General features: G+C 41.1%; 37 protein-coding genes and 2 pseudogenes (1 of these 39 running past the window's edge). 15 read left to right on the forward strand and 24 right to left on the reverse strand.

Annotated features, from left to right (window positions below; translation table 11 throughout):
• The 5 genes and pseudogenes from FNW02_RS07490 to FNW02_RS07510 form a co-directional block, all read left to right on the forward strand.
• Positions 1–171, forward strand: a pseudogene (locus FNW02_RS07490) (IS630 family transposase); the annotation flags it as partial.
• A gap of 66 nt (positions 172–237) precedes the next feature.
• A pseudogene (locus tag FNW02_RS07495) lies at positions 238–1,221 on the forward strand (phosphotransferase family protein); the annotation flags it as partial.
• Between the two features lie 26 nt (positions 1,222–1,247).
• The gene (locus FNW02_RS07500; protein WP_191757093.1) at positions 1,248–2,372 is read left to right on the forward strand and encodes a T3SS effector HopA1 family protein; all 1,125 of its coding nucleotides are present in this window, start codon (positions 1,248–1,250) and stop codon (positions 2,370–2,372) included.
• A complete protein-coding gene (locus FNW02_RS07505) occupies positions 2,369–3,385 on the forward strand; it encodes an aldo/keto reductase (protein ID WP_191756931.1) in 1,017 nt (338 codons plus the stop codon). Before FNW02_RS07500 ends, FNW02_RS07505 begins: the two co-directional genes overlap by 4 nt.
• A gap of 5 nt (positions 3,386–3,390) precedes the next feature.
• A complete protein-coding gene (locus FNW02_RS07510; RefSeq protein WP_191756932.1) occupies positions 3,391–4,155 on the forward strand; it encodes a peptidylprolyl isomerase in 765 nt (254 codons plus the stop codon).
• 285 nt (positions 4,156–4,440) lie between these two features.
• Here FNW02_RS07510 and FNW02_RS07515 read toward each other — a convergent pair whose 3' ends face one another.
• From FNW02_RS07515 to FNW02_RS38475, 13 genes are all read right to left on the reverse strand, one after another.
• Positions 4,441–5,631 (reverse strand): sensor histidine kinase, encoded by a 1,191-nt coding sequence (locus FNW02_RS07515; RefSeq protein WP_191756933.1) that lies wholly within the window; start codon positions 5,629–5,631, stop codon positions 4,441–4,443.
• 40 nt (positions 5,632–5,671) lie between these two features.
• The gene (locus FNW02_RS07520) at positions 5,672–7,285 is read right to left on the reverse strand and encodes a cyclic peptide export ABC transporter (RefSeq protein ID WP_191756934.1); all 1,614 of its coding nucleotides are present in this window, start codon (positions 7,283–7,285) and stop codon (positions 5,672–5,674) included.
• Positions 7,286–7,473: 188 nt separating this feature from the next.
• A complete protein-coding gene (locus FNW02_RS07525; protein WP_191756935.1) occupies positions 7,474–8,178 on the reverse strand; it encodes a DevA family ABC transporter ATP-binding protein in 705 nt (234 codons plus the stop codon).
• Positions 8,179–8,408: 230 nt separating this feature from the next.
• Positions 8,409–9,701: a glycosyltransferase gene (locus tag FNW02_RS07530; RefSeq protein WP_191756936.1), complete on the reverse strand. Its 1,293-nt coding sequence runs from the start codon at positions 9,699–9,701 to the stop codon at positions 8,409–8,411.
• Positions 9,702–9,750: 49 nt separating this feature from the next.
• Positions 9,751–10,962 (reverse strand): ABC transporter permease DevC, encoded by a 1,212-nt coding sequence (gene devC / locus FNW02_RS07535; RefSeq protein ID WP_348535373.1) that lies wholly within the window; start codon positions 10,960–10,962, stop codon positions 9,751–9,753.
• 195 nt (positions 10,963–11,157) lie between these two features.
• Positions 11,158–12,033, reverse strand: a complete 876-nt coding sequence (locus tag FNW02_RS07540; RefSeq protein ID WP_191756937.1) for a sterol desaturase family protein — start codon at positions 12,031–12,033, stop codon at positions 11,158–11,160.
• 337 nt (positions 12,034–12,370) lie between these two features.
• Entirely contained in the window at positions 12,371–13,552 is a 1,182-nt protein-coding gene (locus FNW02_RS07545; protein WP_191756938.1) for an HlyD family efflux transporter periplasmic adaptor subunit, read from the reverse strand.
• A 283-nt stretch (positions 13,553–13,835) separates the two neighbouring features.
• Positions 13,836–14,333, reverse strand: a complete 498-nt coding sequence (locus tag FNW02_RS07550) for a DUF427 domain-containing protein (protein WP_191756939.1) — start codon at positions 14,331–14,333, stop codon at positions 13,836–13,838.
• A gap of 100 nt (positions 14,334–14,433) precedes the next feature.
• Positions 14,434–16,014: an HlyD family type I secretion periplasmic adaptor subunit gene (locus FNW02_RS07555; RefSeq protein WP_191756940.1), complete on the reverse strand. Its 1,581-nt coding sequence runs from the start codon at positions 16,012–16,014 to the stop codon at positions 14,434–14,436.
• Between the two features lie 153 nt (positions 16,015–16,167).
• The gene (locus tag FNW02_RS07560; protein ID WP_191756941.1) at positions 16,168–19,170 is read right to left on the reverse strand and encodes a peptidase domain-containing ABC transporter; all 3,003 of its coding nucleotides are present in this window, start codon (positions 19,168–19,170) and stop codon (positions 16,168–16,170) included.
• Between the two features lie 69 nt (positions 19,171–19,239).
• Positions 19,240–19,422 (reverse strand): hypothetical protein, encoded by a 183-nt coding sequence (locus FNW02_RS07565; RefSeq protein WP_191756942.1) that lies wholly within the window; start codon positions 19,420–19,422, stop codon positions 19,240–19,242.
• 952 nt (positions 19,423–20,374) lie between these two features.
• Positions 20,375–22,651 carry an FG-GAP-like repeat-containing protein gene (locus tag FNW02_RS38470; RefSeq protein WP_225225501.1) on the reverse strand — a complete coding sequence of 759 codons (2,277 nt, stop codon included), beginning with the start codon at positions 22,649–22,651 and terminating at the stop codon, positions 20,375–20,377.
• 274 nt (positions 22,652–22,925) lie between these two features.
• Complete coding sequence (locus FNW02_RS38475) at positions 22,926–25,106, reverse strand: DUF4114 domain-containing protein (protein ID WP_225225502.1); 2,181 nt, start codon at positions 25,104–25,106, stop codon at positions 22,926–22,928.
• 730 nt (positions 25,107–25,836) lie between these two features.
• Here FNW02_RS38475 and FNW02_RS07590 point away from each other — a divergent pair.
• Positions 25,837–26,292: a hypothetical protein gene (locus FNW02_RS07590; protein ID WP_191756944.1), complete on the forward strand. Its 456-nt coding sequence runs from the start codon at positions 25,837–25,839 to the stop codon at positions 26,290–26,292.
• A 57-nt stretch (positions 26,293–26,349) separates the two neighbouring features.
• A complete protein-coding gene (locus FNW02_RS38480; RefSeq protein ID WP_225225503.1) occupies positions 26,350–28,761 on the forward strand; it encodes a GUN4 domain-containing protein in 2,412 nt (803 codons plus the stop codon).
• 91 nt (positions 28,762–28,852) lie between these two features.
• Here FNW02_RS38480 and FNW02_RS07600 read toward each other — a convergent pair whose 3' ends face one another.
• Together FNW02_RS07600 and FNW02_RS07605 are read right to left on the reverse strand one after the other, a co-directional pair.
• Positions 28,853–37,360, reverse strand: coding sequence for a phytase (locus FNW02_RS07600; protein ID WP_191757098.1), 8,508 nt, complete (start codon positions 37,358–37,360; stop codon positions 28,853–28,855).
• A gap of 97 nt (positions 37,361–37,457) precedes the next feature.
• Positions 37,458–40,532 (reverse strand): ExeM/NucH family extracellular endonuclease, encoded by a 3,075-nt coding sequence (locus FNW02_RS07605; protein WP_348535374.1) that lies wholly within the window; start codon positions 40,530–40,532, stop codon positions 37,458–37,460.
• Positions 40,533–41,249: 717 nt separating this feature from the next.
• Between FNW02_RS07605 and FNW02_RS07610 the strand changes: the two genes are divergently transcribed.
• Entirely contained in the window at positions 41,250–42,278 is a 1,029-nt protein-coding gene (locus tag FNW02_RS07610) for an alpha/beta hydrolase (RefSeq protein WP_191756945.1), read from the forward strand.
• A 126-nt stretch (positions 42,279–42,404) separates the two neighbouring features.
• On the opposite strand, the gene FNW02_RS07615 is transcribed toward FNW02_RS07610, so the two are convergent.
• The 4 genes from FNW02_RS07615 to psb34 all read right to left on the reverse strand — a co-directional run bounded on the left by FNW02_RS07615 (position 42,405) and on the right by psb34 (position 46,333).
• Positions 42,405–43,211 (reverse strand): COP23 domain-containing protein, encoded by an 807-nt coding sequence (locus FNW02_RS07615; protein WP_191756946.1) that lies wholly within the window; start codon positions 43,209–43,211, stop codon positions 42,405–42,407.
• 71 nt (positions 43,212–43,282) lie between these two features.
• Positions 43,283–44,911 (reverse strand): M48 family metallopeptidase, encoded by a 1,629-nt coding sequence (locus FNW02_RS07620; RefSeq protein WP_191756947.1) that lies wholly within the window; start codon positions 44,909–44,911, stop codon positions 43,283–43,285.
• Positions 44,912–45,171: 260 nt separating this feature from the next.
• The gene (locus FNW02_RS07625; RefSeq protein ID WP_191756948.1) at positions 45,172–45,918 is read right to left on the reverse strand and encodes a Uma2 family endonuclease; all 747 of its coding nucleotides are present in this window, start codon (positions 45,916–45,918) and stop codon (positions 45,172–45,174) included.
• Positions 45,919–46,162: 244 nt separating this feature from the next.
• A complete protein-coding gene (gene psb34, locus FNW02_RS07630; RefSeq protein WP_191756949.1) occupies positions 46,163–46,333 on the reverse strand; it encodes a photosystem II assembly protein Psb34 in 171 nt (56 codons plus the stop codon).
• 95 nt (positions 46,334–46,428) lie between these two features.
• Here psb34 and FNW02_RS07635 point away from each other — a divergent pair, with 95 nt between their 5' ends.
• From FNW02_RS07635 to FNW02_RS07655, 5 genes are all read left to right on the forward strand, one after another.
• Entirely contained in the window at positions 46,429–46,620 is a 192-nt protein-coding gene (locus tag FNW02_RS07635; protein ID WP_348535379.1) for a pYEATS domain-containing protein, read from the forward strand.
• A 255-nt stretch (positions 46,621–46,875) separates the two neighbouring features.
• The gene (locus FNW02_RS07640; protein ID WP_191756951.1) at positions 46,876–47,223 is read left to right on the forward strand and encodes a hypothetical protein; all 348 of its coding nucleotides are present in this window, start codon (positions 46,876–46,878) and stop codon (positions 47,221–47,223) included.
• Positions 47,224–47,249: 26 nt separating this feature from the next.
• Positions 47,250–49,268, forward strand: a complete 2,019-nt coding sequence (locus tag FNW02_RS07645) for a coiled-coil domain-containing protein (protein ID WP_191756952.1) — start codon at positions 47,250–47,252, stop codon at positions 49,266–49,268.
• A 21-nt stretch (positions 49,269–49,289) separates the two neighbouring features.
• Positions 49,290–49,943, forward strand: a complete 654-nt coding sequence (locus FNW02_RS07650) for an OmpA family protein (RefSeq protein WP_191756953.1) — start codon at positions 49,290–49,292, stop codon at positions 49,941–49,943.
• Between the two features lie 13 nt (positions 49,944–49,956).
• Positions 49,957–51,342 (forward strand): EH signature domain-containing protein, encoded by a 1,386-nt coding sequence (locus FNW02_RS07655; RefSeq protein ID WP_191756954.1) that lies wholly within the window; start codon positions 49,957–49,959, stop codon positions 51,340–51,342.
• An 88-nt stretch (positions 51,343–51,430) separates the two neighbouring features.
• Here the strand turns inward: FNW02_RS07655 and FNW02_RS07660 are convergent, their stop codons facing one another.
• Together FNW02_RS07660 and FNW02_RS07665 are read right to left on the reverse strand one after the other, a co-directional pair.
• On the reverse strand, positions 51,431–52,477 hold the full coding sequence (locus FNW02_RS07660) for a DUF1611 domain-containing protein (protein WP_191757100.1): 1,047 nt from the start codon (positions 52,475–52,477) through the stop codon (positions 51,431–51,433).
• Positions 52,461–53,513, reverse strand: coding sequence for a dipeptide epimerase (locus FNW02_RS07665; RefSeq protein ID WP_191756955.1), 1,053 nt, complete (start codon positions 53,511–53,513; stop codon positions 52,461–52,463). The genes FNW02_RS07660 and FNW02_RS07665 overlap by 17 nt, the downstream gene beginning before the upstream one ends.
• Before the next feature lie 140 nt (positions 53,514–53,653).
• Here FNW02_RS07665 and FNW02_RS07670 point away from each other — a divergent pair, with 140 nt between their 5' ends.
• On the forward strand, positions 53,654–54,205 hold the full coding sequence (locus tag FNW02_RS07670) for an NUDIX hydrolase (protein WP_191756956.1): 552 nt from the start codon (positions 53,654–53,656) through the stop codon (positions 54,203–54,205).
• Positions 54,206–54,515: 310 nt separating this feature from the next.
• On the opposite strand, the gene FNW02_RS07675 is transcribed toward FNW02_RS07670, so the two are convergent.
• Together FNW02_RS07675 and FNW02_RS07680 are read right to left on the reverse strand one after the other, a co-directional pair.
• Positions 54,516–55,139 (reverse strand): hypothetical protein, encoded by a 624-nt coding sequence (locus FNW02_RS07675; protein WP_191756957.1) that lies wholly within the window; start codon positions 55,137–55,139, stop codon positions 54,516–54,518.
• A 4-nt stretch (positions 55,140–55,143) separates the two neighbouring features.
• On the reverse strand, positions 55,144–55,731 hold the full coding sequence (locus tag FNW02_RS07680) for an RNA polymerase sigma factor (protein WP_191756958.1): 588 nt from the start codon (positions 55,729–55,731) through the stop codon (positions 55,144–55,146).
• A 25-nt stretch (positions 55,732–55,756) separates the two neighbouring features.
• Here FNW02_RS07680 and FNW02_RS07685 point away from each other — a divergent pair, with 25 nt between their 5' ends.
• Positions 55,757–56,125 carry a hypothetical protein gene (locus FNW02_RS07685; RefSeq protein WP_225225505.1) on the forward strand — a complete coding sequence of 123 codons (369 nt, stop codon included), beginning with the start codon at positions 55,757–55,759 and terminating at the stop codon, positions 56,123–56,125.
• A gap of 339 nt (positions 56,126–56,464) precedes the next feature.
• Here FNW02_RS07685 and FNW02_RS07690 read toward each other — a convergent pair whose 3' ends face one another.
• Positions 56,465–57,671, reverse strand: partial view of an NFACT RNA binding domain-containing protein gene (locus FNW02_RS07690; RefSeq protein ID WP_191756959.1) — the 3' portion only. Its footprint extends 524 nt past the window's final position; only the last 1,207 of its 1,731 coding nucleotides appear in the window; its start codon lies beyond the right edge, outside the window — the gene reads right to left on this strand; its stop codon occupies positions 56,465–56,467.

A 57,671-nucleotide genomic window follows, 5' to 3' on the forward strand; every position in this document is an offset into this window, starting at 1 on the left:
CAAAATCCTGTTGAAGATATTTGGTTACACGCCAAACGATTCATCAGAGAGTTTTATTTTTTCTGTCATTCTTTTACTGTAGTCAAAGCGTTATTTGAAATCTCAATTCATTGTCAATTTTTTGACTACCCAAAGCTTCATGAGTATGGTGTTTTCTCAGAAATGACTTAGGATTGCTATAGTCGTAAACTCTTTGTTAAACAAGAACGTTACGATCGCCAAGGAAATGCAGCAGGTGAATTTCAGCATGAATGGCAGTTTTATGAGCTTTTGCAGCGCTTCCCAGAGTTAAAGCACATTCATCCCTGGGTTCCAGAAATACTCCACTTTGATGCCAATTACTCAGTCCTTGTTTGCAGTTACCTGGATAGCTATCGTGATTTGTCAGATTTCTATGCTAAGGAAAATGTCTTTCCAACTGAGCTTGCAGCTACTTTAGGAAGTGTGGTGGCTACAATTCATCGTGCAACGCTAGACCGTCAAGAATACAAAGATTTCCTAACTCAACATTCTCAAGATGAGTTTATCTATCGAGTTTCTGACTACACTCGAAGTTTAGATCGGGTTGAACCAGAAATTTTTGGTACAGTTCCGGTGGATGGCATCAAGTTTTTTGTTCTCTATCAACGCTATGAAAGCTTAAGGCAAGCAGTCGCAGAACTAGGTGCAAGTTCCGAACCATGTTGTTTGACGCATAATGATCTGAAGCTAAACAACATTCTTTTATATCGGGATTGGGAACAATCTCTCAGCCAGAATGCACCATCTAGTCCCAATCTTGTGCGTGTTTTAGATTGGGAGAGGTCTGCATGGGGAGACCCCGCTGCTGATTTAGGAGCAATTATTGCTAGCTACCTGCAACTTTGGTTAAACAGCTTAATTATCACTAAAAATTTGAGTATCGAAGAATCTGTGCAATTAGCAACGGTTCCGTTGGAAAAAGTGCAACCTTCTATTGCCGCTCTGACTCAAGCTTATTTGAATAACTTTCCAGAAATTTTAGAGCGTCGTCTTAATTTTTTGCAAAGAGCTATTCAGTTCGCTGGATTAACCTTAATTCAACAAGTTCAGGCGGGAATTCAGTATCAAAAAACCTTTGGAAACATGGGAATTGCTATGCTTCAAGTCGCTAAGTCTTTGTTATGTACTCCAAAACAATCAGCGCCAACGGTTTTTGGCAAAGCGATCGCTGAATTTCCCTCTGCTATTTTTCTGACCTAAGTTCTTTTCGTTTCAACCAGACCATGATCAAGCTGCTGGATTCTGCACATAGTCAAATACTGGATGATTTTACATCCCAACTGCAAAGTTCTCTGCAAGATATTGTCAACAAAGTTAAAATCGAATCCAACTTTTGTATTAGCCATCCAGATTACAAACCTTTAAAACTACCAGATCAAATGGTAGAGCGTCTGCATCAGTTACCTTCTGATATGCAACACAAGCATCTCACTCAACAACTGAGCAATTTTCTTTACGGCATTTATTACAACGCTTCTTTACGTTCTGTTCTTAGTTCAGATACCGATTCAACAAGTTATTTACTGCTTGACCAAGAGCCAGAAAATAAAACTTTTTTGGGAGTTGACCTAGAGTTTTACGAGCAATTGCACAATAACAATAGCGGTACTGGCTACTTTGATCCTGATTGGTTTGTGGTTAGGCAAGAAAGCGATGGACAACTTGCAGTACTCAAACAAGAGCTAACCCTACATATTGAACGCAGCAGACATCTGCAATTAGCTGAGCAATCTGCTGCTGTTGGTGAAAAAGTAGCTATTAAGATGCCTCAGAATTTTGTGCAAAACGGATTCTACATGGCAGTTGGGAATGCTGGGCCCGATGACCATCGAGATCCAGATGGACATTCTGGAACTGTACGCGTCTATTTTAATCTCACTACTGAAGGTGCAGTTGCAGTGATGGCTAATTTGACACGACGCATGAATGATTTGTTTATTCCCTTCACTTTCAAGGCATTGTATAACCCAGAAGACTACGGGAGATACGACTCAGCTGTTCTCTACTTTCAAAAAAGCAATTACTTAACTGTACTGCCAACTCTGGAAGCTATTTATATAGAGGAAAGAGCACATTTTAAAATAGAAGTTCCTCTATTCACCAAACAACTAGCACCAGGAATAGGACTGGCAGAGGAGCCAGACCAAAAATTCTCCACACAAGAAAGTTTTGGCACTAACCGCTGCCAAATTGTTGCTAATGGTTTATTGGACGCTTGGCTTTCTGGGGATGAATCCTCGGAAGGACGCATAAATAAAATCCTTCAACATTTTTCTCTCTTGGGGATAGACTGGCAGCGTGCTTACCTAAATGCCAGTTCTGAAGATATCTACACACCATTAGAAGTATGAAAATATTTGATCTTCCTGCGAAATCTTCGGTACTGTCGTCAGATGCATCAAATCATGTAGTTAACGAGTATTCAAACTCTGATTTACCGTTTTATCGCAAACTTGGACGAACCGATCTCACAGTCAGTTGTTTAGGTATTGGAGGTGGTGGTAGTATTTCCAGCGAGGATACTCTTCATGCCTTCGATCAAGGAATTAATTACTTTTTCTACTCCAGCGATTTACATCACTATATCTATAGTCCCATGTCTGATGCCCTACGACAGCTATGCGGTCGTAGTTCTTCAGTGCGAGAGAAAGTAGTTTTGGCAACTGTGACTTACCTTAAAGGTACAGAAGCAGCAACAGCAGCTTTGCTAGATCAGTTTACAGAACTGAAAATGGACTATATAGATGTGTTTTTCTGGGGTTGGATTGGCCATAATGATGGAGCAATTTTTGAAGATAGTATGCATACCTCTCGTGACTTGAGAGGTTCTAATAGCATTTATCATCGTCTGATTGAGAGAATGATTGGCACTTCAGAACGCATGAAGAAAATGGGTATCGTTCGCTACGTAGGTGCTTCTTTTCATGACCTGAATCTAGCTCAGCAGTGGGTAGATAGTCCTTTACTTGATGTGGTGATGGTCAGACACAATGTCGCTCACCGTCATGCTCAGGATTATGTCTTCAAGCATCTGGATGCTAACAACCCTCAACGACCAGGGGTTGTAACATTTAAGTCTGCTGGGATGTTGAATCCTCTTTGGGAAACTCCCGCAGGTTTACCAAAAGATTGTTGGCAACCTTCGGTTCCTGATTTATACCGCTACTCTTTGAGCCAAAACTGTGTGGATGTTGCCTTGATGGGCCCGGAAAAGCGAGAACACATAGATGCTGCGATCGCAGGTGTTAAGCAAGGCAAACTAAAGCCAAATGAAATTGATTATCTCAACTTATATGGTGATTTACATCGCGATCGCTTGTCAATCGAAGAAGTATCACCTCAACGACTCATTTACCAAGCATAATAAACATGAAAGACAATTCTGCAACAATCTCACTACCTAAAGTATCAACAGCAACAGATGAAAAAGTTATCCAGTATCTACGCTATTCATGCAAATTTGCAGAATTTGCTGATTTAGCTGAGCGAGATGCTCTAGTTTTAAGCGTTTGTGAACAGTTTGGTATTACTGTTTCTGAAGACGAGTTGCAAGCGGCAGGAGATATCTTTCGCCAAGAATACAAATTGCTAGATGCTGCTGAAACCTTTAATTGGTTTGACCAGCAGCAAATTGCTGTACAAGATTGGTCTCAAGGTATTCAAGTAGCACTGCTGACGAAAAAGCTCAAAGAGCATCTTTTTGCAGACGACGCCGATTTTTTCTATTTGCATAATCGCGATAGCTGTAAACGCGTTGCTCTTTCTCAAATTTTAGTACGTGATCTCACAACTGCTTTGAAGATAATCCAACAGATCAAAGAGGATAAAGCTTTTTTTTGTAGCTTAGCACTACAACATTCTCAAGGTAAGCAATCGAAAGAAAGTGGTGGCTTCGTTGGTGTTCGTTTTCTGGCAGAACTATTATCAGAGCTTGCACAAGCTATTGTTAATGGCAAAGAAGGTGAAGTAATTGGCCCAATTCAGACAAAACTAGGCTACCACATATTGAAGATTGAGAAGTGGTTTCCTAGTGAATTTAATGAAATTAAAGAGCAAATTTTGGAAATTATGTTTCAAGCATGGTTGAATGAGAAAAATGGCTCTAACTCTGAAACTCCGATAGAGAAAAACTGACTTGAAAATATACTCCGCGCTGCTGTATTCTACTAATTACTACAGTAGTAATTAGTAGAAAAAACACTAATTTAATACCTTGTTAGTGATTTTTTAATTCCTACGGAAAGAATTGATAATTGATATCTGTGTAATCATTTTTTTATTTAAAACTGTAGTGATAAATACTTAATTGTATTAACTTTTAATCAAATAAAGTATTAGTTTATTGAATAAGATTATCGATTTATTAACAGATTAAAAACATTATATTTTTCTCTGCTTAAAGTTATACAATATACAACGCTAAGCCTCGTGTAATGGAACCATTACTTGAATAGCAGTACCTTTATTGATCTGGGTATTAATTTTAAGCTCACCACCTAGTAGTTGCACCCGTTCTTGCATTCCCCGCAATCCAAACCCAGAACGAGGAAGCTCACTATCAAAGCCTCTACCATCATCAGTTAATTCTAGGATAATAGCCGAAACAGTAGAGTAACCCCGCAACGTTACACAACAAGCATGAGCGTGTTTTTGAATATTAGTAAGTCCTTCTTGCACAATGCAATAGAGTTGATGGCTAGTTTGAAGAGGTAATTTTGGCAGACTCACATCTACACGAATTGTAAAGCTTTGGTTTTGTTTCACTTGTTCTACTAAAGTACTCAAAGCTTCATTGAGATTAAAATCTTTTGAGCGCATTGTTTGTACTGCAATGCGTACATCTTGTAAGCATTGTTTTGCAAGAATTTTGGCAGTATCTAGAGCTTGTACTGCTTGTTCGGGTTTGCGCTGGCGTAATCTCTGTACTAATTCTAATTGCACATCGAGAGTAGTAAGCGTGTGTCCCAGAGTATCATGGACTTCTCGAGCAATGCGGGTACGCTCCAAAGTTGCTGCTAAGACTTCTACTTCTTGAGCAAGAGTAACTGCTTGCTGACGGCTTTTTTGTTCTGCAAGTACAACAAAGCTCATTAGAATTACAAACACACTAGCTGCTAAATAATAACCAACATCTTGAATTAGAGAGTCTATAATAATTTGCTTAGTGTCTTCCGCAGTTGGAGGATTAACAGAACTCAACCACTCGATTGCTCGCGGAAAAGTTGAAAACGATATGAGGCTCCAAGCTAATCCTGTAGCTATTACGGTGATAATTACATCTTTGCGTCCCAATAAAAAGCAACTTTTGGCAATAATGATATGAACTAATATTGTATCTAGATTAAAACCAATTAACCTGATGGATAGCAATAGTAAAATTTCTAAAAAAATATATGCCCTTCTCTGATTAATATTATGCTTAATTGGAAATATTAGGCTTAATAAAGCAAAAGCAAATATAAAGGGTAAAATTACTATTTTAGGTGTATTTGGTAAGTAGTAAATGGCGCTGCTTGTTAAACAAATAAAAGTGGTAACAAGCAAAAGTGTCCATTCAGCATATAGAATAGTACGGCGAATAGAAGGAAAAGTACTTTTGATTTCATTCATCGGTATTGAATTAGTAAATTTCTATTAGTATAATTAATTGCTACCTTGAAACTATCTTGCCATAATCTAACTTAATTAGTTTATCTGCTAAATAAAAATAGCGATCGTCATGAGTAATCGCCAGTATAGTTTTGCCTTGATGCTTGAGTTCTGGTAAAAGCTGTTTGTAAAATATCTCTCGAAAGTAAGGGTCTTGATCGGCAGCCCACTCATCAAATAAATAAATTGGGCGATCTTCTAAGTATGCTGTTAGAAGTGCCAGTCTCTTACGTTGCCCGTGAGAAAGATTTAGAGTTGATAGTGAACCTTCCTTAATCTCAACTTTATGTTCTAATTGAAGCTTTTGTAAATACTCAAAAGCTTCAGCGTTCAGATTATCGGAACTAATCCCAAAGAACCTTTCAAATAAATAAAAATCAGAAAATACAGTAGAAAATAGCTGGCGGTATTGCTCTCGGTTATTTTCTGTTATTGGTTTACCGTCTAGAAGAATTTCACCTGATTCTGGAACATATAAACCTGTAATTAACTTGGCAAGCGAGGATTTACCACTGCCATTGCCACCAATAATAAAAATCACATTTCCTGGACGGAATGTTAGATTAATCGGCCCTAATAAAAAATTTTTGGCTTCACCCTCTCGAAAATATGAATACTTTACGTCAACTAGTTCCAGACTGTGAAAAGCTGGTGGTAAATTAATGGATTCGTTTGAAATAACTTCAGAATTACTGGCTAGAGCTAATCCTAAATTTTGAATTTTATTGATTGCAACATTTCCCTGGATTATCTGTGGAAACATCTGTAAAATATTTGAAATTGGATCGTTTAAAAAGGTAATTACTAGAGCATATCCAGACAGTAATGTTGTGTTAATTCCTGCAAGTTTTGGAGCAACAAAAAGTAACATACCCAAGATACTAAAAAAGAACAGTTGGCCAAGATAAGAGGTAAATCCTAGAAGGGTAATACTAATGACGTTGTAACGCCGTCGAGATTCCGCTGTGACTTGAAATTCTTGTGTTACAAAGGCTTGACGACGATAGCTATTTAGTTTGAGTTCTTTAATACCATCTATGATTGTTTGAAAATGTCTGAACATGTAATCTTGCTGTTCGCGGGCAAGTTCCATCAATTTTTCAGACCTTGTTAGAAAAATCTGAATTACTACGACTGCTAGCAAAAGAAAGATAAATATACTAAGAAAGATTTGCCATGAAAGAATGCTTAGGTATGCTAAACAACCAATAATTAGCGCAAAATCAATAAATAGAAATGGTAGAACGATCGCAGAATCAGAAATTTTGTCCACATCATCTGTCAAGGTTGCTAGTAACCGATTAGCTCCCAGTTCTTCCAGGTAACGTAAGGGACAAGCTAAAATCCAATCTACTAAACGTTGTCTAAGCCTAACAATGGCTGATTGAGATAAACTCACCAGAAAATATTGAGAAAGTGTCCCTGTAATCATCATCACAATTAGCAATTGAATAAAATTCCAGAGAAGTCGATTATCAATTGGATGATTAGCATTAATAGTGTCGTTGATCAGGGCAATAAGTAAAACACTACAAGTACCACTAATAGTACCTAAAATAAGAGAAATTACTATTAGACGCCACGAAGTACGGACTAAAAACCAGATGAGATTCATATTGTTTACTTGATAAAATTAAGTGAACCATTTTATTTAAAAACTCTTTGTTGACTGTTGACTGTTGACTGTCAACGGTCTAACAAGGCGTCTTTCATCACCTACCGAGAAGGAATGGGTTTTCCCAACGCCTTTTTATAATGAGTTATAAATTCATTTTATTAATTTAGAGATAGTTATAAAATCAGTCAGATTTCCAATTGCTTAATGCGGCCATCTTCCATGTGAATAATCCGATCAGCAATATCTAAAATCCGATTATCGTGGGTTACAAGTAAAATAGCGCACTTTTGTTCCTTCGCTAGTTGCTGCATAATATCTGCCACATCTCGACCAGATTTACTATCAAGAGCAGCCGTTGGTTCATCAGCTAAAACTAACTTTGGCTGACTCACTAATGCACGAGCGATCGCAACTCTTTGCTTCTGTCCACCAGAAATGTTTTCTGGATAGTAATTCACACGCTCTCCTAAACCCACTGCTTCTAACATTGCCACAGAGTATTCTTTACGTTGACTTCCAGAAAGATTTTCGTGTAGCTTTAATGAAATAGAAACATTTTCCCAAACAGTTAGACACTTGAGCAAATTATGTGCCTGAAAAATAAAACCAATTTGACTCCGAACCTGTATAAGTTTCTTTTTACTAGCAGCCTTTAACTCCTGACCCAAAACTTGTAAACTACCTTCTTGCATTGAGCGTAATCCACCGATCAAAGTGAGTAAGGTTGTTTTACCACTACCAGAATGACCGGTCAAAATTACAATTTCTCCTGGATTAACATCAAAATTAATATCCATAAGTACAGGTTTCTGCAAGGCTCCATTGCCAAAACTATGATTGAGATTACGGCTAGAAATGACAGGATTAGATTTTAATAAAGTTGCATTCATTGTTTAAGAATCAGAAATTATTTAGCTTTTCAATTTTGGTGATGAATAAAGATTAAAAAACTAAAAACTACAATAGTTTAGTTAACTTTCAAGAAATACGTAGATATTGGATAGTTGCTTTTGATAAATCCCAGGTATGGGTTGAGGAATTCATCAGTTCCGTTAGCAATCAGGGAATGTTTTATCAAAAAGGTTTAAGGTCTATGACACTTATACAACAAGGATTTTAACTAACTTGTCATCTGCTCAACTGTTGAGCAATTTAGACTGAGGTGTTTTTCAATCGCATCACAGGCAGTTTGTACTCCTTTCTCCGACTGAATGCGGTTTTGCACTTCTAATGCCTTCACTTTGTATTGAGGTTGAGTCAGCAATTTGTTTAGCTCAGTTGTTACACGATCCGCATGGTACTGTTTTGGCTTGAGCATACGCCCCACACCCAAGCGAACAAGGCGTGCCGCAGTATCAGGTTGCTCATACTCGTATGGTACTAACAACATGGGAACTCCAGCCAATAATGCCTGTGCTGTCGTACCCATACCGCTTTGATGGACAATTAGCGCAGCACGAGGAAAAATTTCTGAATGTGGTGCATAATTGACCGTAATTACACCCTTTGGTAGTGTTAACGGCAAATTTTGCGTGTTATCACCAACCAGCAAAACAGCGCGATAGCCTAACTTTTGAGCAGCTATCACACTCTCAGTATAAAATTTTTCTGCATCCACAGCGTAAACTGCGGAAGAACCTAGCGTAAAAACAATGGGTGGAGAACCAGAATCTAGAAACTCTGTTAGTGTTTGAGAAAGCACTTGATTGGGGAGTTGGCGGTCAAAAGTGAAACCCGTGATTTGAGTATTAGCAGGATAATCGGAGCGCCGCTTTGCTATCACAGGCGAATACAATGCTAGTACTAGTTCTGGCGAAAATAGATCTGAGAAAAACGTATGTCGTTTGGTTCGTAGGAGTCCTAACTCTGCTCGTAACTGGGAAATATATTTGTGTACTAACAGCACAGACGCCACGAAAGATACCAAAAACGACACCAACTCAACAAAAGCATAATTCACCCAGGCGAATGGCGTTATTCCCAAGAAATCTTCGGCTACGTAAAATGGATCTACAACACAAGATATCCAGCGCATCCTGGTCTTTTGAGCAACGAGTGGTGCAACAACAACTGTGCAGTTGATAGATACCAACAAATCGGCTCCTTGGACTGCTTTAATTAAATCGTCATATGTTTGTCTTTGGCTTGAACAGAATAAGTCCATTAAGCCCTTATCATCAATAAAAGGATCTAAAAGTAGGCTTGTCCATTCTGCACCCATACTAGGCGGTATTTCAGGACGCAAAGCATGAAACTTAATGCCAATTTCTTCTATTTTAGAACGATAACCTTCGGTAGTTGCAATAACAACGCGATGTCCCCGGTTCTGTAGTTCAAGTGCAATCACCATTGCTGGATATAGATCACCAAGAGTGCCGAAAGCTGTTAACACAACACGTTTGTGACTTGTCATATTTTTGGATAGCTCTAAACTAGTAAAATAGAGTTATGAATAGGCGAATTCAAAAAACATCAGCTGGGTCAGCAGAACGAAGTTTTCCTGAAGCGATCGCCGCAGACATGACACACATAACAATGGTGAGAATGAAAACAGTTCCTACTATCTCAGTATTCATGATCAGTTCTAGTCGTGTCAGATTACCAAGAAAGTCGTACATCCAAAAAGAGACAGCAAATCCAGGAATAAATCCTAATAAGGCCAGAATAATTGCTTCAGAAAAAATTACTCCTAAAAGTGCGATATCAGAATAACCTATTGCTTTGAGCGTAGCGTACTCCGCTAAGTGATCGTTCACATCTGCGTAAAGAACTTGATAGACAATTACAACCCCTACAATAAACCCCATAATCGCACCAAAACTGAAAATTGGGCCAACAGCAGTAGTTTCTTGAAACTTTAATTCTTTTCTAATCAGTTCTTCATGGGTATATACTTTAATGCCAGGAATATTTGCCTCAATTGCTGCTTTAACTGCTTTTTTATCCGCGTTACTTTCTAAATTTACTACTCCAATACTGACTTGTTTGAGAGCGTTTTCTCCAAACAATTTGGTATATGTGGCTTCACTCATTATCAGATTACCTGAACCTAAGAAAAAAGAATTTCCCAAGTTAAATAGTCCCACAACCGAAATCCGATGATTATTGAGTACAGCAGTCACATTGCCTTTATTGGTAAAGAGTTGGGGAATAGGGCCAAAGTCAGGTTTAGCCATACGATCAAATAAAACACTATTAGGGATATTAAGGAGAGACTGTTGTCTAATAACATCTGGTATAGAAAATACCTGTTGCGAGGGGTTGAAGGCATAAACGCGGGCTTCAAAGGATTTTTTTTGCTGCGAATATCCCCAAGGTGTCGCCGTACTTGTATAAACCGGAGTAGTGTTAACAACGCCTTTGATTCCTGCTGCTTGATATAAACGAATGAGATCAAAACCATTAGAACCTATAAATTCTGTAGTTGAATTTAGTAAGAATAAATCTCCTTTCATACTTTTGGGTAAGGCGGTTGCTCCACCACTGAAAAGTGACAAGAAACCTAATTGCATGAAGATTAGTACGTTAGCAAAAGCAATTCCACCCATTGCTACAGTCAGGCGAACTTTTTGATGAGATAGTTGTGCTATGGCAAGAGGACGCTGATCTAAAAATTTATCAAAAAATGATTTAAATCCAAAAATTTTCATTGGGTAATAAGTAGAAGGTGACACATCCAAAAATTCTTAACAGAATGTAAAGAATAATCGTACATAAATGCTTTTAAAAATGTATTATTAGCAAACATGTAATTGTTTCATAGACACAGCTTTATAAATTTGTAGCTGCTCTTTTATGCTAGATGCAGCTACAAGTATTTAATAGTTGATAACCCTACAAATCAATTAGATGTTTGGAAAAAAAGACAGTTAATCATGCTCATGCATAAGTGCTTTTGGCTTCCACTCTGGAGGCCCAAATATACTCTGAAGCTTTTCCAGAAAACCTTGAGATTTTCTGAATATGGATAAAGTTCTGAAGTGTTCAATAAAGTTAATCTTGAGTGGATTATGGGTATTGACGTTTTCAGTAAGCCCGTAAACAACTTTTTCAGTTTCAGGCTCATATGTTCCGAATAACCTATCCCAAATTATGAGCATTCCACCGTAGTTTTTATCGATATACTTCTGGTTTGAACCATGATGAACTCGATGAAGAGAAGGGGTATTTAATATTCCATCTAGGAATCCTAGTTTCCCAACTTTTTGGTTATGTACCCAGATTTGGTACAATGCGACAATTTGACCGGCTAAAATGCATTGCAAAGGATTGAAGCCAAAATACACTGCGGGGATTAATAACGTCCACAAAGAAAAGTCATCAAACCATCCTTGTCTAACTGATGTTGAAAGATTGAAATCAGTGGAACTATGGTGTACATTGTGATTCATCCATAAAAATCGTACTCGGTGTTCGGTTCGATGCAGCCAGTAGTACGATAAATCCACAATCAATAATGCTAGAATCCATGTCCACCAATTGACTTCAAGTTTGAAGAGACTGATATTTGAAAAGAATAAAACTCCAATTCCAGCAACAATTTTTCCAGCGGTACTACCAATGATCTGGTTCCCTACACTAACACCAAAGTTAGCTAAAGTTTCTTTGTAATCTCGCTTTTTCTTAGCAAAAAAGTCGATAAAAACCTCGACAATCATAATTCCTAACATAATTGACAAGAACAACTCTAGCTGATTGATAATTACGTTAGAATCAGTAAATTGATGCTCAATGTACTCGTTCATAGCTTCATTTCTCCTCTCGAATTATGCTTGATTGACAAAAACAATTACTTTTGAGCGATCGCTTAGAAATCCATTTCATCCCTAAGAGTTAAACTCTACTAAAATAGGTCAAATTTTCATCAAATCAGTTTTAGCTGATTATTGTTCCTCGTTAGAAACTTTAATAAATGGTTTGGAGAGAAATTACTTCAATCTACTGACTTACTATAAAAGAAATATTTGTCATAACAAAACCAATCTAAAAAGGATAATATTCTAGAGATAAATCAAATGATAATATTGTGCAAAATACTTGATGAAAGCCAAGAATTTGTCTAAAATTGTTAATAGCTAGTAGCTACTTGTTAGCACTTAATTGATTTTGCTGTAAGTTAAGTTTCACTCTTACTTGCATGTTTGTTAGTCCAGCGACTTTGGGACTATCCTGTTTATCAATCCGAACTTTGACTGCAACAATACGTGCATTTTGATCGGTGGTTGGACTGTTGGCAGCAGCAGCATCTTGGAGTGATTTTCTACCAATTTGTAAACCAATATGTTCGACAGCGCCACGAATTTCATTTGGGAAGCCGCCATACTCACTGGTAATAGTTGCCCGTTGTCCAGGACGAACTTTACCTATATCAGTCTCAGAAATTTCGGCAATTGCAAACATGTGGTTAGTCCGAGCTAATTCTACAATTCCTTGAGCAGTGTTAACTTGCTCGCCAATGCGAGTATTAATTCTCAGAATTTGTCCTGCTATAGGTGCTCTTACCTTAGTATTTTCTAAATCTGCTTTTCTCTGCTCAACTGCAATCCTAGCTTTCTCAAATTGCAACTGAGCAATCTTGATGTCTACTGGACGTACCTCTAGCAGTTCTGCCAGCCTTTCCTTTTCCTGGATAATTTCTGCTGAGAGGGTTTGCGTGGTTTGCTCTAAGTCTGCTTTTCTCTCATCTAGAGTCGCTTGAGCAGTTGCTAGCTCACGCTGTGCTACATCTTTATCTGCACGAGAGATTGCTCCTTGGGCCGCTAAAGTTTGCCGACGCTCAAAAGTTAGTTGAGCCTCATATAAAGCTGCTTCTGCACTAGAAATCGCAGCTTTTCCTTGCTTGACTTCTGTCCCAACTTGTGATTCTAAACGTGCGATCGCCGCTTCTTGCACCCTCAGCTGTGCTTTCTTAGCCTCTCCTTGCTGCACTTTTGTAAGTTCTGCTTTTCTGAGTTGCATCTCTGCAAGAGCATCTCTTAAAGCGGCTTCACTACTGTCGATACCTTGCAAAATTGCAATGATCTGATTTGCTTTTACAAAGTCACCTTCCTTAACTAAAATTCGGTTAATGCGGCTGTCTTCAGCATTGGCTACTGAAAGTTTAATTACTTCACCTTCAGGTTCAATTCGTCCCAACGCCACAACAGATGCAACTGGAGCAACTTTTATAGAAGTGTCTGGGGTAGAATTCTGCTGTATGGCATCACAAGCAGTACACACACCAACTATGCTTAAAATAATCGTTAATCTCTGCAATTTTCCCATTATTAATCAAGCATTAAACTTAAGTAAGTAATTTTGCAAGATATCTCATACAGAATCAGCGCTAGCTGCAAAATTTATGTGTTTTTACTTGCAAATTAACTATGATTTAATACTAATTTAAAAAATATATTATTCTTACTGCCTAAAGTCATCTAAATTAATGACTAAAGTCATATAGGTTGTGTGATGTTATCCCAGTTTATCTGCATAGATCACAGTAGGGTGGGCATTGTAATGCCCACCCTACAAACAAGTAAGAAAACTAGTAAAAACTTAATCAGCCTTACCATCCCCAAGAGCCAGGGCCACCTTTGAATGGCCCAACGATATCGCTAGTTACCCAACCGCCGTAAAAGTTACCTGGTTGCGGTTGTACTTTTTCGTCGTTGACATAACAAGCATCCATAAGATGAACGTAAAAAGCTACGTAGTCTTTAATGGATGCAAAGGCTGGTGTGGGGTTAGGGTAGAACCAAGCAGCATTTTGAACTGCTTTATCATTTACATTAATTGTATAGTAACCTGCTCGTCCTTTCCACTCGCAAAAGCTAGATTGCGGCGTTAAAACCAGATATTCAATTTTGATATCCGCAGGAGGGATGTAGTACGAGGGTGGATGACTAGTTTCTAAAACACGCTTGGCGCTGTGGGTATCTACAATTGTTACGCCATTAAAAATAATCTGGATATGTTTGTTTGTGTCCTCCAGACGAGGGGGACGAGGGTAATCCCAAACTGATTCTTGTCCGGGAGCGGGTTCGATGCGTTGAGGGTAGACCATTTTGAACTTTGGATTAGAAATTGGGAATTGGCAATAATTTATTAATATAAACTACAACTTTACTGATTACCTCTTCCCTAATATCTTCTAATCGCCAGGATTAACGTACCTCTTTAAGAGTTTCAACTTGTTTTGTAAACAATTCGGTGAACAGACTCATTACTGTTCGTTCTTCGCGCACTTTAATATTGGCACTAATCGACATCCCTGACTGTAAGGAGATATTTTTATCCCTAATTTGCAAGGATTGTTTATCCAATTGAATCTTTGCTGGAAATCGATAAAATTGATGTGTTTCGTCTGGCGGTAATGCATCTGACCCTATCCCAAGTACTTCTCCTTTGATGTCGCCAAACTCGCTGTAAGGAAAAGAGTCAATTCTCACATCCACCTTCATGCCTTTCCGCACGAAACCAATATCTTTATTAGTGATGAAAACCTCAGCTATGTAGTTATCATTTGGCACAATTTGGAGAAGTTTTTGCGTGGTATTTGCTACAAAGCCAGGGTTTTTTGCTTGCAAATCAAAAACTGTTCCAGCCACAGGAGCGCGAAGTTCCTGATATTTAACATTTAACTGTGTTTGAGAAATTTTGCTATTGACATCTGCCAAACGCTGTTCGTTTTCTAGCACAACTTTCATGAATTGGCTATCGATTTCAGCAATGCTTTTTTTATTGTCACCTATTTTATCCAAAATAACTTTATCAGAAACAGCTACGGTATTGTTTAAGTCTTGCCGCCCCTTTTCAATATCAAACTTGAGGCGTTGCCCTTCCTGAAATAATTGTGCTACTTCTGCTGCCAGATTTTGTACTTGTTGCTGCTGGTTAAGATACTGAAGTTGAGAAACACCACCTTCTTCTGACAAGATTTTAAGTTTATTTAAAATCCGCTGTTGAATGGCTAAACTTGCTTTAGTGTCTTCTAGCTTTACTTGATTTTGAGCTAATTGCTTTTTGGTTTTTTCTACTTCTAATTGCGCTGCTGCTGACCGAGAGTCTAATTCTCTTTTAGCAACTTGTATACGTTCTTGTTCATCAGCTCCTAGTCCTGCGCCTGTACCAAAATTTTCTAATTGAGTTCGCAATAATTGATTTTCTGCAACTAATGATGCCCGACTTTTTAACAGAAAAGCCGCTTCTGGTGACAGTTTACCGCGCAAAAATTGTAGTTCTGATGCAACACCGGAACTTGCTCTCATTAATCGGCGATAAATCTGATTTTCTTGACTTAATCCAGTGCGAATTTTGTTTAAGGAATTTAATTCAGCCACAGTGGCGATGGAGTCGAAAGTCAGCAGCAAATCTCCTGGCTTTACTTCTTGTCCATCTTTTACATAAAGCTCTTTTACAACTCCATTCACAGGAGCTTGAACTTCTTTAATCGTGCCTTCCGGCTTTAATTGACCTGTCGCTGGTATTACTTGCTCGATTTTGGCAAAACAAGCCCAACCGATTCCAAAGCAGGCTAATCCTACTAAAGTCACCATAATTGTACGTGACCAAACTGGAGATTGCCGTAAGACAACGGATTGCTCAAAGTTGGGATTATTGGAGTTAGTTAAGAGCTCTTTAGCAGCCTTACCTTGATTTTTAAGTACCTGTGAATCTTGTGCTCCGTTTTCATGCTTGCCGTTTTTATGATTACCGTTGAGTTTATTACCGTTTATGAGAGCCATAATGATTTTAGATGTTGGATGATTGGATTAAAAATTAGTACTTGTTGAATTGCTCATTCGTAATTATGTTACTTGTCAATGTTCAGCAGTTTTTCACAACTGATGACTGACTAATGTGGGCACGGCGAGAATCTGCTGATGCCGTGCCACTAATTACAAATTTACTTCTTGTTGCTGATACAGGTAATAATAATGACCTTTAGAAGCCATTAGTTCTTGATGGCTTCCTTGTTCTATCACCCTACCACCATCCATTACGACAATGATATCTGCATTACTCACGGTGTTTAAACGGTGGGTAATAAAAAATACTGTATCTCCTTGAAATGCTTTGGCTAAATTGAGACAAACTTGCCGCTCTGTGGGATAATCTAAAGCGCTGGTTGCTTCATCTAAAACTAATAATTTTGGTCGTTGTAAAACTGAACGAGCGATCGCAATTCTTTGTCGTTGTCCACCTGAAAGTGCCGCACCGCGTTCACCCACTCGCGTATTATAACCGTTGGGCAAGTTCATGATGAATTCGTGGGCAGCTGCAATCCGAGCCGCTTCAACAATTTCCTCGGTTGTCGCATCGGGATTTGTCAAGGCAATATTTTCTTGAACTGTGCCATCAAATAACAACGAGTCTTGGGGAACTACACCAACCTGTCGCCGTAGTGAATAAAGTTCTACCTTAGAAATATCGTAACCGTCAATCAAAATTCTGCCCGACTCTGTTTCGTAAAGCCTGAGCAGTAACTTCATCATCGTACTTTTACCAGATCCGCTTTGTCCGACGATGCCGACAAATTTTCCGGGAGCAAATTCTACATTGACATTGACCAGTTGTAGAGGGCCACTTGGTGCAAATCGAAAGGAAACATTTTCATATTTCACTGCTCCAACGATCGCAGGTAAAGGAATATTTTGACGGTCTGTTTCTGCTTCTTGGGGCGTATCGACAATATCACTCAAACGCTCTAAAGACAAGGCAGTTTCTTGGAAGCTCTGCCAAAGTTGAGCTAAGCGTAATATGGGACTGGTAACATAACCCGATATAATTCTAAAGGCAATTAATTCGCCTAAAGTTAACTCTCCTTGCAGTACTAAATAAGCTCCCACCCACAAAACCATCAAGCTGCTGAGTTTGTTGAGAAAGTTACTGGTAGAATTGGCCAGGGTTGAAGTGACAACGGTTTTAAAGCCTGCTGCTACAAAACGCGCGTAACGCTCTTGCCAGGAAAAGCGCGATCGCAATTCAATATTTTGCGCTTTTACCGTCTGAATCCCCGACATTACTTCAACTAAATAAGATTGAGTTTCGGAGTTGCGTTCGGCTTTGGCACGTAACTGTCTGCTAATAGTCGGCGAGGCCATTAAAGTGATTAGAATAAACACTGGAATTGTGCCCAATCCTACTAAGGTGAGTTGCCAACTATAAATCAGCATCACACCGATATAAACTACCGAAAATACAGCATCCAATCCTACTGTTAAAGCAGTACCCGTGAGAAACTGGCGAATATTTTCTAATTCGTTGATGCGAGTAGCCAACTCACCCACCGGTCGGCGTTCAAAATAGCGCAGTGGTAGACGTAATAAGTGGTCAATGATTTGCGACCCCAAACCCATATCTATCCGGTTAGTGGTATCGACAAATAAGTAAGTCCGCAAGGTAGTTAGTACTGCTTCAAATAGTCCTACTACTAATAGCAGAATTCCCAAAATATGTAGAGTGCTAATACTATTTTGAGCAATTACCTTGTCGATAATTAACTGGACAACTAGGGGATTTGCTAGCGCTGCTAACTGTACGAAAAAGGAAGCAATAAATACTTCTATCAGGACTCGGCGGTGACGTGACAAATAAGGCAAAAACCACCGCAAACCAAAACGCTCTTGGGGTGTGTCTTTGGTGGGAGCGAGCAACAATACCCTGACTTGCGGCGGTAAATTAGTTTCATCAACATCTAATTGGTCAATGAATTGAGAGGGTTTGCAACGCACGATTCCTTTGGATGGAACACCCACAACGATAGTGCTCGCATCTGCTGCGTATAAAACTGCAAAACTATCACCATAGCGAATCAGCGCCGGTGTGGGAATGCGCGTTACTGAGGCGATGGGTAAATCTATCAACTGCGCTTTGAGTCCGATTAACTCTGCTAGATAAGCAGTCACTTGAAAAGATATACTACCCTGGCGCTTGATTTGCTCAGTTAAGATCCGGCGAACTACTTCCCGACGAAATGGTATTTCCAAGTGCTTCGTGAGCATTTGGAAACAGGCAAAGGTTGTATTTAATTCTCCCTTACCACGCACAAACGGGTATTTTTTGTGTTTTTGTCTATCTTGTGGTGCGTAAGGGTCTGACTGGGGAGCTTCTTCGGTTGAGGCGTAGGGAATTTCTAGCTCATCTGCACTATTTGGTTGGCTATGTACCTCAAGCTGTATCTGATGAGTATCTAGCAATAACAAATCTAACGGTCGTATACCAATCAAACGTGCGGGACTTTTCCCAATCACATCAATCACGTCTGTTGCATCATTTGATTCTAAACGAGAGCCAGCAGGGAAATTTGTGACTGTACCATTACCACTAACAAACCAGATATTGTCGCTATCCAATTGATGGAATGGAGTTTTTCCTGGCGGGAGGTAATGTACTTTTGCTCCTGCTAAAGCTTGCTCGGTTAGTTCTCTGAGATTTAAAGCAGCATTAGCTTGCTGTGCTAACTGCAAGCTCAGAATATCAAAAACTTCTACCAAATAACTTTGGTTTTTGCGAATATTGGCAAAATCTGGGTATGAAGAGAGGAGATTGAAATATTCAGCAGCACTCAAGCTTAAACATACTAGTTCGGTAGAAGCGATCGCTGTCTCGCAAGCTACCTGACGTAACAAACCAATTTCGCCCAGAATTGCTCCTGGTTGCAGTAATTTTAAAGTAACTGGCATTTGCGTCTGGGGATCGTAACCCAACAGCCGCACTTGTCCTTCGTAGATAATTGTTACTTGTTCTGGGAGTTTGTCTTTACCGATGATTTTTTGACCAATGCGATAGCGCCAAGCTTGTAGTTGTTGTGATAAATTGGCGATCGCCTCCCCTGGTAGTTGGTCAAAACCCTCCAAAGCAGTGAGAAATTCAGGCAAGGCATTCTTGGTATAAGTCATATCAAACAAGTCACAAATTAAAAGTGTGGAGTCAGGTATCTAAAGTTACAAGTTAGGAATACTAAATCCTTACTTTAACTCTGCGATCGCAGAGCGTGAACGTTGGTCAATCACCTGAGCAATAACCATCTCTTTTACCCACGGCAATATTTGCTGTTTTACCAGCAGTTGTAAAGCTTTTGTGGTAGCCAGCGCGTGCAGACGCGTATAAGCCCAAAGAGAGGCTTTATCTAATTGCAGACCTGCATTCATATCACTTGTTGACAGTATGTTCACCGTTATGAATTGTCTTAAAAAAATTAGCGCAATTTAAGATTGAGGGTAGGTTATCAATTAGTTAATGTTACATAATTTTATACAAATTGCTTTTCTGTATTTAACTTGCTTATTAGAGGCATATTTAGTCAAAAAGTACAGTATGAAGGCGCGTTTGTAAAAATTGGCGTTGAAACTGGCTAAAATTTTGATATTCTAGGTAAAGTTATCATAATTATATACCTAAGTAAATCCCTACGGAAATATCGTCACATGAACTAAATTTAATCTTAGGAATTATTTGTGACAAAGGCTTTAAGAAGGTATGAGGGTACAACTGACTCGGAAACAGAGCGATGTCTTACGAGCAGCTTACGTCTACGCATCCCTTATCAAGTAACACTCATGGGCAATATTAAACGAATTATCAATCAAATTTAAGTTCGCCTAATTAAGTAGAAATCAACGGTAAAAGTAGAGCCAATGATTTTTATGCCACATTGGATAAGTCAACTATTAAATTTATGTGAGGAAGTCAATAACTGCCTTCAGTAAATTCACTAGTATTAATATCGAGTCTGTCCAAATATTGTTATACCAATTTAAAAAAAGAATGTGACAGACAGATTATGTAGAGACGTTGCAATGCAACGTCTCTACCGAAGAATTTGTTGCAATCATTAATTAATTGAATTGGTATTAGAAACAAAACAACCACAACTTGCTAAGCTGTGGTTGTTCAGTTTTGATATCAAGTAGCTAAGCAATATAGCAAAGTGCTAAAGCGCGGATAGCTATGGTTTAGTCCGTATAAATCCAGATACTACCCTACGGGAAGCCGCTACTCTTCGAGAACGCTCCGCGAACGCGTCTACAAGGCTTTGAGCAATCAACATTGTCCTAACCTATACCTCGACTGCAATATTTGAGCAATCAACATTGTCCTAACCTATACCTCGACTGCAATACTTAAATTCAAGCGGACAATGACATCGTTATAATCATTATCACCGCCACTTGGTAAATCCTCAAAGCCAAAGGTGTTATTCCCTAACAAGCGAATGTGAGCTGCCTTATCAGTGTTGGCTCCCAAGAATGTAAAGTAAATCGCCGGATCATTACTGAGATTGCTATCAACAATTGCATCGGGTTTCCCATTAACAATAATAAAAGGTGCAAAGATAGAACCAGGCTCAAAACTGCCAGTAAAATTTGCTGTACCTTGGTTATTGACTGTTAGGTCAATGCCCACAACACGCCCACGCACAGCGGCTTGAGCATAACCAGTTTGTCCGACGAAAATATCTGCTACGCCATCATCGTTAGTGTCAATCCCACCACTTTCATCAGCCACCTCATAGAAGCCAACAAAGTTATTGAAAACTGCTTCTCTGTTGACTACACAATCAGCTTTTACTTTGGTTTTAACCTCGCGCAAATCGATGAGTTCGCCTTGATACTTTCCTTGCAGACCTGTACCCAAAGATATTTCTTGAGCTGTCGCCTGAATATTCACAACCAAATTCTGGAAGTTAATAGAGAATCCATCTTCTTCTGTGTTAGCGTTCGTAGCTGAGGAAAACTGGACATTGGAGAAAGAGGTTTTTCCAGACAGTACAGCCTGAGTTGTACTATTAGATACCATAAAGAATCTGAGTTTGGTATCAGAGTTGAATTCTAAGATATTTTTCAGGTCTGCGGGATTAAAACCATTTGGCAGATTGGCAATAGAGGAGAAAATTACCTTTGAACGCTGGAGAGCTACTAGCGTATAACCCTCTGCACCAGGGGCTATGCCGTTAATCGTACCTTGTTCATCGTCAACGGCAAATACACATAGTTCATTAATCTCTTTAGAGATGCTGCTTTTAATTTTGATTGAGAGCTTTGCTTTACCACCTTTAATTTTACTTTTGACGCTAAAGACATTGTTAGTAATATTGGTCAGTTGGAAAATGGTTGTCACCTGGGTGCTTGTAAAAAACCCAAACTCGTTAATATTAACAGCTAACTCTTTCTCAAAGGAGAGTCCACCAAGGTCAGTAGTACGGACGCGAATGTTGTAAGTGGATTTACTCAAGGAAGATTTAATCTTGAGGCTATTCCCCTCAATGATGAATGCATCATTATCAGTATCGCCACTGCCTGCCACCAAGCTATAAGTGTGCTCATCGTCTTGGTCGGGGTCAATGGTGGTGAAGTTACCGATGATTTTTTCATCATCATCTTCATCATCGTCTCCATCACCACTACCATCATTATCGTCATCATCGTCGTCATCATCGTCATCATCGTCGCTGATAGCACTCAATACCAAGTCTGTGGGTTTTTTGTTGAGGCCGTAGTCATTGAGCAGCACCGAAACATCATCAGAATCATAGTTAGCTACCACCAAGTCCAGTTTGCCGTCACCGTCAAAATCTTCCACGGCAACCGACCCAGGACTTGTCCCGACGGTGAAGTTGGTGGCAGTGTTAAAGCCACCCATACCATCGTTCAGCAGCACTGAGACATTGTTGGAATCATAGTTAGCTACAACCAAGTCCGGTTTGCCATCATTGTCAAAATCTCCCACAGCAACCGAACTAGGACTTGTCCCGACTGTGAAGTTGGTGGCAGCGTTAAAGCTACCCATACCATCGTTCAGTAGGACTGAGACATTGTTGGAATCATAGTTTGCTACAACCAAGTCCGGTTTGCCATCATTGTCAAAATCTCCCACAGCAACCGAACTAGGACTTGTCCCGGCTGTGAAGTTGGTGGCAGCGTTAAAGCCACCCATACCATCGTTCAGTAGGACTGAGACATCAGTAGCCCCATAGTTAGCTACAACTAAGTCCAGTTGGTTATCACTGTTAAAGTCTCCGACTGCAACGGAAATGGGATCTGTCCCAACTGAGAAACTAGTAGGAGTGCCAAAGCCACCCATACCATCGTTCAGTAGAAGGGAAACAGTGCTGGAATCATAGTTTGTGACTACAAAATCTAGCTGGCTATCACCGTTAAAGTCTGCTATCACAACAAAATAGCTAGATGACCCAGCTGCAAAGTTAGTGGCAGTGCCAAAGCTGCCATTACCATCGTTCAGCAGCACCGAGACATTATTGGAACCATAATTAGCTACCACTAAGTCTTTTTTGCCGTCACCGTTAATATCTTTTACTGCAATGGTACTAGGATTTGTCCCAGCTAAAAAGTTAGTAGCATTTGCAAATGATGCGCTCATGTTGTTTTGATTAATAGGGTGTTAGCTTCCTCACACCTGGTTGTGCTGCGATCGCTTACGGCACGCAACGCGATCGCAAGATAATTAGCAAAGTGTCCGTAAGGCGAGGAATGACCCGTATAGCTTATTGTGTCAGTCTGGTAACTTGCCTCAGTAAATAAACGGTTAAAAAAACTCCACCCGCAAAGTGATGGAGTTTCTCGCCTAATACTTCTCGGTTAAAAGGGGAAGCGGAAAAATCTCGCTCGAAGATAAGCAAAATAAGCAAGATATCTTAGGCAATACTCAAATTTACGCGCACAATCACATCGTTGTAATCTCTGTCACCGCCATTTAGTAAATCCTCAAAACCGAAGGTGTTATTGCCTAACAGGCGAATGTGATCGGTTTTGTCAGTATTAGCACCTAAGAAGGGAAAGTAAACTGCGGGATCGTTATTGGGATTACTATCGAGAAGTGCATCGGGGCTACCATCAACAATAATAAATGGTGCAAACAAAGAATCAGGCTCGAAAGTGCTGGTGTAAGCTGCCGTACCTTGATTGTTTACCGTCAGGTCAATATCCGCAACACGTCCACGCACCGCTGCTTCAGTGTAACCCGCCTGTCCCACGAGAATATCTGCTGTGCGATCGCCATTAATATCAATACCACCATTCTCATCAGTCACTCGATAGAAGCCAACAAAATTATCGAAAACAGCTTCTCTATTGACAACAAACTCAGCTTTTACCTGTTGTGTCACATTACGTAAATCAATCAACTCTCCTTGTTGCTGTCCTTGCAAACCTATACCCAAAGGTAATTCTTGGTCGGTTGCTTGAATTTCTACTACTAAATCCTGAAAGTTGAGAGAGAACACTTCATTTTTTGAGGGTTCGACTTCAAGATTCGCCGCTGAGGATAAAATTACATCTGAGGAGGAAGTTTGTCCAGCCAGCACCCCATCAATACTGCTGTTGCGTACCAAGAAAAATCTTATATTCTTACCATAGTTGAATTCTTGGAGAGTCGCCAAGTCAGTATTAAATCCGTTGGGGATATTGGCAATTGAAGAGAAAACTACCTTAGCTCGTTTAAGGGCCGCTTCGGTATACCCAGTTGCACCAGGAGCAATATCGCCAATCTTACCTTCTGCATCATCAACGGTAAATGCTCCTAGTTCATAGACCATACTAGAACTGCGGTTTACCAACTTAAAAGAGAGATTTGTTTGTGTAGCGACATTAATAGTAAAGTTATTTGGCGAAGTGCTGTAATCTTTGCCATCACTGACTTTAAACTGAAAGCTGGCGAAATTGTTACCTGTGGCAGTAATATCAGTCTTAAGCTTCAGCTGGCTCAATTTATCCAGTGGAATGATTTGCCCCAATGAGATAGCTTCACCAGCATCTACAGTACTGTTGTCATTGCTATCTAAGAAAAATCCTAACTCAGGCAATGTGATAACTTGTACTGCTTGCAAGCTGTCGCCGCTGTCAGGGTCGCTAAATGCAAAGTCGTTAGGCTGGAAGATATATAGGCTGTCGGAATTGATCGTGATAGCTTTGTCAGCAGAAGTCGGAACTGTATTGTTCTCTATGATTTGCAAACCACTGTTTTCATCAGCAATGTAGACATATTTACCCACTACAGCTACACCTAAAGCAGCGCCAGGAGTATCGAAGGTATTTTTGAGGAAGGGTGCAGCCGGGTCTGTAATGTCAATAATTTGTAAACCACTGGTGGTGTCAGCAACATAAGCATAGTTACCTGCTACAGCGACACTATAGGCATTGCCAGTAGTATCTAATGTACCTTTAAGAGAGGGTGCGCTAGGGTTTGTAATGTCAATGATTTGCAAACCACTGCCATAGTCAGCAACGTAGGCGTAGTTACCCGCTACAGCCACACCGTAGGCATTACCAGGAGTATCGAATCTAGCTGTGAGAGAAGGTGCAGCGGGGTTTGTGATATCGATGATTTCTAAACCATTACCAGCGACATAGGCATAGTCACCCGTTACAGTTACGCCCAAAGCAGGGCCAGTATTTAATGTACCCTTGAGGAAGGGTGCGCTGGGGTTTGTGATGTCAATGATTTGCAAACCACTGGTGATATCAACAACGTAGGCGTAGTTCCCCCCTACAGCTACATTTAAGGCAAAGATAGTATCGAATGTACCTTTAAGTGAGGGTGCGGCAGGGTTTGTGATGTCGATAATTTGCAAACCACTGGTGGTGTCAGCGATGTAAGCGTAGTTACCTACTACAGCTACGTCATAGGCAAGACCAGTAGTATCCAATGAACCTTTGAGGAAGGGTGTGCTAGGGTCTGTGATGTCAATAATTTGCAAGCCATAATTGGCGTCAGCAACATAGGCGTAGTCACTCACTACAGCTACGCTATAAGCAACACCAAGAGTATCTAATGTACCTTTGAGAAAGGAGCTAAGCACTGATGGGTACGCGGTCATCGACATAGTTTTTATGAATACTAAAATTTCTACATTGTTAAAAAAATTAAGTCTGAGGTTAGATTTTTCAGGTATTAAAGTTTAATTTTTATACTATAGCGATCGCTGTCCCACCACAAGCCACTTTACGTTTACGCTACCTGCTTTTAAGCTGTTAGCAACAGCATAAAATAATCACTAATTACGAAAACTACGAATTGGTATAAAACTATTACTCACTAACTTTTCGCTAGATCAGCGTCGAGTATTTTAGTGTAATCGTACTTGTTAGGATTGTTCTTAAATATTGTTAAAATGCTGCCAATAACCGGGTCAATGAGCGCTAATCTGCTTACTTTACTTTTGTTAACTTCTAATAATTTACTTGTACTTAATTTTTCTGCTTGAGCTTGTGTTTCTTTGAGTTTGGTTTAGTCAGTTACATTCAAGACAACAAAGTTGACTTTGCTGGATTATTCCTGTTTCAATTGTGACAGAGTAAGAACAACATTCCAGTACTGGTTTACCTTGAAGTTCTTGAGCTAGAAGTTCTCCTACAGAGTTGGTAGCAGCACAGGGATTTTTGGCAACGTTGGATTTAAATGCAAAATGTTCATTTAGCAATGAGGAGGTTAATATCAACAGGCAAAATTAAGTGTTCAACAAGCCTAGAGCCAAACTGAGTAAAATGGCTAGGACGAGGTTACTACGAATAATGCAAATGAGTCTTTATCTATCTAGCAGGTGATTTATGGAACCTATAACTACAGCCGCGATCGCTTCAACGTTAATCTTCAAGACTTTAGGGAAGAGTAGTGAAAGATTAGGTGAAGTTCTGGCAGACAAAATTGGTCAATTGATAAATATAGTTCGTGATAAATTTAGAGCTAAGGGAGTAGAAGGAATCTTGACACAAGCACAGGAAGATCCTACAGAAGCTAACAAGCAGATGTTTCAGACTATATTGGAAATGCAAACTTCACAAGATGATGTATTTGCCAAGAAGTTAAAGGCTTTAGTAGATGAGATGAAATCTAATAGTCAAGTAAATCAGATATTTTTGAAAGAAATTGATGTTGCAGGTAGTGCTGAAGTAGGCGATATAAATCAGATTTCTACATCAGATAGCTCAGTCAATCAAGAAGCGGCCACTGATTTGAAGATTGGTGGCAATCTCAAAATTGGCAATGTAAAACAACAGGGCTAGATTAGCCAGATTTCTCAATTTTAGTTTTATCTATTTTGAACTTTTGAGGAAATTACTATGAGCGATAAGGAAAAATTCCCTGATTTTGGACAGTCTGCCGTTAACGGTCTTCAAGCCGGAGAAAATATCACAATAGGAGACATCCATCAAAGCGTTATCAATTCATCGAGTGAGCGTTATAACCATGTAGGAGTAATAATTAGTGAATATAAGAATAAAATGGCAAAACTGGAAAGAACCTACAAAGAGCGCAGTCGTTCTAACCAGACAACAATGTATAAGGAATTGCAAAATTATCACAAAAGTACAATAAGACAACAAATAGAAGCTTGTCAAGAAAGAATAGGTAATCTCCGCGAAGAAATTAAAGATTTAGAAAAACACTGTAGTGACAAGAATCAATCAAAAGAGAAAGACGTAACACTTCTAGGACTTACTATTTTAAGTGCGCCTCAAAGGCTGAAAATTTGCATCAATCTCAAGATAAGTGAAGAAGAAAAAAAGGAAGAATTGAAAGGGGATATCAATGAGTTAAAATACTTGATTTCTTCAGTAGAAGGGTTCTTAAGGTTGAATTCTCTTGAGCTAGATATCGACCAAGTTATTGACTCTGAAGCCCTAGAAAATCTGAGTTCTTACACTAGAGAAGGCATAGAACGTATCAAAGATGATTATGAAACTAAGCAAGAGGAATTAAAAGAATTTTACGAACAAGAGTCGGAGAAGTATGGCAAGGAAAAAAATATTAGAATTTATAAGCATGATTTGAGATGCTTGCTTGATAAAGATGGATACCCTCTGAAATCGGAGAGTCTCAGGCTGCTGACCTCGCGTTCACAAGAACTTCAGCTTGATCAAGAAGATATTGAAAGTATTGATAATGTATTAATTATTCCTTTGTGTCGAGAACATCTAGAGAAATATAAACAGGTGTATGAAAATAAGTTAGAGCAGGAAAAATTTCCTCTAAGCTCTGATAGTATCACTGAACTAAAAGGATTAGAAAAAAAGCTAGGATTAAGTGATTTTAATTTTTTACATCGAGAAGTTGAGGCAATCGAGAAAAAGTTAAGTGAGCCTTTATATCGAACTAATTTTGAGCAATATAAACAGCAATACAGACATAAGCTTGAGCAAGATAAACTTAAGTTAAGTTCTGAAAGCATGGTTGAACTGAGCAAGATACAAAGAGATTTAGGACTTAAACTTTTTTGTTTTGAAGATCTCAATGTGAAGAAAATTGAGAAGGAATTGCTCAAAGTTGTTTATCAAGCAAATTTGCAGAAGTATAAGCAAGAGTACAAGCGAAAACTTTACCAAAATGGAATTACGTTAAGTCCTGACAATATCACTGAACTAAAGAAATTCAGAAACGATTTAGGTCTTGATTCTCTAAACTTGAAAAGTTTGGGGCTTCAAGATGCTGATGTAATCAATATTGAAAAATTGGCAAAAGATTTATTTTACCAAGAGAGCCTGCAATGTTATGCACAAGAACTTAGAAGGGAAATTGAAAGTAAAGGGTATGCTACGGCTACGGACTACAGCAACAACCTAAAGAAAGCTCAGCAGTCTCTAGGTATTAGAGGTGAAGATATAAGAGTTGTTGAAGGATTAGTTAAAAATAATTGGACAATCGAACATCTTATTATTAATTGCGAATCTGGTATAAACTACTGGAAACTAATGGAGTTGTTGGCAAAGCATGAATGGCAGAAAGCTGATATTCTAACAAGAGATATCATACTTAAGTTAGCTAATAGAAAAGATAAAGGAAACCTTGATAAGGAAGCTATTGAGAAGTTCCCGGCTAAAGACATATATACTCTTGATAGACTCTGGGTGGAATATAGCAAAGGGCATTTCGGCTTTAGTGTGCAGAAAAAGATTTTCGATAGCGTAAATCGAAAAGAGCAGCAATTTGCTGAAAAAGTAAAATGGAAAGGAAACGTTCCTTTAGTTAGTAGGCTTGCCTGGAAATCCTACAATGAAATGGTTTTTAGTCTAAATGCTCCAAAAGGGCATTTACCTATTTGGGCAGCTAAAGATAAGAAGATCTTTACAGACGATTTTCTTCATCTTAAAGTCTGGGACTTTAAAGATGATAATTTAAACTCAGAGCAGTTCACTAATATAATCTCTCACCAGGCTCATTACTCAGAGGAAGCGTTTTGGGAAAAGCTTAGAAAATTCGCTGCTAGAGCAGGCAAAGAGGTAACAGAAAAGGTTCTTACGCTTTTTTATGCTGCTCAACAACCTAATGTCCCATTGGCAGTCAAAGCAGCAATGTTAGGCGCTATAGGCTACTTCATCCTTCCCTTAGATCTTGTGTCTGATTTTATCCCTGTTGTCGGTTGGACAGATGACCTAGCTGCTTTGGGAGCCGCTCTAGCTTCAGCCGCCGCACACATTACACCAGAAGTGACAGCACAGGTGAAGAAAAAAATGGGCGAGATATTTGGTAAATAGAGTGCAATAAAGTCACCGAGTGTTCAGAACCCCGACTTCTTAAAGAAGTCGGGGTTCTAGCAGCCATTAGATGCTAGATGATATTACCTGGCTAAGCGATATTAAAATTCACACGCACAGTCATATCGTCATAATCTTTGTCACCGCCATTTGGTAAATCCTCAAAGCCAAAGGTGTTATTACCTAACAGGCGAATGTGATCTACTTTGTCGGAATTAGCGCCCAAGAAGGGGAAGTAAACCGCCGGGTTGTTACTGGGATTACTATCAAGAATTGCATCTGGTCTACCGTTGGCGATGATGAACGGTGCAAAGATAGAACCAGGCTCAAAAGTACCAGTGTATGTTGCCGTATCTTGGTTGTTTGCTGTCAGGTCAATGCCAGTAACACGTCCACGCACCGCTGCTTCAGTATAACCAGTTTGCCCAACGAGAATATCTGCTTTGCGATCGCCGTTAATATCAATACCACCATTTTCATCAGTTACCTGATAGAAGCTGATGTAATTGTCATAACCAGCGTTTCTGTTGACTACAAACTCAGCGCTTACTGGTTGTGTCGCATCGCGTAAATCCAAAAGTTTGCTTTGTGCTAAGTTAAGCGGCTTTTCTAACTCCAGAGTGATAATTTCGTTGTTATCAATCGCAGGTGGTCGTCCCTGTGAGAAGGGATAATTGTTGTCGTTGGCAACTAAAAGCGTTTTGGCATCTAGTACCAATACATCTTCGATAGTTACAAAGGGGAAAGTAAATTTGGTATTGCCGTCTTTATTCAAGTCGTTGGGGTCTTGAATATTCATCAAATCCACGACTTCCTCTTTAGCTACAAAACCATCGGCATCTTTTTTAGACAAGTCAACTTTGAATATCTTCTTGAACTTAGCAGTCTCACCTTGACCACCATCTCGCTCAATTACGAGATATTCATTTGAGTTAACAGCGGTAAAATCACCAATGGCGTAACTTGGGTCATCTAATTGGTAGAAGCCTAGTTGACCCTGGAACTTCTCAGATGCTACATCAAATTTGTAGATTCGCAGGGAACCAGCGGGGTCGCCAGTAACAGTACCTTCTAGTAAAGGATACAGAGTTTTCTTGTCGGGACTGATTGCTAGCCCCTCAAATCCTTTGGAACCACCAAGGTTGGAGACAGCAGGTTCACCCGCGAGTTGGTCGCGCACCAGGTCGCCTGTACCGGGGAAGTCAGTGAAGTAGCCATCAACTCCTAAGTCGATGAACTGTTCATATTCCTTTTTCGGGTCGCCGTTGTAATCTGATGCTAAGAAAACCCCTTCGTTGCGGAAGGTGTAAGGATGTACTAACAAGTTGGCATCATGAGCATCTTTCACCAAGCTAGTGGGAGTACCCAAAACTCTATCAGGCTCACTGATTGTGCCATCACCATTCAAGTCATCTGGTTGACCATCGCCGTTGAGGTCAACTGTTTGCGCGGGAACAATCAGGCGCTTGTTGGGGCCAATGCCAGCAGCATAAGTAGCGATCGCAGCTAGTTCTGTCGGTTTGGTAAGATCGCCGTAGGTGCGAGAGTCACCACTAACAGTAAAATCATAAGGCTTGCCTGTGGCTCCACCAAATAACTGAACTAGTGGCAAATCAATTTCTGCTTTGGGCATTATGTCCTGTTTCAGTTCCTTGAGATTGCCCACCTCAAAGGACTGGATGAATACCCGATCAGGATCAGTAAACTCTTTAGCAACTAACGTGTCAACTAGCTTCTGACCCAAGTTGATGCCGATATTTTCAAAGTAGGTGGGGTGCTTGGTTTCTGGATAAATACCAATTTTGCGACCTGTTTCTGTTTCTACCTGCTTCACCAAATCGATGATTTCTTCGAGAGTGGGAACTTTCAGCTTGTCATTATTAAATTTGGTTCCCCGGAGTTCAGGTAGGCGTTCAATAGCATTCAGGGTTTTCAGTTCTTCCAGAGTTAAGTCTTCTGTAAACCAACCTGTGATAGTGCGCTCATCAATCACTTTAGTAGTTTTACGGTCGGCGAACTCTGGACGTAGGTAAATATCGGTGCTGGTGTCGGTGGTGTTCAGTGTCCCATCGTCATTGATAATTGCTAGGGCGTTTTCGTGACGCGCTACCAAATAACCATCCTTGGTGGCTACTAAATCTGGTTCAATGAAATCAGCCCCATCAGCGATCGCTAGTTTATACGCTTCCAAAGTATGTTCTGGACGTAAACCACTAGCACCGCGATGACCGATAACTAAAGGCGCATTCCCATCTAAGGTCTGGAACTGTGTCTTCTCTAATACATCAGGATTTTGTGGCGAACGCACAAACTCTCCGGTTAATTGGTCGCGCACCAGGTCGCCTGTACCGGGGAAGTCAGTGAAGTAACCATCAACACCTAAATTGATGTACTGTTTAAATTCTTCTTGTGGATTGCCGTTGTAGTCTGATGCTAAGTAACGTTCTTCATCGCGGAAGGTGTAAGGATGTACTAACAAACCTGCATCATGAGCATCTTTGACCAAAGAAGTGGGTTCAGTTAGGGTTTTGTCAGCATCGTTAACTACGCCATCGCCATTCAAATCATCCGCTTCACCATCACCATCGGCATCAACACCCGCAACCGAGACAATCATTCGTTTCCAGGGGCCAATACCATCAGCGTAAGTGGCAACTTCCTCTAAGCCTTCGGCTGTCCGCAAATCTGCGTATGTGCGAGAGTCTTTATCAACAACAAAATCGTAAGGCTTGGTTTCAATCAGCGAACCATCGAGATTAACATCAACTGCATCCAATAACTGAACCAGGGGTATGTCGGTTTTCTCATTCAGTTCTTTGAGGTTACTAGTTTCAAAAGACTGGATAAACACTCTACTGGGGTCAGTGAACTCGGTTTTCTCTAAGGTTGCTAACAGGGGTTCTTCCAGAGATAGACCGAGTTCATCGTGATAAGTTGGGTGCTTGGTTTCTGGATAAATGCCAATTTTACGACCTGTATCGGCTTCGGTCTGTTTAACTAACTCGATGATTTCCTCAAAAGTTGGAATTTCATACAAACCGTTAAACGCTTGAGGACGGAAGTCTTGCGGCATAATTGCCCGCAGTGTCTTGATTTCTGCCAAGGTAAAGTCGGAGGCAAAGAAGCCTTCTTCTTCTACACCATCAACTATTTTAGTCGTTTTGCGATCGCTAAACTCTGGACGCTCAGCCACATCGGTGGTGTTGATCATATTCGGCTCGTGACGAGCAATCAACACACCATCTTTAGTGGAAACCAAATCGGGTTCGATGAAGTCAGCACCGCGTTCAATCGCCAATTTGTAAGCGCCTAAAGTATGCTCTGGGAGTTCACCACTTGCACCCCGGTGTCCAATCACAATTGGCGGTTTGCCATCCAGTGTATTGAGATTAGTGGTATTGGGTGTGGCAGCAGGAGTATCTAGCAGCTTGCCATTGGCATCGAAGTGCAGCACGTAAGGGCCAAATTCATCACCAATCCAGAATGTGCCATCAGCGGCTAGTGCCAATGATTCTACATCGAAGTCTGCACCAGTTAACAGGCGTTCCTCGGTATTTTCATTAACAATGTCGAAAGGTACTTTCTTGTCAGGGTCAGATAGCTGGATAAAATCTAACACCTTGACACTTCCATCACCTTGTGCTTCTGCACCTCGGAAACTGGGGTCAAGGCGATAAATCCGCAACAGATAATCAGCGCTGTTGCTCTTGCTACCAAAACCGTTGTCAGAAAGGAACCAGAAAGAATTGTCGTCGGCAACCTGTACACCACTAAACCCTTGCACAGGCTGTTTAGCAAATGGGACATTCCGTCCGTTAGTACCTGTGATATCGCTACCAGATGGAGGCCCTTCAGCGAAGGTATCGGCGGGGAGAGAAGCAAAACCTTTGAGTGTAACCTTTTGGGCAACAGGTAAGTCGTTCGGTAGCTCAATGATACCGAGTTTTTCAGGATTGGCGGGAGATACAATGTCAACGGTAAGCGAGCCATCAGGATTTGTCGTTGTCCCTGTAACGCTAAAATCGTTGTCGTTAATAATTGCCAGAGTATTGGGCGCTACCAATGCTAACCCTTCCAGTTTATCGACTCCTGTGTAACCAAGTTCAGCAGCGTTAACGATCAGGCTCTTGCTGACAGGGATAATATCAGCAGCCGCTAACTCGTCAGTAGTTAGCTGTTCGATGGTTTTACCTGTAGGCAACGTAGCCAATTTAGGAAAACTATTGATGTTAGTTGCTCCTGCTAGGTCGATTTGGAAGATTAATTTGTTGGAAGTGGCATCACTCTTGTCATCTCGCTCAATTACAGCAAATCTGCCGTTACCTAAAGAAACTGCATCGCCAATTTTGTCAGTACCTTGTAGTCCTTCTAAGACATAAATAAACTCACCTGTAACTTTTTTGGTGACAGTATCAAACTCCAGAATTCGCAGGTTTTGAGAATTTTTGGAAGTCGTATCATCTTCGTCATCGGGATTATCAATGGGACTTTGGATAAAGGCATAAAGTTTAGTGCCTTCTAGGGCTACAGCTTCAAAACCTCGATTTGCCCGTCGTTGAGCATAAACGGCGGGAAGTGCAGGTGTACCATAGGATGTACCACCATTTTGAGTTGCATCAGTGGCATCACCTGCGGGGATGAAGCGGTCAATCAGCTTACCGTTGCTATTAAAGTGATAAATCGCCGGACGGTATTCATCCACCATCCAATAGTCGCCATTTTCTGTAACTACAATTCCTTCCATGTCTGCACCGAAGGGATCGTTAGCTAAAACATTATTGTTCAGGTCAACGCCAATTTCATCCGTGTAGGCAGTATTCTGTTCCCCTGTTTGTAAATTTGGCAATCCAGTTAACGGAGTTGTGCCATCTTCGCGAGATAACTTTGTGCGTTTGGTAATGTTAATCTCACCAGTGGAACGGTTGAGTTCAAAGCTGACTATTTCTGGCTGGTAATCTGGTAATGGAAATGGTCTGCCACTATCAGTATTATCTCCATTGGGGCCGCGATCTGGATGAGTGACAAACTTGAGGTTGCCGTTGGCTGCAATTCCTTGGAAGTAAAGACCAGAGAATCCTCCCAAGAAAACATCCTGACCATTGCTAGCAGTACCTAACTTGGGTAGATTTTCAAAGTCATAGATAGTCAGCTTGGGTTGAGCAACAGGATTGCGAGGATCGTAACTGGTGGTGTCAATCTTTAACGGATTGGGGAATGCGTTGGCAATATTTTCCCAAGGTACTAGCTTAAAGTTAGAGTTGATATTTGCCAATTCATCTTCATCTTGGACTAACTTGGCAGGGTCATTATCACCATCTTGAGTAACAAATAAACCCTGTGGGAAATTGGGCCCCAGTGGTACGTTAACTACATCCGCACCGTCCGATTCTTGCACGCTGTCAATTGCCCCATTGCTACCAACGGCAAAGTTACCTATATATTCGTTATTACCTTCGCGGGTATAAGCCACAAAGGTGTTGTCTCCTTGACTGGATGCTAGTAGATAGCCAGTACCGTTTGCACCATAGTAGATACTCAGTCCTTCGACATCGTTGACGAGGTTAGTACCGCCCAAATCTTTGACGCGATCAATTAGTTTACCAGTAGTGCCACCGTCTGGTTCTGCTTGGAACTTCCAAATTCCCACATCTTCTTGTCCAATGTAGAGGAAGCCAGTTTCTTGGTCTACTACCATGCCCTCAGTTTGGGGTTCGCGTTCCTCAGTTGTGGGTATGGTGAATTCCCGCACTCTTTCAATGCCAATCTTGCTATTACCTTTGTCAATCAGTTTGAACTGAGCCACATCTCCGGTTTCTCGTCGGTTGATAAAGGCATAGTAATCATTAGAGATGGGGCTACGGTACAGAGCAACTCCGTAAGCACTGCGTTCTGATGAGTCGTAAGGTGGCTCAAAGGGTGGTGCTTGGAAAAGAGTACCAATACTACTATCGGTAATATCTTCCAGGTACTTACCGTCAGCGTTGGCAGTTGGGTTAATCTTGAAGATTACTAGTTTATCGTTTTCGCGATCGCTAGCTACGGCAATATCTACAGATTCATCGCCTAATTTAAAACCGTATTGCAGGTCAATATTGTTGTAGCGTATATCACCTGGATTGACTTCTTGCAACAACTCACCAGACAAGTTATAAACCCTTAACCCGGCATTTTTCACCGCTGTCAATACCAAGCTGTCGGCTGAGTCAGTGGCATTCACATAAATAGCAGGGTCATCAGCATCAGCTCGCCCAGATGTGGGCAGTGTCTCATCATCAAATAAATCAGGACGAGTCTCTACTGTAGGAATTGCGGTATTCACGATATCTGCACTCAAAGTAAGAATTTGGGTAAATTGGGTTTGGCTGAAGTTGTTGTCACTCACCAGCACAATGGACTGACTACCATCCGCTAGTTTGGGGCCGAAGGCTAGACCTTCGATGTTATCTGTGCCATTGGGTAGATTGAGGTCATTTAAATTCAAAACTAGGCGCTTTTGGGCAGGAGCGATCGCTGCTAGTTCTTCAGCACTAAGATCGTTCAGAGAGTCGTAGAAGCTAATGTCAGTTGCGCCTTGAAGAGAAATTTCGTAGATTTTGATCGTGTTGCCTACACCCGCAGAAAAAGAGCGTTCCAAAGCCAGTAAGCTGCCACGATTATCTATTGCTAATAAATCTACCAAACCATTGTCACCGAAGCCGGTGCTAGGGTTGGGCGGTTCGGCGATCGCATCGGTGATGTAGAGGTATTCTTTTTCTGCCTGTCCGCTCACCAAATTGTATTGCAGAATCCGGGAAGGACTGCCGCTAGTCAGTGAAGCCCTTAAGCCATCCTGGGAAAGAGCATTTTCAGTAGCAGTGAATAGAGTTTTCTGGTCGGGTGTAATGGTGAGACTTTCAAACGCCAAGTTATTGTAAATGCCTGAGATTTGTGTATCACCTGTATCAACTTTACCGTTGCCGTTAGTGTCTTCCACCACTGGTAAAAATTTCTTGGGTACGGCAAGCGATCGCACTTCCTGCCCTGTGGCTATGGAAAATTCTTTGATGAAGGGATCGCTCACTCGACCAGCACTAAGGTTGGCTTCACCCTCGGAAGAAATGAAAACAGTACCGTTGTTGGTTAAAGCGATACCTTCAGGGTCGAGACTAAACTCGGCAAACAAGTTACCATTGCTATTTTTCAGGGTAGTAACATCAGTAAAAGTTACCTCTGAATCGGCAGTGAAAGTATAAAAACGAGCGGGGGCAAACTGGGAGCGATCGTCTGAAATGGCGTAGTAGCGATTATTAAGAGCATCGTAGGCGACACCAGACAATCCACCCACCGGAGTCTGAACTCCATTCACAGTTCCCGCCGCACCGCTAGGAATAAAGCCAGTGGCGAAGTTAGTTTCTGCCACAAATTCTACACTGGGAATGGTTTTACCTGCTGGTGTTGCTCCAGTTTGCACATCTGCGTACACTAGGCGATGGTCGGAACTGGGAAAGGGAAAAGTGCCTACCAAAGAAAACTTTGGGTCAGTATTGAGAGGCCAAAATACTCCTGAGTTATTAATTTGTTGGTCAGTGGAGGGTAGCACGTAATCTACTCGTAGGTTTCCCGGAGCCGTATCGCCGAAGTCTGCGGTATCAAAACTCGGATTGCCCTTTTGACTGGCGTTTGCACCACCTTGTAAATCTGCCTGTTGAGCAGCACCGGGACTGCTGGGAATGACATTAGTATTGATGCCAGGATTCTGCAACAACTGCCGAATGGCGTTGTCAAAACTATCACCATCTACGGGGTCTGCATTCTGGTCGCCCATAATCACAAAGCTTGACCCAGCAGCAATACCACCCTTTTTACCGCCATCATCATAGATGTAATCGCCTTTACCTGGGGTTATGTAGTCTGCCCAAAAGCGGATTTCGTCGTGATTGCGCTTACCGTTACGGTCTTCAGTACCATCGAAGGTGGGGGGTGTAGGATGGCTGGCGAGGATGTGGACTGTCTCGCCATTCACCTGGATAGGAACATCCCAGTGACTCTTAGAGGAGAGGCGCAATACTTCTAGTTCGTCCGCAGAATACCAGTCGTTTGACTCTGGTGTTGTAGGAGCATCGGGAAGCAGAGCATTAGGCATATCCTTCCAAAGAAAATTTTGGAAAGTCCGCACATTCTCGGTGTCGATGGGATATTTCGACAGAAGTAACATCCCGTATTGACCAGGAAAATTCCCAAAGCCGATCGCATCATCGCCGTATCCTGGTTCGCCTGGGGTTGTAACAGCTGTACCGTTGTTGTTCAAATCAAACCCAGAGGTAATACCCGTATTACTAGGAGCAATGTAGATGTAGGGGTAGTCAACGGGAGTTGCACCGTTTTGGCTAATGGCAAGGTAATTTTGCTGGAAAAGTTCAACAGTTTGATTAGGATTTTCGGAATCGTAGTCGAACTCATTAATTAGTAGGACATCTGGGTTGCTGCGCTGGATGATTTCGGCAACAGCTTTTGCTTGAGCATTATTTGGGGTAGATAAATCAGTTGTCAACTGACCTTCGGCGTTGCGGTTTAGGGAAGCATTGAACTGAGAAAAGCGAATTGAGTTTGTAGTTACCATAAAATCAGCAAATAATTGCTTGTTTAAAGGAGTTTGCATATTTGTTTTAGATGCAATGCATCCACAACCGCGATTGCATCACAGTTGTGGACACAATCTAAAACACGAAGTTGTAGAAGTTATTCATCGCCGCTGGGGTAACGTTGTCTATATACAAGAAGGGTTGATAAGCAGCCGAACCAAGTAAACCATCGCGGTCAATTTGGAGAACTGTATTTTTCGCTGTCCTTCCTTGTACCACACGCACATAACCATCAGCGATCGCATCACTGCCGTTATAACCACCAGAAACAAGGCTATCGAGTAGCTTAGTCAAAACGATTTTGTCGCTACCCACTTTAAAGTCGATGATGTAATTATCTGTATCCTTGATGCTGTTGTAGACAAATTGATCGTTGCCTTGACCGCCTGCGATCGCTTTTATCCCAGGACTACCGACAATCACATCATCGCCCTTTGTACCGATTACAACTTTGCGCGCAGGTGGTGGGGTGATGACTTTATCCACACTAAACAAGTTCAGTCCCACCAGCACCGGATCATGGTCAGAGGAACGGAAGGCATCATCATTGTATAAGCTGTCCTGCTGTCCTGCTGACTTGAACTCAGTGTTGTAGTCAAGAACGTTGGGTTCATCAGCATTGATGTGCCACTTAGCACCGCCAGTAACTTGTGCTCCTAAACTGCCATTAGCTAGGGCATAGTCAAGAGTACCCCACTGCCCATCAAAGACATAAGAGTAGGTGTCATAAGAAAATTGGTTGTTATATCCTGCACTTGCCAAAGTAGTAATTGGATCTTCCTTGGCATAAGCGTTGAGATCACCAACAACTAGATAGTCAGGGTCATTAGTACCTGTAGGTTTAGTTGCTAACCATGTGGCTAGGTCTTGAGCAGCACGAGTACGCGTACCATTAGACAAACCTTGGCCATCGCCAGCGTCGGCATCACCAACACCCCCGGAACTCGAACCCTTAGACTTGAAGTGATTGACAACTAGTGTAAAATTTTCCCGATTTGAGTTCTGCCGAAAGGTCTGTGCTAGAGGTTTCCGTCCAGTTAAATCAAACGCACCTTGACCATATCCATCGGGCATTGTTGCCGCCGCACCTACTGGGGTAACTTGACCAGGTTTGTAGATGATTCCCACTGTAATTTGGTCAGTTCCCAAACTTGTGCCGGGATTGATGAAGGCATAAGTCCCAGCACCCGAAACTGCATTCAATCCGTTAACAAGATCCGCAATGGCACTGTTAGCGCCGTAGCCATCGTTCTCTATTTCGATCAATCCTAGGACATCTGCCCCGGAACCAATGACGGCTTGAATAATCTTGTCACGCTGACGATTAAACTCTGTTAGGGTATCAGCTCCTCTGGGAGTGGGGAAGCCACCACCTGTACCGTTACCATTGAAGTAGTTAAGAACGTTGAAGCTAGCAACCTGGAGCGTACCCCCTACATTTGGCGGTGTTGTCGGGCGAGGATTAGCAGGTGTAAAGTTCTGACCGATGGAGGTTTGAACGCGATACCCTTCAAAACGGTGGTCTAAAACACCATTGATGCTAGAGATAGTGTCACCACCACGCAGTGTATTGTCAGCACTCAGGGGAATCCCACCACGCGCATGAATGATTGGGTCGGGGTTTTGAGTCCCTCTACCGTCATCTAAGATAATCCGACGCTGAGCAATCTCATTTAAATAGGCAGAATACCCGCTAACACTTGGCGCGTTGAATTGGGTGTACTGGTCAAGTCTGCCATCAGTACCGGGTTGGTTGCTGGCATCAGTTGCCGAAAGGACGACTTGCCCAAATCGACCAAGCTGGAAATGCTCGGTTACAGTCAGGTTTCCAGTTGCCGCACTGACGTTGACCAGCATACCTTCGTAGCGCTCTAAGTCTGTCACGCTAGTTACAGGCAACTTGATATTAGTAACGGTAGGCAGAGTGCTAGCGCCCAGGTTGACGACACTTGTAACACTAGAAAGTTGCGTCAGGCTGCTGTTGACACCACCACTGCTAGTGGTGAATTCGCCAACCGTTCCACTTACCCGGACTTGATCGCCAACATTACCAGAGAATAGGCCTGTTGGATCAAAAACAAAAATAGCTTCTGAGGTTGTGGAGTCACTATCGGCATCTGTATTCTCTTCCTGTACATAGAAGCCGTTCAGTTGAGAAGAACCACTAAAAGCAGCAACGACAACCCCCTCAATTGTCCGATTACCACCAAAGGCGGGGTTAAAGGTTGCACCACTACCCTGAATCTCGTGAATCTTAGTAATTGAAACAGCTACATCATTGTCAGCAATTGTTGCGGTTACAGAAGCGATCGCAACATTATTATAGTTAGCATCGCTGCTGTTTGCTGTATGGCTGATAGTGCTGGAGTGTGTACCTTCTGTTACCGGATCATCGACTGCACTGACTGTTACCGTTTGCGCTACATCCCAGTTAGCAGCAGTAAAGGTAAGTGTAGTTGCACTGGTTGTGCTTTGAGAATCCGGGGTAATGGCAATAGTAACGTTTGCTGTTGGTTGACTATTCAGTACTATTGTGTAGGTATCTGTTGCACCACCTTCAGTGATGTTAGTACTGCCACCAGATTCGGTGATGGTGACACCAGCAGGAAGAACAGCATTAGCTTTGCCTGGTGTTGGAGTTAGTGCTTGGTAGCTGCTAGTGTTGCGCGCACCCCCTGCACCATTTGGAACCCGTTGGAGTGAATCATTAGCGCTGCCGTTTGCACCACCGTTTTCATCTACTTGAGGCTGAGACGGATTGAGTAGGGCAAGCAAACCGGGGTCATCGGCGTCATTTGTGTCGTAGGCGATCGCATCTATTAAATTAGTTGTAGTAATTGGTGTATTATTTGGGAAATCACTAGCATTAGCTGTGTAGAGTGCAACTGCATCCGCCCCATTTTGCAGAGTATTGCCAGGGAAGATTAAATCTACACCCGGTATACCTGCATTCCCAAGCACAAAGTATCCATTAGCATCAGTGCTGTAGCCATCCAAGTCAAAGGCGGCATAAGATAGATCGTTGCTACCGTTGTAGAAAACAACTACTAGTCCGCTGAGGTCTGTATTGCCTGCGCCACCATCATAAAGCTCGACAAACTCAGCTACATCAGTGCTAGGAGTATCCGAGTCAATTTCGTTAATGATCACAATATCAATCCTTTTGCGTCAAAGTCATAAATAACGTCTCCTCAATACTCTGAGAATCAAGTTATCCCCAGAAGGAAGAATTAAAGTATTCGTTAATACGTTGCTGAATTAGTATTAGTTTGCAAATAATAGATGCAAAGATATACCTCGCATTTGAGACTAATGCCTCTGCGATCGCAATATCAGCATGGCAAACTCAGGAATGTAGGAGAATACAGCTACATTCCTAATTGGTATCAATTCCTATTCAGCCCCCTCAAACTATCCCAGTAACATTAAGAAACTGCTAGCGAAAGGTTAAAACAACAGATAATTGAGAGCTAATAACTTATATTCTCGTTGTTATGCAAGACACTCTCTGGGGAACCCTAATTATAAGTATCTAAAACATGAATCAACGCAGTAGTCTAAGCAAGCATGGTGACAGTAACAATAAAACTCCCAGGGTATCAGATTTATGAACAAATCTACGTGAGAGATAAAACCCTTGTCTACCGGGGAGTTAGAGAGATAAGTAGGTATAATTAAACATAAAGTAAAATCGTAGTTCGTACTCAAAACAATAATTACCAGGACTAAAGTCCTTACTATAAACTTTAATTTATTTACACATAACTACTTATCTTCAACTCTTATTCTCTATGCCTCCGCGCCTCTGCGTGATCCTAATTCCTAATTGGCGAATTATAAATATACAAATTGTATACGCGACAGCTTATGACAATTAACGAAACAACAATTGACTTTCAGCAAACAGTAGAATTCCTCAAGCAAGTTCATCAATCAGAATCCGAACTTCCGCTTAAGAATAAAGCCTGTGGTTCAAAATTCTTTCTTCATCCTCACTCAACCCCAAAGGTTTGCCTCTTCTTGCATGGTTTCACAGCAGGCCCCTACCAGTTTGAGCCGCTTGGCAAAGCCTTCTTCAACAGAGGATACAACGTTATTGTTCCTTTACAACCCGGTCATGGACGCGCAGGTAACTGGAAGCGCCAAAATCCTCCACCACTTCCAACAGACATTCAGACTTATCAACAATTTGTGCTGAAGTGGCTAGAGATTGCAAAAACGCTAGGTCAACAAGTCGTAGTCGGTGGATTATCAACGGGTGGAACTTTAGCAGCCTGGTTAGCTTTAGAGTATCCCCAGCAGATTGATCGCGCCTTATTGTTCACGCCTTTTTTGGGTACTCGTTATTCATTATTTGATTGGCTGATCAAAATCTTGCCGATTTACTTTGAATGGTTTAACAAAGACGCATCCGGTAATTTTGGCTATAAAGGTTTTAAGATTCCAGCATTACGAATATTTTTGAAATTAGGAGAAAATGTTTTAGAACAGGCTCAAACTCGTGTTTCTGCTCCTGTATTAATGGTATGTAGCGAAGCTGATCATGTTGTTAACCGCTCTAAACAACAGGATTTTTTTAGAAGCGGACTCAAACAGCAAACAAAATCCTGGTACTACTGCTTTGATGATTCGCTTCACATAGAACACAGGATGATGACAAAACTGGAAGACAACGATTATGAAGAACTGGTGATTATCCTTGGTAAAGCTTTTGTTGACAGTGATTTAACCTGGGTACAGTTTCAACAAATGGCGACTCGGATAGCGCAAGGACAGACGTATGATCAGCTCAAGCTAGAGTTGAACCTTGATGGTCAAGCTGGTGAACAGCTATATGCAATGATGACTCAACATTTTGGTTGTGATCATCTTGAATGCATTAATCCATCTAAATAAAAGAAAGGGAAGGGGGAAAGGGGAAAGCGAAAAACCGAGTGGAATTGTGGAGCCACTACGGCTTTCTCTACGGACGCTGCGCTATCGCTAGCGCTAACACCACGGCGCTGGCTCCCCTTGAGCCTTTTAACGGAAGTTTCCAGGATTTAGCCGAGTGGGAGTTTGAGAGCGTTGAGGTTGACGACGTGCTACGCCATTACGTAGGTTTTTGGCTGTACCGCCATCTTTAGGATCGAGGTAGGGTTTCAGATTAATCCCACTTCTAGATGAAGTAACTCGATTATTGCCACCACCTAAAAGTGTACGACCTAAGTTGTATAATTCGTTTGCTCCTCCCTGATTGCGATCGCCATAAGTATTAACAGCTGTGGTTTGCTGTCCGCTGTCAGCAGTAGTCAGGTTTTGGAAAACGCTATTGCGTACCACATAAGGGTCTTTGCCACGCGGTACAGTCAGCACAATTCTACAACTGGGGTCAGCCTCGGTTGTCACGCAAACAATATTTTCTCTATTTTGTACGCCTGTTTGGAGTTCTTGTAAGCCATCTTGGCGATAGGATTCTAAGCGATTAGCAATGGTTTGACAGCGAAGTTGTGAATTCCAACCACCACCCAAAGCCGCTGGAGCTGCCCAAGGAAAGTACTGTCCTGGTTGACTTTGTGGCTGATACATGACTGTGTACTGTCCATTGTAATACTGACAGCCAAAACGAGTCACACCGTCAGCAGAGGGTGAACTAGTTGTACTTGTAGTTGATGTGTCTATTGGTATTGGTCTGTTTATTGGTGTTGATGTGCCGCCTGATGGGATTGTTGGTACTACTACACCATCGGAGGTAGAAGAATCATATTGGGCAAGTGCTGCGGAATTGCCCAGACTTAAGGATAAGCCAAGACAGCTTAGAGAAATAAACTTAACCAGTTGTGATGACATGAATCATCCTCCAGTGGAAGTAGGTAGGGAATTGATAGTTTAAGTGACGAATAGTTTTGTGTTTTGATTCATTAAGAACGTGATTTTTTTTCTTCTCGCTCTTTTTTCTCTTTGAGTAGCTGTTTCACCCGTGCTTTAATTTCTGCATGACGCCCGACTCCTTCATAAGCGTAGCGATTGTATTTACTACGAGAAATCAAATTTTCTATATCACTAACTCGCTCGTTACCGCCTGGATGCGAAGATAACCAACTGGGAGGAGCATTTTTTTGTTGTTTGTCTAGTGTAACCATCAAGTTACGCAAGCCATCAGCAGCGTAGCCAGTAGCAACAATCAGGCGTGTGCCTAGGGTATCTGCTTGACGTTCCATGTCGCGGCTGTAACTGAGTGCAAAAAGTTGACCAATAGTACCACCCAGAGGTATGTACTGGGTAACGTTAGCAATTAGGTTGCCTTGGGTGACTAATTGAAAACCGTGGGATAAGACTACATGGGATAATTCATGACCGATTAACCCAGCTATTTCTGCTTCTGAGTTAGTTTTGGCGATCGCACCTGCATTTAGAAAAATTTTACCTCCAGGTAATGCAAAGGCGTTGAGGTTTTCCTCTGGAATTACAAAAAACTCGTATTTAAACTCATCACGTCCAGCCACTTTCGCCAATTTCTGCCCGATTTCATTGACGTATGCCAAAACATTTTCATCTTTAATCACATCGAGCTGTTTTTTCGCCTGCTTCGCCACCGATTCACCTATGGCTTCTTCACCTTGTAGCAACATGATGGTGGAGTCAAGGGCAGAAAATGGCCCTAGAAGACTGCCAGTGAGGGCGTAACCTAATGCACCTGTAATAATATTACCTAAAACATTACCTCTAATTTCTTCTCTGATATGAGATTTGTAGCGTTTGAGATTTTCTTGGGCTAGCTTTGTAAACTCAGATGCTTGCGGGTTTTGGGGGTTGAGAATCGCAAATTGACGCGCCGCTAAAGAAGCTTCCATCCATTTTTTTTCCCCAGCGAGTGCTGTAACTCTAGCTTTGATCAATTCTGGTTGATCAGGATAAAGAGAAGTTGCACGTTCTAATACATCTAATGCTGCTTGGGGGCGATCGTATTGCTTCAATACTTCAGCATATCGAATATGACCAAGAATAAATTCTGGATTCTTTTCTACTAACAGTTGCAGAGGTACTAAAGTTCTTGTTTGAAGTTTACTTGCTATCCCCGCCTCTGCTTCTCGCCAGTATACTTTACCACCTGGAGATAGTTGCGTTGGGTCAGCGATCGCTGCTTTGCGTCCTTCAGGTATACTTGTTTTTGTAAAAGGTTCTTTTACCTGGCGATACAGTTTTTCCGCTTCTGGGATTTGTCCCGCCAAATAAAGCTTGTCTGCTTCTATCAGTTGTTGCTGACGGGCGATTTCTTCAGGAGTGGGTGCAGGTTCCTGTGCCGAATCTGGCTTTTTCGGTTCGCTGGCTTCCGGGGTTTCTAGCGTTGATGGTTGCAGCGCATTCTGTAACTTTTGGACTTTAGTCGCTTCTGAACTGGGCGAATTTGGATCAATAGTGCTAGACGCAGCAGGTTCTTGTGCGGGAACCGGTGCTATCGGTTGCGTCAGGATAATCAACATTGATGTCCCAACTGATAATAGTACCCAGTTCAAGGCTAGCAGTAGAGACTTCCAGGTTCGTTTCATACTGGGGTTTACCTTTGCAAAAAGCTCTTTTTTTAAATCTTATGAGGAATTCTCAAAATACTTATAAAGCGATCGCAAGCCTTTTGAAGGTGCAACTATTTTTCTTGGTGTCTTAGTGCCTCGGTGGTTAAAAAAGTAACTTATTAACTACCAAGGCACGAAGGTGAAAAGCCTAAAATTCGGTAAATTTTTTGGGATGTTTGCTTACCTTGAAACGGCTACTGAGTAACCCAAATACTTATAAATTTTGTCTATATGTACTATGGCAGATTATTTGGATCAATACCTTGAGATTGTAAATAGGCAATTAGCCGTTCTTTTTGCTGGCGTTCCTGTTCGGCACGTTGGCGTTCTTGTTCAATTTGTTCCACTGCCCAAAGTAACAAATTACCTGCCTCATCCCACCAGCGCAACCAGTAACCAGTACGGGCTTCTTTTGTTCCTTGCCAAGTTCCCAAGAATAAGCCTATTGAATCAATCCAATGACGACCATTTTCATCAGGTTGCTTTAACTCATAGCGCCTGTTTTCGAGTTGGTAAAATTCTAACAAACCGCCATTTGGGTCAAAAATCACGTAAATTGGGACTTGAAGAATCTGCTCGTAAAAAAACCATTTCCCTGGTGGATAGGTTCGCTTGAAAGAGTATTCTCCACCCTCAGTGTCAGATAGAAATTCCATCACCACTGCTGGAATATCACCCTCTAAATTGGGTGTATAACTTTTGCGTTCTCCTAAAACTTGATTTACCAATGGCACATAAACCCAGTCGGGTGCTTTCGCTACAAATTGTCCGTTTATCGTCGCACAAAGTCCAAAATTCGAGGCTATCAACATCTGCGGTTGGATGAAACCACTTATCTCAAGGCTTTCGCGCAAAGCACCAGCCAATAGTGGCTGACCTGTATTTTCCACTGGTTCATCCTCTAGGTGAAAATCTGCGGGCAATGCTTCCCAAGATATTACCAGTTCTGTTGCAGATTTAGCTTCACTAAGTTGGGTTGCCATCAACACCCCCTTTTATTGATTTGTCTTTATTTTATGGGCGATCGCAGTATTTGTAGATCCTGAAAACTGAACTGCACTTGTTTGACGACGCAACGTTATACTACTCGCCGTTTAAAATGCGATGCTTAAGGCAGGCACAGCCAACGCATAAGAATAAAACACAAAAAACCCCGGCGACACTAGCCGAGGTAAGGGGAGAAGTACGAATGACGATGAGATACAGTGATACCGAAATCGAAAAATCTTAGCTAACGCTAAAACCAACCAAAACTAAAGTAGTGACAATTAAAGTCGCAAAAACACCTTGTAAAACGTATTTACGTTGTTCCCAAATTGCTGGGTACTCAGCGCAGTAAACCTGGGGTTCAGTTGCGTAGTTATTCAGAATGCCGTCTTCATTTACTGTAGTGTACATAGTTTTTTCTCTTTTTTGTTTAGTTATGTAAATAAATTTAACAATTTTGTTACAAATAGTCAATAAGACTTGACAAAAAAAAGCTGATAGTAGCCATAAAGGCAACTTATCGCTTGCATGACTCTTTTAAAAAACAAATGATTGCTACTGAGTCGCATCAAAATCAGTTTGAACTGTGGCTGAATATTTGGGGAGAGTTCACGGTAATTGCTTACGTAGAACGAAAAAATCAAGAAGCATTATGGCTGACTCGCTATCTTGATCTACCAGTATGCCCACTAGATTAGTTTCTTAAAAAAGTATGGAAATAAACCCACTGTTCACAGCGAGTTTATTAATTTATTAAGCTTTTATTTCCCTGCTATTTCTTGTTAAGCAATATTTAGCCTAATCCTTCATCACTGCATCGAAAAAATTATTTGAAATAAAAATATAAAGTTTTGTATCAACATTTAAGATTCTGCTTTAGTAAAAAAGTGAAATAAGTTTCCATCTTTGGGAACAATAAACCTACTGAAGCTCAGGCAATTAGGATAAAAGCATTGATTGATGAAACTGTTGAACTGTTATACCCTTCTGTGGAGAAATTAGTTAAGGAAATTGTGGCAGTTAACCACGCTTGGAAAGTGGCTTGTGAATTATTTGGACAAGATTCAGCCTTATCTATTTCTTCGCGGGATTTAAAAACCTGTTTACAAGTGCGTTTATTACGAAGCTATGCACCAGAACAGGTTTATTTAATTGAGGATAAACAATCAGAAGGTGAACCAGCTTACAGCTTATGTCTCCGAGAAATTATAAACAACAGACAGTATGCAGAACATCTTCCTATACGGGTAGCACAAGATGTTTTATCGCCTCAAGAATTAGAGCAATTTAAAAAGGCTTAATCAATACAAGTTAGAGAAGGTAATTTGTGGAAATAGCAAAAGTTTGGGACATTATTTGGGATAACGAACCTTTTCATTGGGCAACTGCCTTTGTGTTAATATCTGCAATTATTGTAGAGCTTTACACATTATGGCAATATTGGCACTCAGAGTGTGGCACAACTGAAGCCTCAATCAAATTTTTGATTAATTTGAGAAAAGGTAAAAATGTAAAGCTTTTAGAAAAAGTTCGCCCCTGGTTAAAAGAGCATTTAGGAACCGATGATGTAAGCGTAATTAGTCAACAAGCACAAAGCGATCGCAACTTCGTACTTATAAACTATCCATCTGTCTTAGCTCGTCCAATACCCCGAACTTCCCTGCGTTTCGTGACAACCTTATGTACTGCTATTGGTGTTTTAGGAACCTTTTACGGCATACAACAGGGGCTCCAAGGAATCAATTTATCTACAGATAATCCCAAAGAACTGATGTCTGCCAGTAAAGAGCTACTGGTGGGGATGAAAACAGCTTTCTCCACTTCTTTGATGGGGCTTGGTTCTGGTAGTTTCTTTACTCTAGTTTTGTTTGGATGTGATTCGCTACGGCAGAAACGGCGTGATAGTTTGCGTCAGAGATTGAAGGCGATCGCAACTTTGAAAACGGCAGATAATATTAACCGTGAAGTAGCCGAAGCACTTAGTCTTGTAGCAAAAAACTTGACTGGACTAAAGCAGTTAAATGCAGAAAGCATTGGTCAAGCTGTAGGTAGGAGTATTGCAGAACAATTCGCAGGTTTAAATCAATTGTCAGCCCAAGCTATTGGTAAAGCTGTAGGACAGCAAATTTTCCCAGCCTTGGAAGCAATATTTAAAGAACAGAAAAAACTTCGGGAACTCCAAGAAAATCAAGGACAGAGAGTTTTAGAAAAACTCATCACTGATCTGCGAATTCAGGTACTCGAACCGATTGCAGATCGACTAGATAAAAGTGCAGAGTTAACCCAGCAAGCCTCCACAGCAGTGCTGACACTGCATAAGGAACTCGGTGGTATCTCTCAAAGTTTGGCAAGTTCCATCCTGACAATTCAGAACTTTCAAAAAGAGACTTTGGTAGAACTCCAGGGATTTGCTAACAATTTGGGAGACACTCTAAATCAGTTCCAAACAGATACACAAGGTGTTTTACAGCAAACAGCCCACGAAATTAATCGAGCTGTAGATCAGAGTATCCAAGGAATGACAGCCCAGCGAAGTGCTTTTGAAGAAAGTGCAGTGCAAGCTGCTGCTACCTTCCGAGGAATTCGAGAGGAACTGCAAACAGCGCTACAAGAACGCGCAGCAGTAGAAAAGCAGATGCTTCAAGCTACTCAGACTGGAATTATCCAAATTCTCACCCAAGCAAATAGAACCTTTCATGAGCAAACTAATACTCTAAAAACAGTGGGTGAGCAAGCTTCTGGATTGATGAATGATGCGAAGGATAATCTTCTGGCTACTTTAGTAAATATTGATGCAACACTCACAGCAACTCGCCAAACAGTAGAAGATGATTTGACAAGATTTAGGGAAGAATACCAAACAAATTTACAGACATTTTTTCAACAACAAAACAACTTACTTGAGGGGACGCTAGGCAAACAACGAGATGGATTATCTGAGGTGGTGAACAATCTTGATAAAGTCTTCCGAGAGGAATCTCAAAGACGTAGCAAATTGGCTCAAGAAGTAGACGAAAGTATGACTAAAATTCAGGTATCTGTTGAACAAATTAACAGATTAGTTAGTGCGGCTGGATTAAACGATGCACAACGACTAATGCAACTAGAAAAGCTTGCTAGCGGTATTGGTAAGCAAGTGCAAATAGTAGACAATTCATACATAAATTTGAATCAGAAATTTCACGATAGCCTTCAGTCTTGGCAGAGTCACCTCGAAGGTTCTATGCAAAGAACTGTTGACTTACAAGAAAGCTTTTTCCAAAAAGCAGATACTTCTATGGCTAGAGTTTGCGGAAATCTACTTAAAACAGCAGAAGTGTTGGTAGCAGCAAATAATAAGTACTAAATAACCAATGGAGTAATTACAATGGCTGATTTTATCAGCGACGAATTTGTGGATACAGATATTGCCGATGATGACGACTCTAGTATCTATCTATCTATTGGCGATCTGATGTCTGGTTTACTAATGTTTTTTGCTTTGCTATTTATCACTGCACTACTCCAGCTTGCACAAAAGGATGTACCAAAACGGGTAGTAATTGGTAATGTTGTTGGACAGATGAAAACCAATAATATTAATGTCAAAGTCAACCCTGAAACTGGGGATATTAGTATCCAAGAATCAATTCTTTTTGCAAAAGGAAGTACAGAACTTAAACCAGAAGGTAAAGCTTTTCTACGCCGCTTTATTCCTGTTTACAGTGGTGTTATTTTCTCTAAACCAGAATTTGCTGAAGAAATTAGCCGCGTAGTTATAGAAGGTCACACTAGCTCAGAGGGAGATGACAAAACAAATCTCGAGCTAAGTTTACTGAGGTCTTCATCAGTTTATCGATATATTTTTTATGGCATGAATTTCACTACCAAAGCACTTTTAAGCAAGAAAATACTAGCTGCTGGTCGTGGAGAAATTGAATCTGATAAGAAACGTGATCATCCAGGCGATCGCAAAGTAGTTTTCCGTTTTCAGTTTCGCAGTGATGAGTTAAAGAAAGATATCGTAAAAACCTCTCTTTAAAGGAAAAACAATCTTGAATTTTCAGTTTTCTATTTCTTCCCTACCTGAAACTCCGCAGTGTAGTCCTAATCAACTTATTAACCTTGCAAGTAACTTATCAGATATAACAATATCAATACCAAGTGTTGATAAAATATTGGAAGCTATAGAACAGGGAAAAGCTGATCAAGTAAGTCAGTTAGACTGGGTTTACTGCATCCATGCTAAAGCCCAGTGGGATCAGCAAAATATTGACCGATCCTGGAAAACATCAGCAGCCATTTGGAAAGTAGCAATTTCTAACTCATGGTTGCAACATCAGCTATTGTGGCGTTTAGCTCTTTATTATAGTGGTCAGCAAGAACAGGTGTTAGCAAAGTCTCTAGCCGAATCTTTTGATGTCTTTGCTAATTCTGACTTAGTTAGTCATCTGTTACCAGTTCAAATTATTCGGGCGCTTTGTGATAAACAAGCAGGTAGAGAATTAGCCAAAATTGCTTGTGAACAGCGTGTTAATCGAACTGAACTGCTAAATGCAATTCGAGATAGTTTACCTGTTTGGATTCCATTATTTAGCCAATTTGTAGAAAACATAACTCCTTATTTTTCCACAATTATTTCTGCAAATAAAAGTCAGGTAAAATGGCTGTTAAGTTGTTTGGATGAAATGTCAGATAGTCAGCGAATAGAAGCTGTTAACCATTTACTAACTAATGTTTCCAATAGTGTAGCAACTAATCATTCCTCACTAGTTGATTGGTTGCAAAATAACTATAGAAATGGTGAAAATTGGTATAAACTTTCAGATCCAGCAAGGCAAAAACTTCGAGAGTGGATTGGAGGTATCAATTATGGTGATTTTCAAAAGCTAGTAAATATAATATTAAACAAGCTCGATTTACAAGACTTCGAGTCAAATCAGCTAAGTAGACGTAGGGACTTTTGGGCTAATTACAGCAACCGCTTTGAACGGCTTCGCATCTTGTTACCAAAGACATCACAAATTGCTATAGGATATCAAATCCAAGGTGATGTTGATCTATTAGAGGATGATGGTAGCGATCGCACAGAGGTCTGTATATTTGATTTTGGCGAGTGGTTTGTAGTCGAATTCTTTCGTGGAAGAGGTAGCGAGACACGCTTGTTTCCTAAAAATTCTAGAAATCAGCAAATCCTTTTTGGTGAATCCACGCTTTCAGTCAAACGCATTCGCTGTCTGGGTGGCGATAAGCATGATCATGTATTTCTTTGGCAGATATTTTCCCGCGCCTGGCTTGCAAATAATGGAATTGTGCCTAATCCAAATACCCAGCCTTCCAGAAACCCGACAGCAGAGCAATTACGACAGCGAGAAAACAAGCTTGAGCGGTGGAAAAGAGAAATTGAATATCTGGAACGGGAAGCTAGACTCTACGTGTAACGTTGTTACTCATGAGGATTGTCAAGAGTTAAGAGGAGCCAGTGCCGTAGCTTTCATACTCCCGCTAAGTTTTTTGTAACACCATAATTTAATCCTTCATCACTGCATCCAATAGCACATTGGCATCAAAGCGGACTACATCGGTGCAAGGTAGCCCGGTTTCTGCTATTGTTCGAGCGATCGCATCAGTAGCCGCAGATTCATCTAAATGAGCTGTATTAAGCGCTACGCCAACTACAGGCACAGTTCCAAAAGCACCACCAGCGCTAGCAACAGTTTCATAAAGCCTGATCACTTCTGGTAAAGGTGGGATTAGTACGTGGGGATGATTACGCACATGAACTTGTCCCGCCCGATGTGCTAACACCAGTTGTGTTGGTTGCGAACCACGGATTAGAGGTAGAGTTGCTGTTGAACTAGGATGCAGCAGTGAACCTTGTCCTTCAACGTGCAAAATATCGTAGTTTTTGCCGTAGCGCATGACTATCTGTTCCACAGCACCAGCGGCAAAGTCTACCCGCACTGCATCCAAAGCTACACCATCCCCTTCTAACATCACACCAGTTTGACCTGTAGCCAGGAATTTAGAACGCCAGCCCCGAAGTTTTGATGCCCAATGTAGCTCTAGACTAGTTGACATTTTACCGATCGCCATGTCGGTTCCTACAGTCAACACTCGCCGACAGGGTAAGGTGCGTGCCATCCCACTAGCAACACTTAAATTAGACGGCTCTTTCCGCACATCCCAAATTAATTGTCCAGGTTTGAGCAGTGCATTTAACTCTGGCATGTTTGCCATTGGTGTGTGCAAACCATTTATTAAAGACATCCCAGCTTTGAGAGCGTCTTTAAATTCATGCCAGTAATCATCTGGTACAGCACCACCTCCTGGTGCTATGCCAATTACCAAGACTTCTGGCTCATATTCTAGAGCTGCGGCTACTGATGCCACAATCGGCACATCACGCTTGATACCTGTTAATTCTGGCAAGGATTTGCCAGCAGTTTCACGATCAATTACTGCGACGATTGGGGCTTCACTGTAGCGTAAAATTGCCAGCCCTGTTTTGCCGTGAGTTCCGCTAATTCCCTCATGCAATAAGATAGCTACTCGTTGATTAAGTGGCAGACGCACTATGTTGTACTCCCAAACCTGGTGAATCATTTGGCAAAATTCTCCCCTCTTGCACCAATGCACCCATAAAGGGGTCATCAATTAAGTTAAGATGACTGTCTAAATCTAGATAATCAGCTAGTGGGGCTAGCTGTGCCGCTGCCGTATTTGCTAGCGCACTGTCGGAATAGCAACCGAACATCACTTGTAACCCATAGGCTCGCGCTGTATGTACCATCCGCATTGCCTCGCTTAAGCCCCCAGATTTCATCAGTTTGATGTTAACGCCATCCACGTAGTTTGCCAAATGGGGAATATCGGAACTTGTAAAGCAACTTTCATCGACGAAGATGGGTAGGGATGAATGCTCTTTGAGTTTTGCTAAACTTGTTTCTTGCCCCCGTGGCAATGGCTGTTCTACATACTTTATACCTAATTCAGCCAGCCAATTGCACATTTCAATAGCATCTGTCAAATTCCAACCCCCATTTGCATCAACAAATAATTCTGGTTCAGGCGCTTCTTCTCGCACTGCCAACAGCATTTTTTTATCTGCATCTATGCCATCTGGATTACCTAGCTTCACCTTGAAAAGGCGGACATCAGTAAATTGCAACCAGTCCCGCGCCCTAGCCTTAGCTCCTTCTGGTGAATTAATCCCTATTGTGACTGAAGTCGGCACTATGGCATTGCGCTCAAGTCCCCAAATTTGCCACAGTGGTAGCCCTACGCGCTTACCTAGCCAGTCATGCATTGCCATATCTAATGCTGCTTTGACAGAAGAAGGAACCTGCTGTTTTGTTAACACTTGCTCAATTTGCTGTCTCTGTAAGGGGCTGAATGCTTGTAATATTGGTGCAACTTGCAGCAAGGCGTCTTTAATTGTGTCAGTTGATTGTTTGCGATCGCCTATACTAAATGGCGACGCTTCTCCCCACCCTTCGATACCATCTTGCGAAATCTTTACCCATATATTCGTTGTCTGTGTCGTTGTACCTCGACTAATAGTTAACGGGAATCTTTTATTGACTGTAAATAAATTTACATTAATTTGCATACTTGTGCTGCATATTATGTTAAAGCAAAAGCCAGTGTAAGTTCAAAGTATAGATTATCTGATGTATCTGTTATACTTTTTTACATTACATTGCTCAATTATTATATTTTTTATACCTTATTTTATTTATTACTTAGTCTATGAACGACTTAAAAAAATGGAAAACTTTGAAGTCAAAAATGGTTTTAGATCATCGTTGGTGTCAGGTGAGGCAAGATGAAATAGAGTTACCTAATGGTAAAATTATAGATGATTATTTTGTCAGTATTAAACCAGATGTTGCTTTGATTTTACCTATAACTAGTAGTAGAGAAATTGTTTTCGTTCGGCAATATAGACACGCCGTAGGTGAATTTTTCTTGGAACTGCCAGCAGGAAGTTTTGATCCAACAAGAGAGAGCGCCGAAGCAGCAGCTATCAGAGAACTCGCAGAAGAGACTGGTTATTCTACTAAAGAAATGAAAAAAATTACAGAGCTATACGATAAGCCTAGCAAAGATACCAATAAAATACATTTATTTTTAGCAGAAAATGTGAGAAAAACTGGAGAACAACAACTAGATATTACAGAAGAAATTGAAGTTGTATTAATTCCTATAGAATCTGTTTTAGATAAAGTGTCTCAAGGTGAAATATCTGTTGCAGGAACTATTGCAGCTATCTTATTAGGTTTGCAATCTCTTGCTGATTAATAATAAATATAGCTTTTTTATATTTTTTCATAAAAAGGCTTGAGGCAAATTGTATTCTAAAGTTTTTATACCAATTTTCTTAAGTATTTTTCTGTAAAATAGTATTCAGAGATTTTAAGTATAATAAGTAGCTTGGCTGCTTTTTTTCATTTTTAGAGTAGTACTTATAACTTATTTGTAGATTGTTTAAAGTTAGATTCGCGTAGATGATATTTGAGGTAAGTCTCTCAGGGCGATCGCAGCACAAACACATCATCAGAAGACTCTACGTTTTCCTGAGAGATTGATGATTTTTGAGCGATAATGTTTACTATTGAATCAAGTTACACTGCTTTTGCTCAAGTGAACAAATTGCTTGTTTGCCTTGTAAACGCTCTCCTCTCTGTGAAATTTGAACATTACTAGATAGAAAAACTTGCCGTCCTGTTGGTACATATCGAATTTCACTAGCGCTAGCTTGAATTTGAGCTTTTGGATATGCCCAAGTAGCATTGCCAATTGCTTTGACTTCTTTTGTACTCTCATCGTATTCTTGAACATCTGAGGTGATAGTCATTTCTCCCGTTTCGATCAATTGGGCAATAGTCTGCGCGTTTGCTTTTGTATCAACCGTTGAGTAAAGTAATGCTGAAAACCATTCAGGAATTTGCCCTGAAGTCATGGTTGGAATAACGAAAACAGCAGCGATCGCAAATGAGGCACAAGCGACTAGAGAGGCGCGGCGATTTAACCGCCTAAGCGAAAAATTCATTCGATTCACTCTTTGGCGGGTCTTTTGATTTAAAGTTGATTTGTGAGTCTGTAATAGTTCAATTTCTAGTTGAGCCTTAAATGTCGGATCTGGCTCAATACTTTCTGCAACATGAGTTAGATGTGAAAGTAAATCTGCATCTTGCTGGGAAAGATTAGTAGGTCGATTGTGTCTAGAATTCATAGTTTTACTCATACGTAGTTTCCAGATACTTGCGTAGGTCTTTCAAAGCTCGACAAATTAACATTTTGACGGCAGCTTCACTTTTTCCCATAACTTGTCCCACTTCAGCCGCGCTCAGCCCAGCAAAAATTTGCAAGGCAACTGCTTCTGCTCGTTCAGGAGTGAGTAAACTTAGGGCTTGGGCAATTTGCTCTAAAGACAATTGACGAGTAACTAATTCATCTGGTGAAATCGTGCCATCTGCGACCTGACTGGCTTCTTCCAGTGGCAATGTTGGGCGTTTGCGGCGAAAGTAGTCTGCTGTTTTCCGACGAGCAATTCCTAGCAGCCAAGCAGCAAATTTGCCTCGCCCTCGGAAACTAGAGATTGCTTCTTGAGCTACTAAAAACGTTTGGGCTGTCAAGTCTTGTGCATCATGAATGTTACCAACTTTCGCTAAATGGTAGCTGTAGACAGCTTTGAGATTACGTCGGTAAAGTTCTGCAAAAGCCTCAGAACAATGCTGCGCCTCCTGAGCTAACTCTTCATCTGATTTCATCCTAAATTCTGGAAGAAATTGAGTTTGAAGTGGACAAGATGAGGGGTAATTCATTCATACTTTCCTTTAAGCCAGAAATATGGTTCTATTGGTATGTCGTAGAAGACCATTATTTCGTAACAGCCAAAATCTCAAAAATTGCCTAATCCAGCAAAGCAGCAGTCATAGTTTGGCTCATTTATATATAATGATTACTCCTAAAGTTTTTGCAGATTTTCAGAATGCTGATGCTGAAAAGCGTTTACGTTTGAACTGTATTGGTACAATCGAAGACTTGGCAAATCAGAGTATTGAGTTACAGGATGGGCAATTGCTTACGCTGTACAGCGAGGATTTGGAAGTTGATGGAGTAGTGCAGTTCTCCGAAGAGGAGAAGTTGTGGGTTGCTGCCATTGATTGGGAGCGAATCAGGCAAGTTGAGGATCTTGTCGTGCAAGCACAAGTTTGAGTATCCACGCTACCCACCAAAAAAAAGACCAGCCTCCCACAGCCGGTCAGAAAAATATTTTTTTCGCGTTGTCTTCTCAATAGAGTTAAAACCCAATTGCGCGTTCCCAAAATGCAACGGGCAACTTTTCTTAACAATATTGTAACAGCCAACACAGATTTTTCATGAAAATTCACCAAAAAAAGGTAAGAAAAAAGATTAAAAGCCTCTATCTAGAGGATAATTCTGCGGATGGGAGGGTGGAGATGTGGGGAGCAGAGGGCAGGGAGCAGGGGGAGCAGAGGGGCAGAGGAGCAGGGGAAGAGAATAATTAATGACAAATGGACAAATGACTAATGACTAATGACCATTGGCTATTAACTGCGGTTGTCCCCAAAGAATTCGCTCCTGCTTGTAAATAGCAATTCCTGGTTTTGCGCCTTTGGGTTTGTAGACGTGCTTTGGTTGAGTGTAAACTACTGGTACTTGATCACTCTGACGAGCGCGACTGTAGTATGCGGCAAGATTAGCAACAAATTTTAAATCAGCTTCTTCTGGGACAGTTCCCGGTTCTAGACGCAGTAGCACATGGCTCCCTGGAATTTCTTGAGCGTGGAACCACAGGTCATAATCTCCAGCCACACGAAAGGTCAGTTGGTCATTTTGGCGATTGTTGCGACCGATTAAGACTTCAAAGTCGTTAGGGGTGCGGTAACGATAAAAGTTGCTGATGGCGGCTTCATTTGTGCTGCGGCTGCGGTACTCTGGGTCTTCGAGATACTTTTGACTAATTAACTCTTCGCGGATTTCTTCTAAAGCTTGCAAATCTTCTGCTGTTTGGTACTTGTCTATCTGGCTAATCGCTGCCTCTACTTGCTCTAAATATTCAATTTCTACCAGTACCTCTAAAAGTAACGGTTCGACCGCAGAACGAGCGCGTTTGAGCTTTTGATGCTGTTTGTAAAGACTTTGGGCATTTTGTACAGCATTTTTATCTGGCTGGAGGGCGATCGCTACTGGTTTACCAGTATCAAAGTCAGCGAGGGTAATTTCTTTCATACCCGGTTCCCAGTTTTGCAGGTGAGCCATCAATAAATCAGCTTTTTGCCGATACTCATCGGCTCGATCTGATTGTTGCAATCGTTCTGCAAATGTCTGCGCTTTATTTCGTAATTTTGCCAGAATATTGTGCAATTTCTGACTTAGCTGATGGCGTAGTTGAGAAAATAACTGTTGATTGATCTGATCGGTATAGTAACGATTGAGTACTTCTTGGATGTCTTTTGCCGTTGCAACTGCACCCCAACCCATTACGGTATATCCGTCTAATGTCCAGGCTGGTTGAAACTTACACGATTCCAAGGTTTGCAGCCATTCTTGCCAGCGCTTAAATAGCCGTTGCCAGTCGTCAGGGTTTAGAGTATCGGTGGTTGTTTCTGGTGTTATATTTGCTACGAGCAGCATTAACTCTAACAGTGCTGCACTCAAGCCGCTATAACTTTTCAACAACTGGCGCTTGATGCCTCCTGGTACTAAACTTACCCGTTCTTGCCAGCGTTCTTGGGAT

It is taken from the genome of Komarekiella delphini-convector SJRDD-AB1 (genome assembly GCF_014831675.1).
In the GTDB taxonomy this organism is placed as follows: domain Bacteria; phylum Cyanobacteriota; class Cyanobacteriia; order Cyanobacteriales; family Nostocaceae; genus Komarekiella.

Coding starts and splice junctions, on each gene's coding strand:
- FNW02_RS07505 (WP_191756931.1), top strand. CDS start 2,369: ATGAAAATATTTGATCTTCCTGCGAAATCTTCGGTACTGTCGTCAGAT.
- FNW02_RS07510 (WP_191756932.1), top strand. CDS start 3,391: ATGAAAGACAATTCTGCAACAATCTCACTACCTAAAGTATCAACAGCA.
- FNW02_RS07515 (WP_191756933.1), bottom strand. CDS start 5,631: ATGAATGAAATCAAAAGTACTTTTCCTTCTATTCGCCGTACTATTCTA.
- FNW02_RS07520 (WP_191756934.1), bottom strand. CDS start 7,285: ATGAATCTCATCTGGTTTTTAGTCCGTACTTCGTGGCGTCTAATAGTA.
- FNW02_RS07525 (WP_191756935.1), bottom strand. CDS start 8,178: ATGAATGCAACTTTATTAAAATCTAATCCTGTCATTTCTAGCCGTAAT.
- FNW02_RS07530 (WP_191756936.1), bottom strand. CDS start 9,701: ATGACAAGTCACAAACGTGTTGTGTTAACAGCTTTCGGCACTCTTGGT.
- FNW02_RS07540 (WP_191756937.1), bottom strand. CDS start 12,033: ATGAACGAGTACATTGAGCATCAATTTACTGATTCTAACGTAATTATC.
- FNW02_RS07545 (WP_191756938.1), bottom strand. CDS start 13,552: ATGGGAAAATTGCAGAGATTAACGATTATTTTAAGCATAGTTGGTGTG.
- FNW02_RS07550 (WP_191756939.1), bottom strand. CDS start 14,333: ATGGTCTACCCTCAACGCATCGAACCCGCTCCCGGACAAGAATCAGTT.
- FNW02_RS07555 (WP_191756940.1), bottom strand. CDS start 16,014: ATGGCTCTCATAAACGGTAATAAACTCAACGGTAATCATAAAAACGGC.
- FNW02_RS07560 (WP_191756941.1), bottom strand. CDS start 19,170: ATGACTTATACCAAGAATGCCTTGCCTGAATTTCTCACTGCTTTGGAG.
- FNW02_RS07565 (WP_191756942.1), bottom strand. CDS start 19,422: ATGAATGCAGGTCTGCAATTAGATAAAGCCTCTCTTTGGGCTTATACG.
- FNW02_RS38470 (WP_225225501.1), bottom strand. CDS start 22,651: ATGAGCGCATCATTTGCAAATGCTACTAACTTTTTAGCTGGGACAAAT.
- FNW02_RS38475 (WP_225225502.1), bottom strand. CDS start 25,106: ATGACCGCGTACCCATCAGTGCTTAGCTCCTTTCTCAAAGGTACATTA.
- FNW02_RS07590 (WP_191756944.1), top strand. CDS start 25,837: ATGGAACCTATAACTACAGCCGCGATCGCTTCAACGTTAATCTTCAAG.
- FNW02_RS38480 (WP_225225503.1), top strand. CDS start 26,350: ATGAGCGATAAGGAAAAATTCCCTGATTTTGGACAGTCTGCCGTTAAC.
- FNW02_RS07600 (WP_191757098.1), bottom strand. CDS start 37,360: ATGGTAACTACAAACTCAATTCGCTTTTCTCAGTTCAATGCTTCCCTA.
- FNW02_RS07610 (WP_191756945.1), top strand. CDS start 41,250: ATGACAATTAACGAAACAACAATTGACTTTCAGCAAACAGTAGAATTC.
- FNW02_RS07615 (WP_191756946.1), bottom strand. CDS start 43,211: ATGTCATCACAACTGGTTAAGTTTATTTCTCTAAGCTGTCTTGGCTTA.
- FNW02_RS07620 (WP_191756947.1), bottom strand. CDS start 44,911: ATGAAACGAACCTGGAAGTCTCTACTGCTAGCCTTGAACTGGGTACTA.
- FNW02_RS07625 (WP_191756948.1), bottom strand. CDS start 45,918: ATGGCAACCCAACTTAGTGAAGCTAAATCTGCAACAGAACTGGTAATA.
- psb34 (WP_191756949.1), bottom strand. CDS start 46,333: ATGTACACTACAGTAAATGAAGACGGCATTCTGAATAACTACGCAACT.
- FNW02_RS07650 (WP_191756953.1), top strand. CDS start 49,290: ATGGCTGATTTTATCAGCGACGAATTTGTGGATACAGATATTGCCGAT.
- FNW02_RS07665 (WP_191756955.1), bottom strand. CDS start 53,513: ATGCAAATTAATGTAAATTTATTTACAGTCAATAAAAGATTCCCGTTA.
- FNW02_RS07670 (WP_191756956.1), top strand. CDS start 53,654: ATGAACGACTTAAAAAAATGGAAAACTTTGAAGTCAAAAATGGTTTTA.
- FNW02_RS07675 (WP_191756957.1), bottom strand. CDS start 55,139: ATGAATTCTAGACACAATCGACCTACTAATCTTTCCCAGCAAGATGCA.
- FNW02_RS07680 (WP_191756958.1), bottom strand. CDS start 55,731: ATGAATTACCCCTCATCTTGTCCACTTCAAACTCAATTTCTTCCAGAA.
- FNW02_RS07685 (WP_225225505.1), top strand. CDS start 55,757: ATGGTTCTATTGGTATGTCGTAGAAGACCATTATTTCGTAACAGCCAA.